This is a genomic window from Mesorhizobium sp. M7A.F.Ca.CA.001.04.2.1, from assembly GCF_003998485.1.
GTDB classification, from domain to species: domain Bacteria; phylum Pseudomonadota; class Alphaproteobacteria; order Rhizobiales; family Rhizobiaceae; genus Mesorhizobium; species Mesorhizobium ciceri.
On sequence record NZ_RZQT01000053.1, the window covers coordinates 1 to 41850 of the forward strand.

Below are 41850 nucleotides of genomic sequence, written 5' to 3' on the forward strand. Positions count from 1 at the left end.
CTGTCTGGCCGAGTGAGTAGATGCCAACGGTATCGCGGTTGAGGCAGGTTGTCGTGCGGTCGATGTAATAGGCCCGATAGTCGGGGTGGACATTCGGATGGAGAGCCAGCGCAAGGATGAGGATTTCTGACACGGCCAAAGCCGCGGCGAGCGCGTAACACCCAAGCGAGATCGCGCGTGCGTAGGGGTTGCCGACGTCAGACCAAAGCAAGGTAGCCCCCAATCCATGCCACTGTCATGAAATAGCAGGCGACCAGAAAGAGAAACAAAGCGGCTATCCAGGTCAGTTTCGATGCCGACAGCAAGAACGCCATCAACAGTATCAGAGGCGCAAGCCCAATGACGTATCTGACCATGGAGGCCAGATTCGTAATCAATGGCACGACAATGCTGATCGCGCAAAAGATACCAGCGCCATATTGCTTGCGAGCCATCAGCACGACTGATAGCGCCAGCCCGGCGATTGCCGCGAGCGCACTCCATTGCGGCGCCGTGGGCAGCCACCCGGTCTTGGGAAACGCTGAGAGGCCGTCCCACAGAAACAGGATCGGGTTCCCAGCCACTCGTCCAAAGGCGCGTTGGACGTGCAGGAACGCAAAGCCGTCGCCGACAGTGACATACAAAAACAGGATGTAAGCGAACAAGCCGGCAGGCGAGATCAAGATAGCGACGAGCAGATCCGGCCGACCGAGCACCCAACGAGGAAAGGAGAGTGGTGAGCCGCCCCCTTTCCGATGCTGTTGGAACATTTCAATGACGGTCGCAAAGACGACAAGGACCCCAACAAGCCGCGTTGCCGAGAGGAGCGCTGACGAGATGCCAGCGGCGGGATAGCTGGAGCGTTTGAGTGCCAGGAAAACGCTCGAGGTCAGGAGCACGAAAAGAGGTTCGGAAAGGAAAGTGGTGAAGTGGAAGGAGAACGGGCCACTAAGCAAAAAAGCGCAGTACAGCACATAGGCCTGCATGTTCTTCTTCAGCAGCGGCCATGCCACCAGACATGCGGCGTAGCTGCATGCAAGTGAAGCGACGGTTGCGACCACTATCGTGGGGAAAGGAAAAATCGCTCGGATCACCGCTACCAGCAACGGGTAGAATGGAAAGAAGCCCCATCGTCCGACATTGCTTTGGTTCGGGATGGGAAAGCGCTCGTAGCCGCGTTCGGAAATATCCACATACCAGTGGCAATCCCATCGGCAGAGCGCACGAGCATAAGCCTCGAAGCCTGGCTCTGCCAATGTTGAAGCAACAGCGGCATAACGGATGGCAAGGCCAGTGAAACCGAACAGGAGCGGGACTGCCACCACCGCTGCCGCTACCATGTGGCGCCTGTTGATCCTCGGGCCGTAGTCGGGGAAAATCTCGAACTGCTCTGCGCCCTTCATCGACGGCGCATCGCCGGGGCTCTTGATGGCCGGGACGAGATTGTCAGTCCCGGATTTTCTCATCGCGAAGCACCGGCGCGGCGCGTTTCCATCCCCTGATGGGAGCCCGCTTCGACTGTGACCAAACCGCCGACCGTGGCCTTGCCAGCTTCATAGTCGACCGGCGTGGCGTGGCCCGGCGCCTTTGCCTTCTCCGGCGCGTTGCTTGCCCGACGGTCGTCGCGCAGTTCCAGATGAGTGACGCCGCCTGCCGTCACCTCGAGCCCAAAGTCGATGCCAGTCTGTCTCTGCGCCATGTGAGAGATTCTGGAGCGCGGCCGGCGGTCGTCAAGAGGTTGCTAATATTCGAACGGCAAAGGGCAACAATCCTTTGCCTGCATCACATATCAGTTCATTTTGAACCAGCCTTCGGGAACGCCTAAGGGCCGCGTTCGGCACCTTTGCCAAGGCGCGTTGTAACGAGCCGCAGCAACCGTTTGCATTCCGGCTCATGACGCAAAGCTCCGGCCAAGGACTCTTTTCAGGCCGGTCGTGCCAAGCGGCCACGGCCCCAAGTCGCGCATGTCGACCTGCTAGCAACAGACCAAGGAAATCATAATTTGTCGAGCTCGCCGCTTCTCGTATGGACCGGTCGTTGTCGCCGTTTTGATGACCTCGGGACGATCGTGGGGCCAAATTGCTTGCCTAGTGGAGGTCAGCGTCGTCGACGGGCGGAGGCGCGAAGACCGAGATCGCCTTTGGATGGACCTTGAAATGGGCTGGTGTCGAGGTGACGATCTCACCATCGGTGTTGACCGGCATCGGCTTCTCCGTCTCGATGTCGAACTCGACGCACCTAGCCGTGCGCACCTCTCGCCAGGCGCCATGCCTTCCAGACCGGAAGGAGCGGAGCATCAGCGCCAGCTTCCAGAGGTTCGTCATTTCCAAGCTATAAAGATCGAGATGTCCGTCATCGATCTCGGCCGTCTCTTCCACCACGTTGCCGCCGCCGTAATGGCGACCGTTTCCCACCGCAATCTGGTAGGTTTCGACGTCGGTCGACGCGCCTTTCTCAATAATCTTCGCGTGGAATCGCGTGGCCCGCGTCAACACTTTCACCGCCGCCAGCGCATAGCCGAGCCTGCCGAAACGCTTCTTCAAAGTGGGATCCAGACCCTTCGCCAATTCAGTGCTGAGTCCGATACTCGCAACGTTGAAGAAGGCATTGCCATTGACCGTGCCGATATCGATCTGCCGGAGTCGGCCCCGCACGATCACGTCAGCGGCCTGCAGAAGGTCCATAGGGATGTCGAGTGTGCGAGCGAGGTCATTAGCCGTTCCCATAGGAATAATGCCCATCGGCAGGCGGCTTTCCACTACAGCCATCGCCGCCGCCGACAACGAACCATCGCCACCGCACACGACCACAAGGTCCGCCGTTTGGCGCAAGCGAACGATGTCACGAGCGATCTCCGGCAACGCCTCGAACTTTTCGACAGTGACAGAAAGCCGGCCGCGCTCCAGCCGCTCCACAATCGGGGCGATCAGCTCCTGGCCGCGCCGCGCCTTTGGATTGAGGAGCAGCAATGCGCGCCTTTTGGCCAGTTTGCTCATTCAAAGATCGATCCGATGGTTCATAACGCATGCACACAAGGCGGCTGTTCATTCGACCGCAGCCGACGTTTTTGGCTCTCCGGACCTACCTCCACCGCGGTTGCGAACGGCGCAATTTTTTGACCTCCAGCGGCCCCTGGATCGCTATCCGAGTTCGTGGCCGTCACGCCGTGCACAACCGTCCTGGCAATTTCGCACAGGTTCTGGTGGTGCGTGAGATAGACCACTTGGCCAGCACATGCCATTCCCAACAAGCTGAAACCTCCTCGGAGAGGACATGGTCGAAGGAATGATCATCGGCGCGCCTATTTATCGCGGAAGAGGTTGAAGCGCGGTCGATCGCATCGCGGATATATCCGGGGCGGATTTGCAGTCCGTCCTTCAGCGCGCCGCTTTGATGCTCCGGAACGTCGCCGGCGTCCCGCTGGAGCCTGAGACAGAAGATGCGCTCAAGCCCATTGCCGGAGAGATTTAAATCGGCAGCGCCAGATCGGCCTGGCTCTGTAAAATCTGGGAGCCGGTCGCGATTGGCCGGAACCAAACAGAACAGCCGTAATTATCAGCCGAGGGAAGCAACCGCATAGGAAGCGGAACGATGGCTGAAATTCTTGAAACTTGGCAGTTCAAGGTTGCGCTTCAAACGTGCTGAGAAATCGTTGAGGCGCGCAAAGGAAGAAACGGACAGGAAAAATGGCGTGGTGAATATCGCCCTGTGCTGCAGGGTCCGGGCAGCTCAACAGCGCGTGACGGAGGCCTCGGGAGCGCCAGACCAATATCTATACGCGGGCGGCCTCCAAATCACCCCCGAATGGACATGAAATGGCGAGGAGTTGCCGTCATGACAATACTGTTTGAGCCGCTGGACTCGGATTACCATAAGCGCAGCGTGCTTTACCACGCCACGCGGTTGTCGATGCTCCACGATCGAATGCTGATGCGTTTCGACAAGGTAGACGAAGCGGCCGATAAGGTTGAAGCCGCAGCGGCCGTGCTGGTCGATATCACCCACGGCTCTGCCCTCGACGCGTTCCAGAACTCGGTGTTGCGGAATTCGTCGGCAGATTTCCTTCAGATGGAAACGGGTCAGACCCTCGGCCTCTGATCTGCGAGGAATGGCCGCAAGCGTTCGGCGGCTAGGGGGAAGGTCCCGCATCCGCGCCCGATGGGCAGGGCTCTCGCGGGTGTCCCGCCAAACTTGCGATTCGGGTCCAAGGTTCCGCTCAGAAGCCTGCCACGTTCGGCAGCATTCTCGTTGGTGCGCGCTCTTCGCCCAACCGGCCCCAGTCGCCCCACTTCACGCTCAAGCCAGCTTCGCCTGACGGACGCGTCCTGCCCCTCGGGCATTTACGTTTTGATAACCCTCCTGAGTTTGAAGACAAAACCTATCGGCTCCTTTTGCCTTGCATCGTGTTAGGGCTTGGAACAAACCAACGGAGCTGCAAGCAAAATGGCCGCCGTAACCAATGCCAAGGGCGTTCCGCTCCCCTATAGTGGGTCCTCCGCAAGGTGGTACTCGGCGACGAATTCGAGCCCGGCCCTCTACGGCAGCATCTACAACGATTCGCTGTATGGCGACGGCAGCGTCAGCGTTACGATGTATGGCGGCCAGGGCGACGATATCTACTACCTGTACTCCGCGAAAAACAAAGCGGCGGAGCTGCCCAACGAGGGCATCGATACGATCTCGACCTGGATGAGCTACAGGCTGCCGGCGAATTTTGAGAATCTGACGGTCACCGGCGATAAACAATATGCCTTCGGAAACGCATTGAACAATATCGTCGTCGGCGGTTCCGGCCAGCAGACGCTCGACGGCTTGAAGGGCGACGACGTTCTCAAGGGTGGCTCCGGCGCTGACATTTTCGTCGTCAAACCAGGCAATGGCAGCGACCTTATTCTCGACTTCGGCGCCGACGACACCGTGCGCGTCGGAGGCTACGGCTTCCTCTCTTTCGACCAGGTGCACGCCAACATGGTGCAGTCGGGATCGAACGTCCGACTTACCCTGTCGCCAACCGAGTTTCTCGTCTTCGAGAACAAGACCATCGACCAGTTCAGCGCCAACCAGTTCGATCTCGCCCTGGACAAGTCGCATCTGACGCTCACCTTCTCGGACGAGTTCAATACGTTGAACCTGCACAGCGGTTCTAGCGGGACCTGGGATACGAACTTCTGGTGGGGTGCTCCGAACGGCAGCTCGCTCACCACCAACAGCGAGCTTCAGTGGTATATCGACACCAGCTACGCCCCCACGAGTTCGGTCAACCCGTTCAGCGTACAGGACGGTGTTCTCACCATTACGGCCGCCCGGGCTCCCGATGCGATCAAGCCCTACATAAACAACTATGATTACACGTCAGGTCTGCTGACGACCTACCATTCCTTCGCACAGACCTACGGCTATTTCGAAATTCGAGCCGACATGCCCGAAAAGCAGGGTGCATGGCCGGCCTTCTGGCTTCTTCCGGCGGATGGCTCCTGGCCGCCGGAACTGGACGCAGTGGAGATGATCGGCCAGGATCCCAACAAGCTCACCCTGACCAGCCACTCGAGCGCGACGGGGTCGCATACAAAAGTGACCTCGACCGTATACGCAGCGGATACCGCAGGGTTCCACAAATATGGGGTGCTTTGGACCCCAAGCGAACTGGTCTGGTATTTCGACGATGTCGAAGTTGCCCGCGCACCAACGCCTGCCGACATGCACAAGCCAATGTATATGCTGGTCGACCAGGCTGTCGGCGGCATGGCGGGAGCGCCCGCCGACGGGCTTGCCACCCCTTCTGAAATGCACGTCGACTATGTTCATGCCTACGCGCTGAATGAATGGTTCATCTAGGTGCCATGCTGGAAGATGGAGTGAAACCGACATCCTTCACCAACTGGTCTCGAACGCGTTCATTGCCGCTTGCCGCCGCACTAGGCCCGAGGTGAAGGACGATGTCTCACTCCCGCCCTTCTGAGCCGCCGCGAACAACGCTCACGGCCGTATTGGCTTCCTTTCGGCGGGCATTCGCCGGCATCGCCTTGATGAGCGGGGTCGTCAATGTCCTGGCGCTGACCGGCTCGTTCTTCATGCTGCAGGTCTACGATCGCGTCATCCCCGGCCGCAGCGTGCCGACGCTTGTCGGCCTTTGCGTGTTTGCGGGCACGCTGTTCCTCTTCCAGGGCGTTCTTGAGCTGATCCGATCGCGGCTGCTGGTGCGTATCGGCATGGCGCTCGATGCGCGGCTCAGCGGGCAGGTCTACACCGCACTGATGCGTCTGCCGTTGCGCACGAAGCTTCCCGGCGATGGCTTGCAGTCATTGCGGGACCTCGATCAGGTCCGATCGTTCCTGTCGAGCGCTGGGCCGACCGCGCTGTTCGACCTGCCCTGGATGCCGCTTTATCTCGCAATCTGTTTCCTGTTCCATTTCTGGATCGGCATGACCGCGCTCTTGGGCGCCATCATTCTGTTTGCCCTGACCTTACTGGCGGAACTACGCACGAGGGAGACGGCGAAACGTGCTAACAGCCAGGCCGCTTCGCGCAACACGCTGGCGGAAGCGACACGCCGCAACGTCGAGGTGCTTCAGGCAATGGGTTTTGGCCCACGCATTGCCGATCGCTGGTCTGCCGTCAACGACGACTATCTCAAGACGAATGCCAAGGCGAGCGATTTGGCGGGGACGCTCGGAACGATTTCGAAAGTCGTGCGCATGATGCTTCAATCCGGCATCCTGGCGATCGGCGCCTGGCTCGTCATCCATCAGGAGGCAACAGGAGGCATCATGATTGCCAGCTCGATCATAATGAGCCGGGCGCTGGCACCGATTGAACTCGCGATCGTGCATTGGAAGAGCTTCGTCAGCGCCCGCCAGGCCGGGGCCCGCCTCACCCACCTTCTGGGGCTGCTGCCCGAGGCTGCAACAACTGTCTCGCTGCCGCCGCCGTCGTTTCGCCTCTCGGTAGAGCGCATCAGTGTGGCGCCGCCGGGCGAGCGCCGCCTTGTCGTCCAGGATGCGGGCTTCGTGCTGGAGAAGGGCGCCGGCCTCGGCATCATCGGTCCGAGCGCTTCGGGAAAATCCTCGCTCGTCAGAGCCATCGCCGGCGTCTGGCTGCCAGTGCGCGGTACCGTCAGGCTCGACGGTGCGACGCTCGACCAGTGGTCGTCGGAAGACCTCGGCAAGCATGTCGGTTATCTGCCGCAGGATGTCGAGCTGTTCGACGGCACCATTGCCGAGAACATAGCTCGCTTCGAACCCCGGCCCCCCTCGGACAAAATACTGACCGCTGCGCGCGCCGCCGGTGTTCATGATCTGGTGGTTCACCTGCCTGAAGGTTATGAAACGCGCATTGGCGAGGCCGGGTCGGCGCTTTCGGCGGGCCAGCGACAGAGGGTCGCTTTGGCGCGTGCTCTCTATGGCGATCCGTTTCTTGTCATACTCGACGAGCCGAATTCCAATCTCGATGCCGATGGCGAAGCCGCCTTGACGGCGGCGATCCAAGGCGTGCGCGACAGAGGCGGCATGGCCATCGTGGTGGCGCATCGCCCGAGTGCATTGCAAAGTCTTGACCAGATCCTTGTCATGACGAACGGCAGCATTCAGGCCTTTGGCCCGAAGAATGAGATCATGACCAATGTGACCCGTCCCATCAGCGTTCCGTTGAAAGTTGTCCCAAGTCCTGAAGAGGCGGCGCTCTGATGCCGGAGAGGGCGACATCGGTGATCGACCGGGCCATTCGACGTTATCTGCTTGGCGGCATTGCGACCTCCATCCTACTGGTCGGTGGAGCGGGCAGCCTTGCCGCCGTGATCGACCTCTCTGGCGCGGTCATTGGATCGGGAAAGCTGGTTGTCGATTCCAGTGTCAAAAAGGTGCAGCATCCGACGGGCGGCGTGGTCGGCCAAATCTTCGTGCGCGAAGGCGATGCCGTGCAAGCGGGACAGGTTCTGATTCATCTGGATGAAACCGTCACCCGCGCCAATCTGGCCATTGTCACCAAGAGCGCGGATGAACTCGATGCCCGCCTGGCACGTCTCAAGGCCGAGCGCGATGGTGCGGACGCCATCGGTTTTCCGCCGTCGCTGATGTCTCGGCGGGACGATCCGGATGTCAGCGGAACAATGGCCGGAGAGCAGTCGCTCTTCGAGTTCCGCCGGCAGGCACGCGCTGGCCAGAAGGCGCAGTTGGCGGAACGTATCTCCCAGCTCGCCGAAGAAGTCTCCGGCCTGACCGAGCAAAAGGACGCCAAGAGCCAGGAAATCAAGCTGATCGGAACCGAGCTCGCGGGCATGCGCACATTATGGGAGCGCAAGCTGGTCTCGATCGATCGCATCACCGCGCTCGAGCGCGAGGCCGTGCGGCTGGAGGCTGAACACGGGCAGTTGATCGCGGCGATAGCGCAGTCGAAAGGTCACACGTCGGAAATCCGCCTGCAGATCATCCAGATCGATCAGGATCTGCGCAGCGAAGTCGCCACGGAGCTGCGTGAGGTCCAGGCAAAACTCTCGGAGCTAGTCGAACGCAAGGTATCGGCCGAGGACCAGCTCAAGCGCATCGACATTCGAAGCCCGCAGGCCGGCGTCGTCCTTCAGCTTGCCGTACATACGATTGGGGGTGTCATCACTGCGGGCGAACCGGTCATGCTCATCGTGCCGGTCGCGGACCGACTGACCGTCGAAGCCCGTGTCGCTCCACAGGACATCGATCAGCTGAAACAGGGGCAGGAGGCGACGCTGCGGCTTTCGGCCTTCAATCAGCGGACCACGCCTGAACTCAACGGAAGCGTCAGCAAGATCTCCGCCGATCTCAGCACCGACGAGCGCACCGGCGCCGGTTATTACACCGTGCATATCGTTTTGCCGCGCACGGAACTTGCCAGACTCAAAAGACTGACCCTGGCGCCCGGCATGCCGGTCGAGGTGTTCTTCACGACCAGCAGCCGCACGATGCTGTCCTATCTCGTCAAGCCCCTGGCCGATCAGATCCAGCGAGCATTCCGGGAGGAGTGAAGCGCGCCTGGGCTGCAGCGACCGGCCGCTTCCCGCCGCGAGCATTCATCGGCTGGGAAATTGGCGGAATGCTGCTTTCGGTTTATTGATCCTCGACGACTCCCTGCTGGGCTCGATCCACTGGCCGCCTCCGAGGTAAAAGGCACGGGGACGTCGAACGCGGGCACGTTGGCTTCAATGCTCAACCGGCCTAGGGGTTAAGGACCGAGTGGAGCCGCGCCTTGAGGGTGGCTTGCAGCATGCCAGGACATAGCCGACCGAGTTCTGCCGCGTCCGGCATGGCCAAAAATAGGAATTGACCCCTCGCCCGAGTCAATTCTTGCTTGACATTTATGTTCCCGTTCTGTTCACTTCCCGAGCCTGCCGGAAAGGCCAACTGCCATGCTCATGCCGATCATCACGTAAGGCGCTCAAAGGGATGAACCTGCTCAACGGCGAACTTAGGAGCGACTTGATGTGCTCCCTCCATCACGCGTGCGACACGCTAGGAGGAACCGCGATGGGAACGATGTACTTCGATGCCGAGGTCAAAGCCGAGTTGCACTCTGAAGCCGTGAAGCTTGTCGCCCGCTACGAAAGCCCGCTTGAGACCGTGAAGGCGCTGATGGCCTACAACCGCGAGCCAGAGACTCAGATACTCGCCATAGCCCAGGCATCCGGGGATAGGTTCCATTGGCTACGACGATACGCCCCCTGTTGTAGGATGACCGGCGTGGACATTGCGAAGTCCCGCCCTACGGCTAGGATAGCGCGGATGAACGGAACGACCTCCGAGGCAGCTTGTGCTGACGCACTCGCGGCGCTCCGCACGGCAGGGCGAGGCCGGGAAACGAAGTTGCCCATAAACTGATCGGAGGAGACTTGGTATTGCGACCCCTCGCGCGACCTCGGCAGGTTGAATCGTTCCCGGCGTGACAGGAGAGCTTTTTAGCCATGCATGACCTTATCGCTTTCATACAAAGCAACTCTGCGCTGGTGGCGGCTAACCCGTTGGCCTTTGCTACGTCTGCCGCATTGTTCGGCGCCGGCGGATTTGCCGTGGGGCGCTATTTCCTTGCGGAGCGCATTGCCAATCTGGAAAGCCGGATTGCGCGGCGCGACGAGGAGATCACGGACCTGAAGGCCAAGCAGAAAGCACCGGACCCGGAAGGCCCTGTGCCTCTATTCGAGATGACAGAGATGCTTCCCCCTGCGCCGTTCAACTTCAACCGGCTGTTGGTCAGCGGAAAAACACCCTCCAGGTTGAATAGTTTACTCTCCCAACAGAAAGCACCAGGCTGATCGTGGTCACGGCCTTCCACCGTCATGAGACCGGCGACCTGCAACCGGCAAGCATGCTGGCCTCATTGCGTGGTCGCGCGAGGGTAACCCTTCGGTGGCTTATGGCGAGCCGACGACTCTGTTTGCGGGTGGCGACGTGCCGGACATGGAATAGCTGGAGGTGGTTTCATCCTTGGCAGCTACTTTGAATACGTTCCGGAATTCTGAGGTTGGCATTTCGTCGGCGAGTGCAGCGATGCAAACGCGCATCGCGTAATCCACCTGTTTTGGAATGCGGGACAACGAAAAGATCCGACAGGAATGCCAACCCCCTACTCCACGATCTTCCAGTATGAGTCCTTGCGGATCACCTTTCCGTCACGAAATGTGTAGAAATCGCAACCTCGAACTTCCTTTTTGACGCCCTCGCGGGTGGTGCCGGTGAGGGTCCATTTCGACATGCCGGTGTTGGCAGCCTCGTCCGCAAAGTGCTGTCCACTGCCGTAATGCACATCGGGCAAACCCTCAAAGCGTGTCGCTAGCGCGTCTCGTACGCTGCGCTTGCCCTCGCAGCGCGTTCCCCAAGGCTCGGCCCCCCTTGGCATCTCCAGAACGCAGTCGTCGGCAAAGAACGCCATGATGCGGTCCAGATCGTGCGCATTGAAGGCCTCGCAAAGCTCCGTCAATGTGGCTCGAATGTCCATTCGCGAACGGCTCCTCGGATTTCGAAGTAGGTCACTGGCGGCGGATCCGGTCAAGTGTCCAGCCAGACACCCTGGCTATGACCGGGATGGAGCGCGGCTTCCGCCACTCACCCCTTCTTAGCGAACGCCCAGACCATCAGCGGGTATTCCTCGTCGTTACTGAGATCCCGCCACAGGCCGTAGGCGCGAACAGGGCCACCGATATGGGCCCTGGCGCAGGCCTTGTTGCCCCAGCCGTGGACCTTGACGTTGGCTTCGGGGAAGCCGCCGTCCACCATCAGCTGCTTGAGTCCGGCGGGCGTCCATCTGTTGTAGTCGTGCGGTCTGGCGTGCACGCGAAACAGGAAGGGCGTTGCCACCATCGCCCAACCGCCGGGTCGGGTCATGGCGTGGATGTTCCGCACCGCCGCCTGCGGACGCTGCACGTGTTCCAGCACCTGGTCGGCGATGACGATCGAATACTGCTCATCGGTGCGGTCGTTGCAGATGTCGAAGGCGGGGAAGTCGACAGAGCGGTAGTTGGAGCACATTGTGCGCCAATAGCGGTTCCAGCCGGGCGAGATCTCGATCACGTCGGAGGATTTACGGTTGCTGGCTTCGAGAAAGAGGCTGAAAGCCTCGATCTGGCGGATACGCAGCCAGTTGCGGGAATCATAGCCAAGCAGCCGCTTGGCTGCCTGTTTGCCACGGCTCTTCAGGGTGCCGGCAAGGCTCTCAGTCATCACGACCTCCAGAGACCCGCCGTCCTTGCTGGTAGCACTATGTTATGGGCAAAAGATGACAACGCAGCGCCGCCGCCGGCGGCGCGACCAGAAACAATGTACCAGCAGGGCCACCGCCCCACAGTGGAGCTTCCGTTCCCATTTCCCACTCAGACAACGGATGAGCAGACTAACCCTGCTTAATAATCGCCGTTGTAGTACCTGTCGTCGCACGGCGCCGTGTAGATGCGGCCGCGGCGGTCCTGGTAGCGGCACATCTGTTCGCCGCGACGCTGCGGCGTAGTGGCCGAGCCGACGACGGCGCCGAGCAGGGCGCCGCCGGCAGCGCCGATGAGCGTGCTTTCGGTGTTGCCGCCGATGGCCTGACCGACGAGGGCGCCGCCAGCGCCGCCGATCAGAGCGCCAGTTCCGGCCCGCTGCTGGCCTTCGGTCTGCGCGCACCCGGCCAGTGCCGCGGTCATCAGCACGGCGGCTATGACTTTGTGAACGTTCATGTAAGGTCTCCCTTGAAGGCTTGATATCCCTATGGCTTGCCACCTGCGGCTGCAATGCGGCGGAACGGGGGCACGAGCCGTCACGATAAAAGACATGGTTTCTCGGGTGTTGATAGAAGCCTGCCTGCTATTTTCCTCGCTTCTCGTTTTATGGCGACAAGTCCCATTCGGTACAAAGTGTCGATCATTGTGTAACGAGATTGAAGCCTCATACCGCTAGGATCGTCCGGTTCAAGCGGACGTTCAATCTGCCTTCCAGGCGCTAAATGATGGAACAGGCGCACACGGTCCGTCGACCTGCTGAGAACGCACAGCGCGTGCGCGCAGCTCAATACCTGCGAATGTCCACCGACCACCAGAGCTATTCGATCGACAATCAGAAGGATGCAATCCGTGAATTCGCGGATGCGATGAACTACGACACCGTGGCCACATACGAGGACGCCGGTCGCAGCGCTTGAACCTCGAAGCAAAGGCTGTTGGCGGATGTCGAAACGAAGAACGCGGATTTCGAATCGTCATCGTCTACGATGTGAGCCGCTGGGGGCGATTCCCGAACCCCGATGAGAGTGCGTCGTACGAGTATCGGTGTCGTGTTGCCGGCGTTGAATTGAATATTTTGGCGAACAGTTCGCAAACGATGGCAGCATCGGATCAGACCTGCTCAAGGCGATAAAGCGCACGATGGCGTGCCGAGCACAGCCGGGTGTTGTCGGTCAAGGTGTTTGCCGGCCAGTGCAGGCTCGTTCGAATGGTGATACCGGCAGGGAGGGTCGGCCGGCCTGGGCCTGAGGCGCCGGTTCATCGACCAGCTTGGGCGCACAAAGACCATGCTCGCTCTCAAAGAGTACAAGGGCCTCCAGACGGATCGGGGCATCCTCGTGCATGGACCACCTGATGAAATTGCGACGGTGCGCTGGATCTACCATGAATACGTGAAGGCTGGTCGGACCGAGCTTCAGATTGCGCGGTCGTTGAATGCCAAGGGAGTGGTCACCGGTCTCAACCGACCTTAGAATTTCCGCTGCCCAAATTGTAGGCGCTGCCGCGATCAGCCTAGCCGTTCATCGGGTGCAAGGCGGGACAGTAGGCCGCGAATAGAGAAACGCAGGCCATCCGACGCGAAAACAAGATCTGGAGCCTCTCCAAATAGGCTGGTCAATGCGGCGCGCATATAGCGTGTTCCATACCCTACTCGCGAGGGTTGAACTACCGACGGTCCTCCTGATTCGATCCATCTCAGCGTCAGCACTGGTTCCGAACTCGCCGTTATATTCCATTCCAATCGTATCCTGCCTTCGGGGCGGGACAAGCCGCCATATTTAATGGCGTTTGTTGCTAGTTCATGAAGCGAGAGGGCGAGAGTTGTACCGGCATCGCGCGAAAGCAGCACCTCGGGTCCGTCGATCGTGATGGCAGTTTGTTGCTTGGAAAGGTATGGCGCGAGGACCGATTTTGCGACATCCGTTAAGGCCACGGTCTCGCCACCGGCAGCAAAAACTGCAGAATGAACATCCGACAAGGCTCTCAATCGCCCTTTGAAGTCTTCTGCAAGCCCTTCTGCCGAGATCGCACCGCGCCTGGTCATATCGAAGATGGATATGACGGTCGCCAGGATGTTTTTCACTCGATGATTTAGTTCAAGGCGGAGTTCCGTCTCCCGCTCAAGATAGTCACGCACGTCGCGCTGGCGAATTCTGGTGAGGAGTGCCGACTGGATTCCGCTTATTAGTTCGAGCGCAGCCACTGGACGCTGATAGTATATCTGACGTGAACGTGGCCAGGCAGCACTCAGCGCCGCTTGGATGCGTGACTGCTGTGCCCCACGGTCCAACAAAACAACGATTGGGATTTCCGACCAATTCGGCTGCGACTGAAGGAAACTTTCAACTGTTGCGATAGCCTGAGGATTTAAGGCTTCATGGGTAACAACCAGCACTCCAGGGGACAGTGCAAGCAATCCCTCTAAGTCCTCGGGGCTCGCCGCTCGAGCCCGTAAACCACGTTCCTGCAGCAGGGAGGCGGTGTAACCAGCATCCTTGCGGTAAGGCGCCAAAATGAGCACCCAATCCAGTGTTCCCAGCCCGTTTCGCTCGACGTCGCTCACGTCTCGGGCAGAGGATTGTAGGCAACCACGGAAACGCCGGAACTCGCGATGAACAGTTCCCGGACATCGAGATCGTGGGGACCGTGGCGTTTCTTGACGACCGTGATATTGCGCCTCAGACGGCCTTCATGCTCGGACATGCGCAGCAGAAGCACGGTGTCGCCGAGAAAACTGACGTCCACGTCGATCCCAACATTCTGCCCGAGCAAACCATGCTGGGCGACAATGAGCATGGTTAGCACGTCAGCGCGAGCGAGATGTTTCAGGAGAGACTGGATGTCCAGCACCGCCTTTTCCCGGTGGGGAAGAGAATTCAGATAGCCGGTGAAGCTGTCAATCACGACTACCCGGGTATTGTTGCGACTGACGACTTGCTGCACAATCTGGCCGAACTCTCCGGGCGAGATTTCGTTTGGACTAAAATCGTAGATGACGAGTTGGCCATCCCTGTAGAACTGCCGAAGATCCATCCCAAGGCCTTCGGACCGGCGAAAGAAAGTCTCCAGCCGCTCCTCAAACAGGAACAGGGCCACGCTTTCGCCCCGCTGAAGCGCGGCAGTGGCGTAAAGCGACGACATCGTCGACTTGCCTGTCCCCGACTGACCAATCACGAGCGTTATGGTTCCCGATTCCTGGCCGCCGCCGAACATCTCGTCGAGAGCGTCTACCCCTGACTTGATCAGCTGCGGCTTGGTCACTTCGGCAGGCGACCCGGGCACAATCCTCGGAAAAACCACAACGCCTTCGCCTTCGCGAATAGCCATATCGTGATAACCGTCTGCAAACGGCACACCGCGCAGTTTGCTGACTTCAATACGCCGCCGCACGCCGCCGTAGTCCTCGAGAGATTTATCAAGCCGGATCACGCCGTGGGCAATGCCCTCGATTTCCTCGCCATTGTGATCGCCTCCGCTGGTCTGGGTGTCGAGCAACACCGCCACAATGCCCCGCTTGGCCAGGAAGGCCTTGAAACCAATCAGCTCGCGCCGGAACCTCGGTGTGTCGCCGGTAATCAGCCGGATCTCGAGCAGCGAGTCATAAACAAGCCTGTGTGGCTTGTGTTCTTCAATCGCGCGTTCAATCGCCTTGCGCGTCTCATCCAATCGAAGGTCCGCAGTCTGGAAAATCGTCTGATCGGCCGCTCCGCTCAGGGTCTCCGAAGCGGACAATTCCTCAACGCGGATGCCATCAAGCGTCCAGCCGTGTGAGGACGCAATCGCTTGCAGTTCGGCGGCGGTTTGCGAAAGGCTGACATAGATGCAGCGTTCACCGGCTGCCACACCAGCGCGCAGGAATTGCAACGCCGCCGTCGTCTTGCCTGCGCCTGGATCGCCTTGCACGATATAGAAATTTGAAGCGGGCAATCCACCGCGAAGAATTTCGTCCAAGCCGGCAATGCCGGAACTTACAACGGGCTGCTTCTTTCGCTCGGTCATTCCGCCATCGTCTCCAAACAGGAATCGCAAGCCGCCAGTATCACAGGTTCGAAGTAGAACTGGGTGGAGCGATCGGCGGCCCGGCCCGGTATCTGAAATTCCAATTTCTGTAATGGCCGCGCCCCCGTCAGGCAAGTAGCTCGTTGCAGGCCACGGCAGTCACGGCCTGTGCCACAGCGCGCACGCCTTCCCATCGTCTGTGGAACCATCCAAGACGCCAGCAGTTTCACAGAGTTAACAAATGAACGGATGGGGTATGATTCAAGGAACCGTCGATAAAGCCGATGAGGATCGCTACCGCGTTCTCGTCGAGGCCGTTACTGATTATGCGATCTATATGTTGGACCGTTCGGGAACCGTGACGAGTTGGAACGCGGGGGCCGAGCGGTTCAAAGGCTATTCCGCCAGCGAGATCATCGGTCAGCATTTCTCGTGCTTCTACACGGAGGAGGATCGCGAAGCTGGTCTTCCATCGCGGACTCTGGAGACAGCAGTCCGCGATGGCAAATTTGTGACCGAGGGCTGGAGGGTTCGTCGCGACGGGACTCCTTTCTGGGCTCACGTTGTGGTGGATCCTATACTCGATCCAAGCGGCAAACTAACCGGCTTCGCCAAAGTCACCCGTGATCTTACCGAGCGCAAGAAAGCGGAGGAGGAAATCCGGAAAAATCAGGAGCAGTTCCAGCGTCTGGTTCAGGGCGTGACAGACTACGCGATCTACATGCTTGATCCTGAAGGCGTAATCACGAGCTGGAACTCGGGTGCAGAACGCATCAAAGGTTACTCGGCCGACGAAATAATCGGCAAGCACTTTTCTCAATTCTACACGCCCGAGGATCGCGAGCGAGGCCGTCCGCAAAGTGCCCTGGAGATCGCCGCCCGTGAAGGGCGAGTTGAGCGCGAAGGCTGGCGTATACGCAAAGACGGCACTGCGTTCTGGTCGCACGTGGTCATCGACGCCATTCGGCACGAGGATGGCGAACTCCTGGGGTTCGCGAAGATCACACGCGACATTACGGAGCGGAAGAAGGCGCAGGAGTCCTTGGATCAGGCACGTGAGGCCCTTTTCCACTCCCAAAAAATGGATGCGATCGGCAAACTGACGGGCGGCGTCGCTCACGATTTCAATAATTTGCTGATGGCGATTCTGGGTAGTCTTGAGCTGCTCCGCAAACGGCTTCCCGACGATCCACAATTGCTGCGTCTTCTCGACAACGCGGTGCTCGGCGCGCGACGGGGAGCGTCCTTGACGCAGCGCATGCTGGCCTTTGCCCGGCGGCAGCAACTCGATCCAAAGCCTGTCGATTTGATAGGGCTCATACACGGAATGAAGGATCTCTTGGAACGATCGCTGGGCTCAAGGGCGATCATAGAGACGAAATTTCCGCTCTCGCTTGATCGTGTGATGGTTGATGAAAGTCAAATCGAACTCGCATTGCTCAATCTGTGCGTCAATGCCAGGGACGCGATGCCTGGCGGCGGAACGATCGTCATCTCCACTCGGATGGAACAGGTCGGCGAAAGCAAAGAGGCTGGCTTGGCCCCGGGCCCCTACGTCTGCCTCTCGGTAGCAGACGCTGGCGAAGGAATGGACGAAGAAACACTAGCTCGGGCGACAGAACCGTTCTTCACCACAAAAGGCGTAGGCAAAGGCACGGGTCTCGGTCTGTCTATGGTCCATGGGATGACAGAACAAATGGGCGGGCGCCTAGTGCTCAAGAGCTCCAGGGGAACCGGAACCACAGCGGAACTATGGCTGCCGATCGCAACCGCGAGCTCGGAAGTCGCGCGCGGGCCGGATGTTCTTGCCGAGGAAGCCATTGAGACGGCGTCGCTGCGGATTCTGGCAGTGGATGACGATGCGCTGGTCCTTTTGAATACCGCGGCAATGCTCGAGGATCTCGGCCATACTGTCGCGGAGGCGCATTCTGCGGCGGCAGCCCTCAGGTTGCTGGAGGAGCAGCCGTTCGACCTCGTCATAACGGATCATGCTATGCCGAAGATGACGGGCCTGCAGCTATCGAATACGATCAAAGTCCAGTGGCCGAACGTACCCGTCATTATAGCAACGGGCTACGCCGAACTCCCGGGGACTCGCGACATCAAAATTCTCAGCAAGCCGTTTACTGAAGAAGAATTGGCGAACGCAATAGCAGCCGCTAATGTCGCGTAGGGTCGCCTTAGAGACCACCCCCTTTGAGTTCCTTGATGCGTCAAGCTGGGACAAGACCCTCCAATATTTTTCTCTGAGAGTACTTGCGAAGCGGCAACCTGCTCGGCGGTCAGAAGGGAGTTTTCTATGGAAAGTGTACGTTCAAGCAGCCGATTCGTGCGAGAGGACGACTTCGTTCTTCGAAAGATCGCTCTGGTCGCCTGCCCTACCAGCCTATGCCGCACTTAGCTCCCGGATCTAACTGTTTGCAAGGAATTGGGAACCCGCGAGGCGTTGTTCTCGCAGTCGCGCAGTCAAGCAGGAGTGCGGACAGGGCCTACCCAGCAGCGAAACAGAAGCGCTGGCGCTGGGTCTTCACCGGGGCTAAGGGCCATGTACGAGCTACCCTGCATGTCCGATTTTCAGCCTGCGCTAATATTGTAAATGAATGGTGACTGTGCGCACCGACTTCTCCGGGTCGTTGTGTTTGGCGTCCCTGTGGTTCCCGAAGGGCCGATATACTCCACCAGCGCGAGGCATGACCGCTCAGATTCTGTTGGTCGGCGCCAGGGTTCGCGCACCTCTGCGCCGGCCGCCACGGCACTTTGAGGTGAAGTGCCGCTCACCGGAGCTAGAACCCAGCAATTGGCCGACAATCGCCGAATAGCCGATTGGTTGAAAACGTACAGCGAATCCGTTGGGGTTATGCTGGACAACAGGGTAAACAATTCCTTTCGCTGGAAGGGAGGCCGCGATGGTTCGAACGCATTTAGAAGTTGCACAAGGCGTAATCGCAACCGGCTATCTTGTTCGGCATAATTCCATGATCGGAACTGCCAAGTTTCGCCAAGACGTGGATCGTTCAAGGCGCGCAATCGAGACATCGCGCGAACTGCTCAAACGCCTTCGCCAACGTCACCACGATGACATGGCGCGAGGGTGGGAAGATCCGGGCGTGGCAAGCGTCGCCGTCTGCGCCTTTGACGCCGACATTCTCCGCTCGGCATTCCGAGAGTTGGTCAGGCAAACGGGTGTGCCTGAGTATCAATGGCGTGATCTGGCCACGAGCCTGGTACATGAATTCACCGGGTGCGAGCAGATGGAAACTGGCCTGGTGGATTGGATCACCAGCAAGTAGCGCTACAAGGAAACCTTTTTGGGGGTTCGGAATTAGGGTCGCATGGCCCGCTTCTTCTTTGATTTAACCGACGATGGCGAAGTCTTTCCCGATCCTGAAGGAACCGAAATTGCGAGCCGGGAAGCCGCTGAAGATGAGGCAACAAGAGCGTTGCTTGAAATGGCCAAAGACCGGATGCCGGACGGCACTTTCAGAGAGGTTGCCATCCATGTCCGCGATCACACCAGCAAGTTCCTATTCACCGTGAAGGTCACGGTCGAGTTGGTGCGTGAGCCGCCCGATAGATGAAGACGCGGCCCTAGCTATTCATTATGGCTGCGCACCAACGCCAGCGGCATGCGGTCGCTGAGGCTGACATCATCCTTTCCGAACATCACGTCAACGCGCCGCATTATTGCTGAGTCCCACTAGCTGCTACAGCGGCTAGTCGAGAAGGCAGGCGCTATCCAGCCCTAAGGGGAGAGCTGGTTCCTTATTCCACCGGATAATGTCGACATCCTTGCAAGATGCACATCATGCCCGCTTTTGCCTCGATCAGGAAATAGTCAGATTCGTACGGAGCAGAGTCTGTACGATTCCAACCCTTTAACTTTGTACACCCCTGATTTGTAATTGGGCGGCCGAGGGGCCGCCGTGCATCAGGTTGCATTTCACTGTCAATCGCGCGCCAGAGGGCGTATCCTGTTGCGCTATGTCCACTACTTCCACATCCAGACCAGCTATACGGCCCTGATCAACGCAAAATCAAACCTTGAAGAGCGGTTGGCGCGCTGGCTCCTAATGTGTGACGATCGGGTCCACGGCGAGCGCCTTGCGATCACCCATGAGTTTCTTGCCGTCATGCTTGGAGCAAGACGCCCAGGCGTTACCGTTGGGCTGCAAGTGCTGGAAGGACGTGGTTTCATCTATTCTCGACGTGGCGAAGTGCACATCAGGGACCGCAGCGGACTTGCGGCCTGCGCAAACGGCACCTACGGCAAGCCAGAAGCCGATTACGTTCGGCTAGTTCGATTATAGCGCTCTAAGTTCGATTATAGCGCTCCAAGCATGCCGGACGTAGACCGCAGTGATCCAAGCACCTGCGCCCCGCGCCAGCAATACAGCCCGTCCCGCCCACATTGCCGGTGACACGAAACGGCTGCGGAGGCCGCGATGCGACCCGATTGCAATCCAACCCTGGGCGCGCACGGATGTTCCGGTCTTAACACTTTCTTGCCCAAAGAACAGCCTCGCGCAGGCCAGGCCCATGCAAGACGCGCGTCTACTCGTGATCGAGGTCTTCTGGGCGCTGAGACCGCGCACCACCATGAGTCCCGCGCGACCCGCCGATTAGCCTTCCTCGGCGCTATTGACGTTCGCAAACCGACCGGCTCATTGGTTGCGGCACAACGGTCCCGGCGGTCTGTCGTAAGGCCCCGCCGATGCGTACGGCGGGTTCGCACGCTGGAGCCCCTGCGCGGCTACACAGCGAAACCGGGTAAGCTCAAAGCCACTCAGCTTCCCTGAAGGGTGATGCTCAAGCTCAGCAGCCTTTCACCAGCCTCGTCCCTGACATAGATCGCCAATTGCTGCCCATCGGGGTCCTTGAAGAATTCAAGCGCCAAATCTCTGAGCCCGTCCATGCCCTCTCGGCATGCTTCCTCGATCCCATCACATTCGATCCCCTCATCGTCTTTTATGAGCTCGTCGCGGACACTGCTGTCAAAGAAATATCTCGCCATGGAACACCTCTATTGGCGCAACACGTCAGCGGCCCTTTGGTGCAGATACATCCCATCAAAATCCCCGGCGCGAACGAGCCCTGACCAGTCGGTTGCATGAAAATGCGAGCCCACGGTGGATATCAGGCCGTCGCGTCTAAGATCCTGAAGAACTCGGTTCACGTGTACGGTGGAAAGGCCGAGCGCATCACCAAGCGCAGCCTGCGTTATCGGAAGGCGGGCCACATGATCTTCTATGCGGCCGACTGCGCGGAGGCGGACAATAAGTTCGCACAAAATATGAGCCATGCCAGTATAGGCGTCGCGTCTTCCGACGTTGGTGACCCACTCTCGATAGATCGCCGCATCGACAAGCGTCGAGCGCCAAAACACTGTGGTTATCGAAGGGTGCTGGTCGCAAATAGAGCGAAGAGCGTCGTGCCGCATGAAGCCCACCCGAGAGGGCATTAGAGCCGTAAAGGTGCAATCCATGACCGACAGATGCAGTCCATGAAGGTCGGGAATGTCGCCGGGAACAAAAAAGGAGGTGATTTGGCGTTTGCCGTCGCCTGTCATTTTGGTCGAGCCTATCATGCCGTCAAGAACAACAAACGAAAGCGTCGGCTGGTCGCCATCGCGCAGAATGTCTGCGTTGGCCTGATATTGCTTCTCCTCAATCCGGGCATTTCCCAAAATTGCAATATCTGGTTCTGCGAGTTCCGAGATGGTCTGGAGCTTGCGGATCAAAATGTTCGAGGAAGGAACCTGCGCCATGAAGAACCTGTTGGGGTTGGCGCCCAACTTACAGCGGGCGCTAATGTTCCGCCGCGCTGCCCAGAGCAGACGGCCCGTGGCCAGCCAGCGCGACCGACCTGCTTTCTTGCCAGCGTCGAGACGTCACTATCATAGTTGATTGTGGCTGCCGCTGACCTTGCGTAAGGGACATCCATCGCAATCGTCTAACAAGGAAATGGTATGTTGTATCCGGGCCGATTTTTGGAGCCGAGCGATGTTGAGATGCTGGCCCACGTTTGTCACACGGTCTGCAACGAGCGCGGCGTACCTCTCGCTTCGGAGAGAGGAGAGCGCATAGCTGCGCACGTGCTCAGGCTGTTCATGAACGGCTTGACTGGGCCGAATGAACTGCTTGACGCTGAGAGGAACTGGGCTAGGCGGCCTGACCTTCCGGTCGAGCAGATTGATATCAACTACACAGGTATGAGAAAGGCCGCGTGATCCAGTTTGGTTTTTGCAGCCGAACACCGGCACTTGGGGAGATGCCGCGTGACCGGGAACAAACCTTGCTTTTGAGAGTTTGTAGAGCCGTTTCAGCGGACGACTGACCGAAATGCTCCTCGCCGTGAAGAGTGCCATCTCGAGGGCCGTTTTGGCTGGCAGGCGTGCCAGTGCGAAGTGTTCGGTGTGGTTGACCTCACGACCAAAGCGGGTGCCAAAATCGCTCCCATCACCTTGGGAATGGCCATTCAATTCGTGGCGAACGCATCGGTGCTGGATACGACGTTCGCCGAGCCATGGTCTTCTACGGCGAACCGGCGACGCCGAGCCTAAGGGCGAGAGAGTGCGAACGCTTATGGGCGCAGTTTGGCGGCGCGCTCCTGCGACCGTAATCCCACCATCTTCCGGACGATGTATGTCCGAACAGGCACATTCTTCCTTCGGGGTGGCCGACCTTCCGCGCTGTGTTTGGATGACCATGAGCGCCCATGGATGGTCTGATGACAGCGCACAGACCCAAGAAGGTCGCGCCCGTTACTACCCGCTTTGTACGCTTCTGGTACTTGTCTTTTTCAAAAAGTGCGCCACAGAATAGACGATTGAGGTTCTGTCTCTCTGGGAGGATGGGATGGACATTCAAACACCTGTCCGGCCTGCGCAGACGACGGCCAAGGAGCTGGTTCGAGAGATCCTTTTGGGCCCTCACCGGGCGCCATCATTTCCGTGAAAGCAACCATTACAGCAGTGCGCGCGCGCGGCCTTTATCTCCATGAGACGGACTGCCAGTTGGTCGCGATGATCGTCGATTGTGCCACGAAACGGGAGCTTTTCGTTGCGTTCGACGTGCGCGAATCCTGATGCCCCTTCGTTGTTTCAACCCGCCTGTCTACGTCAAGACCGACAGACCGGGATTCCGCCTTGGGATCAGCCGTATCGACACTGCCGCCGAGGAACTACTGAAGTGGTCCAACCGTGGCCCCAAATGGCGACTGGCGGCGGAGGCCTGCCTGACGGCGATGGATGGCAAGATGCCGACCAACGACTTCCGTGTACTCTTCGAGGATGCGGCTGAGGAGGAGGAAATGCTGCTGCCCGATTAGCAATGTTAGGGGCGTCGAGGAACATTCGCAGCCGGCCACCGTTGCATGCCCGGATACCAACGAGCGAAGCTGGCGTCGAATGAACTCAGGTGCCGTCCTGGTCGTGGAGGATGAGAGCCTTATCCTCCTGGATATCGAACACTCGCTGCGTGAAGCCGGGTTCGAGGTGATTGCCGTCTATAAAGGGGACAATGCCATCGCGACCTTTGATCGTAACCCGGATCGTGTCGCAGCCCTCCTGACCGATATAAGGATCGGAGAAGGCCCCACTGGCTGGGACGTCGCCCGTCACATGCGGACCGTCAACCCCAGTTTGCCAGTCATTTACATGAGTGGCGATGGTGCGGAGGACTGGCCGTCACTTGGAGTGCCAAACAGCCTCATGATAACCAAGCCGTTCGTTATGCCCCAGATCATCACGGGCCTCGCAAACCTTCTCAATTCACAAGCAGGGCTGGCAGCTCCTGGCTGACGTGCCCCCCAGTCACACGATCCCCTCGCTCAGACATTTGCATCAGACATTCCGATCTCCTAAATTAGCCGCGTGGTGCAACTGCGATACGGCTTAAGGCAAGACTCGGACGAGAGCTGGACGGTATTCGACGTGTTTACCGGCCAGCCAGCCGATGCATGGGGGGCACCGGCGGAATATTTGGATCAGGAATACGCCGAAGATCTGGTAGGCATACTGAATGCCGAAGACCTCAAGCGTCGATTGTCGCGAGGGAGGGTCGTATGATGGCAACCCACTGGTTCACCCCCGGTTCCCGTCATCGGGGGGCGACCCGGCATGACCTACAACGTCAACAGCGTGGAGGTCGCTTCCGAATATCTGGTGAAATGGACAAAGCGTGGCCCTAAGTGGAACCAAGCTGTCCGCGCCTGCATGGCCGCTATGGCCGGTGAGGCGACGGCTCAAGAGGCGCGGAGGTGCTTCGAGGAGGGGCAGTTCCGAGCTGCTCATGAAAAGACTGACTAGCCCGCCACCCCGTCGACACCTGCGGGCAGCATTACCGGATGGGTAGCTCGCTGAAGACCAAGCCAGATACAAACGTGGCGGAGTTCACGGGCCGGACCTAAGTCCCGCCGCCAAAACGCATTGGTCCGAGCTTGGCTTCCGGTAAGGAACTGTCTCGGGAGATCGATGTTGCGTGGGCGGCCACAGCTACGTCCCTCCCCGCGGTCGTCGGTTCGCACGGGGGGCGAACCCTAGCCTTGAAAGGGATTGTAGCGTGGGATGGACCTATGACTACCCAATCTTCTACAACCGTCACGGGGCTTACCCTGACCGCAGTTTGCCGGATGGATCAAACTCCCCACAAAGGACTTTCAATGCCCATACCTGAGGAGTTGGGAGATGCGGAGCTCGTTTTCGACTGCCCCAAATGCTGCCATCCTATTGTAAGGCGAGGATCATGGTTCAAGGTAATATCCATGTTTCGTTGCGAGGCCTGCAATGCCAAGATTCGTCTCGGCTACCCAGACAAGCTGGTGTTGTTCGAACGGCATCGCCATCTGATAAAAATCCCACCAGCGGATGCATCCGCTTTTTGAATGAGACCGTAGCTCCGCGGACCTACTCTGGAATTCCGGCGTCGAAGTGAGCGATGGCTTCGACGAAAATGCGGTAAAGGCTATCCACATCCTCATCCAGCTCTATTCTCTTGATGCCGACCGCTTTGGCGTCGGCTAGCAGCTTGTGGGTGAGTTCACCGATTGAGACCGCGTCGGGAGGCGCCGTCTCTGGGATGTCGTTAGCAATCCACTTGTGCAGAAAGTTGATGCCGCGTGTGCTCATCTAAAGTTCCACGAGCCGCGAAGAGCACAGAACGCAAGCACAGCGACAGCGGCCGAGATCAGAATTCCTTTCGGGTTCTGCCACCTTGGTGGAGGGCGAGGTACTAGTTTCTCGGCATGATCGCTCATATCGAGACAAGCTACGCCGGGAGATTAGGTTCCGCTTATCTTTGACGCGTTCGGTCATCGGCAGGGCTGCCGAAGAGGCAAGCTGGACAAGAAAACCGCAGCTAGTCGGCTTTGTGCCTACCGCTTAACCTTTGTTATTGCAGTGGTGCTGCCCTGCGGTATTTACGCTGCGCCGCTGCGTCCTATGATCGGTCAGCGAGAGCTTCCGAAACTTGAGCACGTGAAGGAATGGACCTATTTTGGGTGATGCCGATGCTGGTCATTGTCCACCTTTCGAGTGTCGCGAACGCCGCAGATCAACAGGATGGATTTGATCGTGAAAGGAAGCCGACCGAGTATTTCGTTGTTGGATTTCGACATACTCTCCCGGGCTCTTACGTCAGCCGTCCGGGATAGCCCGGACTCCAATTGGAAGGTCCAGGCGCGCGAGCTTGTGCGCCTCTACACCGGCAAAAAGTCAGCCGACGAAAATTTGATCGCAGCATTGGTTCATGCCAGTCGCGCCCAGTTGGACTTGGAGGAATCCAAGGCCGGTCGGCCCGGCAAGATTGATTGAATACCTCCACTTGCTCGACGTGCTTTATCACCGGATTCTGGATGGCGTTTCTAATGCAAGGCTAGAAATGCAGCGCGACGGAATTTGACCTCACAACGCCTCACCTCAGCTCAAAACACGCTCAGCACCAGCGGGTGCTGCATGGAATAGTTCCGGCAAATCGAAGTTCGGCTCCGAACGGAGACGGACATGGCAGTGACCCAACGTGCCAACGACAATCGAATGCCAGAAAAGAAGCCGTTTGGCCGCGCGGGGGAGATGTCGCGCGAGCAGGCGGAGGAAGCAGTCAGGTCGCGACGAAGGTACAAGATGGCGAGACGGGCACGGGAGTCGAAGCGAGGCTCGGCCATGCCTCGCATCGTTGCTGTCAGAAGCCAAGACTAGGCCGTTGCCGCTTCCGCTGGTCAGGCAAAATGAAGACGGGCAGGCCGGGGCGTCAGAATGTCGGTTTAGTACAAACCCGAGCTCGGTACGTTTCCAACTCTGACATTTCTTCCAAGTCTTTTGTAATCACGGTGGCGGGGGCTCGCCGTGCATCGATTCGCATTCTCCTATGATTGTCGCGCCAAGAGGCGTAGCGTCACAAGATCGTCTGCACGTTTTTACGGGCGCGGACGGCAAGGAGATTGGAAAGCTCTTGCCCCAGGCGGGATTGAGCCATGACCAATCCAAAGAACAATTCCTATAAAAACGGATTGCTGTGTCGGCTCAACCCCGATGACCTAGCGCTTCTGCAGCCACACCTTGAGCCATGTGCCCTCAATTTGAGAATGAATCTGGAGCAAGCCGCTTCGGAGATCACTACGATGTACTTCCTGGAGGACGGCATCGGTTCTGTGGTTGCGAGGACCTTGGGGAGGGAAGCCGAGGTTGCGCTTATCGGTTTTGAGGGAATGACTGGTGCGGCGCTCGTGATGGGGGCTGACTATGCCGCGCATGAATGTTTTGTCCAGCTGCCCGGCAACGCTTTCAGGATCGGAGCTGAGCCATTCAAGGCGGCACTCTCGAACAGCCCGACGCTGCGCCTCTTACTCTTGCGCTATGTCCAGTATCTCAACATCCAGACCAGCTATACGGCGCTGATCAACGCGCGCGCAAACCTTGAAGAGCGTTTGGCGCGATGGCTTCTAATGTGTGATGATCGGGTCCACGGTGGACGCGTTGTGATCACCCATGAGTTTCTAGCCCTCATGCTGGGCTCGAGGCGTCCGGGAGTTACCGTTGGGCTTCAGGTGCTGGAAGGACGCGGGTTCATCTATTCCCGACGTGGCGAAGTGCGTATCCGGGACCGCAGCGGCCTTCTGGCATCTGCAAATGGCACCTACGGTCAGCCGGAGGCAGACTACGTGAGGCTGCTTGGAGACATCCGCTCGTCTCCAGACCTGACTTAGATCATTGGGGAGCACAACCGGTTGCCATTAGAGATCATCTCGCAATCCGGCGCTTCAGATCGACATCCTTCAGGGAGATCAACGTCGTTGGCATACTATACCTTGGCCTTACGCCACCCAGCCCACCACGCTTCCCATTCCAAGCAGAACCATCTCTCCCCTCGAGGTTGCATGGAAAATCACCAGCACAGATTCAACTGTCATATTGAGCGAGGGATCGTGGAGAGTTTGGGATTGCGTCGCCAATAGGCCGGCGTCGCCAATACCCGGCAAGGTTAGGCGGTGGCGACCTTCTCGGGTGCACTGCCCACACGGCCGAAGCGGCGGCACACGTCCTGACGAGATTGCCAGGGCGGACTTGATGCCGTCGCTATCCGCATAGCGGGCATTGTCAGATCTGCGGGGACCTGATCGATCTCCGCCTACGCCCGCAGCAGTGGGCAATTAGGTGATCAATAAACGAACGTGCTACATCGGGCTGACTTTTCCCATTCCCAACGCCTCAGCGACATCGAGCTTTCGCGTGCGATCCGTGCCAACCTTATGCGCCAGCGGGCGTGTCTTGCTTGACGAGCTTGCTTGCGTCCGCATGGAAGTCAGAGACGCCTCTGCTGTTCGCTACCATCTACGGTCGGACTTTGCAGAAGCTTCGCTTCAAGCACTAGCGACGCCCAAGGCCCCCCAAATCAAGCCGTCCTGTAAAGGCTGAAGTGTCTGTCCCACGACCAGGGAACATGTCTCTGAAATGGAAGTTCGGGACGCGATTGGTAAGGAAATCTCCTTGAAAAAGCCGAGCAAAGCCCCGCCACCGATTTCGAGACCCGGTGCCGGGCCACCTGCGATCAAATCTTTTGGTAGCGCTGGAACCTGTTTCTGAAATCCAAGTTAAGTTCAGCTTGGTTATCAATCCCCACCAAGCGTAGGCGAGCAAGGCCCGTCGCTGTTGTTGTGTGCTCAGCGGCGGGCTTACTTCATTTAACATCACGATTTCGCCTCACGGATCGCCCGCAAAGTCGCGTGGCCTAGCTTGTCCTCTCGCTTCAAGGTCTTCACACGTCCGACAAGGTCGACGGTGGTGGGGATAACGCTGATTCTGGCGTCGGCAGTTTGAGTTACGCGACCTGATGCCGCTCTCCCAGAAACTATCTTCGGTTGAGCCAGGGCGTTGGTTCATCGTTGCCGCCCACTATCGGTGCGAAGGTTGCCAGCGTTTACACCGCCTTCCTTATCCAGAAAAGGTGGAACTGTTCGAAAGATACGCCCAAGGGTGTGAAGACGGGCTCGGCAGCATCGACAGTGGGCCCGCACCGCTTGGGTGAGGACCGATGCGGGCCCGGCCAAGGGTTGCCTTTCCTTGGCCAGCAGCGTGCGGGGCGCTGCCGCCAAGAACTGAACATGAGTAATAAGGTTCCGCTGATACAAAAAAGCCCGCCAGCCGTCAGGCCAGTGGGCAGTTCTCATGGGGAAAGCACCGAATGGGAACAGTGCAACGACCGAATCTCGACAGCGCGGTTTTTGTTCCACCGTCCGCGAACAGACCTAGCGTCGTTGCCTTGGTAAACCCGTACGGCAACCCTTCCGACCTTTCGATTTTTGCCCGATGGCTCGCTATCTCTGCGGCCCTGTCACCTCAAGGTTTAGGCGTGACGCGCTTGGGAGGAGCCATGGCTGACACCGAGATCAATCAAAACGAGGCGCGAAAGCGGCCCTTCCCCCTGCCCTGAACCGTGGGGTGCGTATCTTGGACATCGTCGCGAGATCACGAACTCCCAACGCTATCGGATCTGGCTCGCGAGCTTGGAATCGCGCGTTCTTCCGCGCATGCGCTATGTTCGACGCTCGGCGTACACTTGGAGCTCTTGATACGCCGCGGCGACCAGACCTTCCAGTTAGGCCCCCCGTCATGCGATGGTCGAACGCCTTTGCCCAGCAATCCGACGTGGCGACGGAGTTGGCGAGACGGAGTTGCCCGGGGGCAACAATTATCCTTTCGGTGCTCGAAGGGAGAGAGGTCTTCTATCTCGCCGCACGCAATTCGAGCGTTAGCCATTCGCTGATCCAGTTCCGTCCAGGAATGCGTTTGCCCGCAGCCTTTACGGCCACCGGCAAAGCCTTTCTCAGCCAGATGAGCGATTTCGAAGTACGGCGGCTCTATGCCGATGGTCTTCCCGAGCCTCGAACACAGAAAGCGTGCAAACTATTGACGACCTCATTGCTGAAATGCGCGATATCCGCACGAATGGCTTCAACTGCGACGACCAGCAGGTTGCGGACGGGATCATCTGCTTTGGGGCCCCGGTGCTGAATTCCCTTGACCGCCCAATCGCGGCGATGGCCGGGGCAATCGTTTGACGCATTGCGGAAGCCGAACTAGCCGCTTCATTAATCACAGGCATTCGAGGCTTGGCCCAAGGGCTCACGAGCAGCTTGCCTTCGCCGCAACCTGGTCCCCTCAGGGAACAAACAGATCGAGCTCCAGTTTGGCCTTCCAAGCAAGCAGGTGCGATAGATGGAGCACGCCATGAGACATTCACACGTCACGACGGCCGCGGCCGCTTTCATAGCTCTGACCTTCCCCGCGTTGGCCCAGACAAGCGGAACACCGGCCCCCTCGACACCCGCACCCCCTCCGGCCACCGAACAGCCGGTCGGCGGGCAGTTGCCGGATATCAACCGACAAGCGGACGGACCAACACGCGAAATGATCCGCCAGATGGTTGAGCAAGCGGTCCGGGAGAGAATGAAGCAGGATCGCGGTTCTGAGGAAGGTTTCCGCGATGAGGAAGATCGCTACATGAACCAGGACGGCCACATCAAGGATGCTGACCGCCCCGATGAATCTAGCCGTCATGGCGACCATTGGCTAAATCGTGGCGACTGGGGCAGAGGACACAGAATGGCTCGACACCGTGGTCACCAAATGATGCGCGGTGCCGGCATGCGACTGGTGTTTGGACTGTTGGACACGGATGGCGACGGTTCATTGTCCCAGAACGAGGTTGAAGGCGGGGTCGGCAGGATCTTCAGCAACATCGACGAGAATGGTGATGGCAAGATCGATCTGGACGAAATCCAGTCCTTCATGCACGGCTCCAACATGCATGGCCGAAACAGCGAAGACATGCCGTAGCTGTTTAGAGGTGAGGACTTACTTCAGACGGAGCGGCGAGCGGGCGGCGTCGAGCGCGAGCGGGTGGAAGTAATGGCGTTGCGCTATCGGGCGCGACGTGCCAAGGGGTTGATCCTTCAAAGCCATGGAAAGCCGAATCAATCCTACTTTGTCCATGAGCACCCGCAATTTGGGCTGCCGCGCGACCCAGAAAGTTCGAAAAGCTTCCAGGAACCCCAGGGGAATTGGCGGCGACATTGCGGCCCCACGGATAACGCAGCGAACGTCGGCGAAAAAGCGGCCAATGTCGTCGGCAATGTCCGAATGACTGTCGGCTGCAGTGTCGTGGGAACGAAAAAAGAAACTTTCGTGTGCGATTTTTGCACACGGTTCCCGCAATTATCTGAAAGGCTCTTCCGGAAATCTGCCAATTCGGGAGCACCCTCCCGAATGGCGGCTTCTGCCGTCGAGGTAGAAATGACGTCATGTCGCCTTTTTCTGGATTCGACATATTGCTCGACCAGCATTGCAGACCTCTTGCAGCAATCTTATCTGTAAACATCGGGTTTCTCAGGCGGCCGAGGCCGCATTCGTCGGCGGCGCCATACTTCAATTGGTGAACCCGCGACACGAGCGTTAGCTCGTGGCCAAAGCTGCTGTCGGGTATTTTGTTCCGGATAGCCGAGGCTTGGCAATTCCCAGCATTTCTGCTGAAGTTGGCGTTTTGGAGCGGGGTGGAGATGGTTCGGAATTTCTGTTGAATGCCCTGCGCGACGTCCGCCTGACGCTGATGTGACCTAATATCGTTCTTTGCCGACACCCTTGCTGTCTCTGTGGGATCATGGTCTCCGGCAAGTGACGCCGCCAACCCGGTAACCGTGAGCCCCGGACCGAAATAAGGTCATGGTTGTCGGGGCGTGTGTTTTGTCACGGCCTTCGACGATGGATAATTTCTTCAATAAGTTTCGCGTCGGCTTCGTGTTCCGCGGCCCGCGTAGCCATTTGGCTGGCCAAGCTATGTCTTTCCCGAGCGGCTTCTCGTTGCGCCGTCCGTTTCGCCAACTCGGCCCGCTGCTGGTGCGCTCTTAGAAGGCTCCAAAGGGCCTGTTCCGCATCGTCCGCCTGGGCCTGCATCAAAACGTCCGCTCCGAATGCATGTCCAGTGTGACAACGGTAACGGGTAATCGGCCCGTCTTCGATCTCCCAAAGCGGTCCGTGACATTCGGGGCAGACAAATGGCGAGGGGATGCCAAGCTGGCGTTCTGTCTGTTCCATTGTGCTGTGCTCCTGAGCAGCAATCGCAGCCTCAAGGCGGATGACAGGCGGGATTTCTGGTGTCGGCCCTGCGAGTTCGGACGCAAGCCTGCGCAACAGGCCAGCCATTTCGGACAGGGCGACGCAATGGTCGACTTCCACATTCTGCAAGGCGCTCAGCGGCATATCGGGTACTGCAGCGTCGTCGGGATCTTGAACCACGCTGACCCCTCCGCAAATCTTGATGGCGCGCAAGCCGGCGGTCCCGTCGGAGAGGCTGCCCGTGAGCACGACACCAATCACGCTGCCGCCAAAGCTGCAGGCCGCTGATCGAAAAAGGGGATCGATGGCAGGGCGCGCCAAATTCTCCCGCGGCCCGCGCCGCAGCAGCATGTGATCATCATGTAAAAGCAGGTGAGCTCCGGGCGGTGCAACGAAGATATGCCCGTTTTTAACCTTCGTGCCGCTGGCGGCATTCGCTACGGGCATGTTGGCAGCGCGACCGAGAATGTCGCCGAGGTAACTCGTGAGACCGACGTGCTGTACGATGAGGAGGGCCGCCGGAATGTCCGGCGAAATATCCCGGACAAGTCTCTTCAGCGCGTCGAGGCCCCCCGCCGAGGCTCCGATTGCGACAATGCACCGGTTCTCGCAACCGTAGGCACGGACCTTCTCCGACTGCCCCGCATGTTCCGACTCTGATCGTGGTGCGGCGGTGGCCATATGTGCTTCACCCACTCAGCAAATAGCGAGCACTCCGGCCAGTCCGCTGCTGCCAGTCGGATGCCCCTGCTTTCGTCGTTAGCTTCCTGACCCGAACATAGTTGCCCGCAATGAGGTCAGTCCAAACTAACGCTTACGTGCGCGTTTGACAGCAGCCTCGGCCACGGCCGGGGCCTCCTGAATGCTTGCCGCGCCGCCAAAATCCGCGTTCTTGGTTCGGCCAGCTCCCGGACCGGCACCTAGATCAGCGCCCGTGATCGGATCGGACGCCGGATCAGAAAGAGTACGGTCGGCCATCTTGGCCACCACCTTCATGTCTCTGGCGCCCATTTTGACGGTTGCCAAGCCGTCTCCGCCGTCGACGGGCATCACCTCTTCAAGGTCATCGATCCGATCCCACTCTTCGCCGGAATTCCATGGACCATTGGTATCGCCGTCACCTTGAGAGGTGTTGACGTACATGCTGGCGTACCTCTCGATGCCCGGGAGCTTGCCTGACGGGAAATTGTTTTCGATGGCGTAGAGTGCTTTCTCAAACGACTTTTGATGAGCGATCTCGCGTGTCATCAGGAAGCCGAGCGCGTCCTTGATGCCCGGATCATCGGTGATGTTGATGAGGCGTTCGTAAACGATCTTGGCGCGCGCTTCAGCGGCGATGTTCGACCGCAAATCCACGGTAGGTTCACCGCGTGAGTCGACATAGGCCGCGGTCCAGGGAACGCCGGCTGAGTCGCACAGCGCGGGAGCACCGCCAAACAGGATGGATTCCTTGGCTGTCGTACCGCTGGCGCCGATCATCATATAAAGGTCCGCTTCTTTCATCTGGCCTTCGGCAAGTTGTGCCTTGAGCCCCTTGTTCAGCATGGTGACGATCGATCCCACCACCTCAAGGTGGCTGAGTTCTTCAGTGGCTATGTCGAGCAACATGTCGCGACGGCCAAGATCATCCTCGCCGAGGCCTTGCGTGAAATAGCGCATCGCCGCGGCAAGCTCACCATCGGCGCCACCGAATTGTTCCATGATCATGCAGGCCAGGCGGGGATTAGGCTCCGAAACGCGGACGGTGTATTGCAGGCGCTTGTTGTGCATGAACATTGGCAATCCTCCAGGGGGTTGGGTTGCCCAACATCCGCCTGCGAGGATTGTTCCATATTGCATCGAGTGACGCAGTGGCCGATCCGCGAGGCCATGGCGCGCTAGGGGTTAAATTCGTGTCGGGACGCACATCAATGAGCGCCTCCAGATGGGAAAAAGACTGGTCGCGCACGTTTTTTCCTCCGGGTACTGGAACGAACATGTTGTCGGGACTAACCCACGATGAAAGCGGCGAAAAACTGCTGAGGCTCTGCATTCGTCTGCAGGTCACAGCGATGGGATGACAGATCCCGAATGGCCACAGCAAAGTCCGGCGCCAGGCATCTCTTGCGAAGTTTTGCAATCGCAGAACAATCGCGTCAAACCACAGTTCGAGCCAGGCAGCGGAGCTGCAAGATTGGTGACCCGATCCCCGCGTGAGCCCTCCCACGGCGTAGGCGCTTGATCACCAGCAGGCGATATAATCGAGGCGATAGCATCGATGGGCAAGAAGGCCAAGCAGAACACCGCGTCTCGGACGGATCGCGAAAGGGCCATCGAAGCGAACTACTTTGCCCGAAAGTGCGGCCTCACCAAGGACGAGGCACTCAAGATTCTCAGGTCGCAGGATCGATGAAGAAGCGAAACGGCGGTCGGGCGGCCGGTAGGAGCAATCGTCGCTCGATCGTCGCAACCGATGGCGGCGGATGATCTAGTTCACCCCGACACACCTTTTCAACAATCCGCTTCAACCATCCGGGCATGCCGCGGGCCGGGTCCCGTTTAGACCGGCAGAGGCAGCCGAGCGACCATTGTGGCTTGCAATATGTGCCGAAAAGCGCGCGATCTGGTCTCACAGCAGCTTGCCCACAAAACGCTGAAGAGGTCGTTCCGGCGCCGCGGCCCCCGACCGCCGTCTTATCAACATTGATCGGCGAAAGCGTGACCAGCAATCGACTTCGATAGGCGAGAACGCCGGTTAAGGCGCGGCAGGCGGCTTGACAAGCGGCCGCGAGGCTGGCCAGGCGCAGAGGCGACATGGCGCCGGTTGTGCCGACCAGAACGGAGCGAGATCACGGTCCTTGCTCGTGTTCCCACCATGTCTTTGAGGGCGAGGAACAACCGATGGCCTTGGTTGTTAGAGCTGCATATGCCGCGAAGCATTGAACTCGAAGTGGGACATGGAGATGGCGACGAAGAAAAGCGCCCAGAGCAGCACAAAGGGCCTGGAAGATCTATTTTACGAAGCCTTGAAGGACATATACTACGCGGAGCGCAAGATCTTAAGTGCCCTCAAGAAAATGGCCAGGGGTGCCGAATCGCAAGAGTTGACCGCCGCGTTCGAGAAGCACCGCGACGAGACTGAGGGTCAGGTTGAGCGGCTGCAGCAGGTGTTCGTGATTTTCGGCAAGCGCGCGCAGGGCAAGACCTGTCCCGCGATCGACGGCATCATTGAGGAGGGCGGGGAGATACTGGAGGAGTTCCAGGCGGCGCCGGCCCTCGACGCCGGGCTTGTTGCCGCTGCCCAGGCCGTCGAGCATTATGAGGTCGCCCGTTATGGGACATTGGTAACCTGGGCAAGGCTGCTCGGCTTGAATGACGCGGTTCCGCTGCTGCAGCAGACGCTCGACGAAGAGAAGGCAACGGACGAGGCGTTGACGCAGCTTGGAGAAACCAGCGTAAATGAAAGGGCGCTGCAAGATGCCGCCTAGATCTAGCTGAACGCGTTGGGCGGGAGGGAGATCGAGTCCATCGACACCGTCGATCAGGTTGGCTGGCGCTGCGTGCATGAGCAAAATAGTGGATACGGTCGTTGCACTGAACCGTCCGAGGCGGTCATTCCTGCGCGAACAACTCGCCTTGCCCATGAATGGTTGCAGGAACATCCGTGGCAGCTTGGGATCAGCGCCCATGGTAGAAACCAAAGGAACAATCAACCCGAGCTTCCGCTCGATATCGTTGCTCGAAACTGTCGGAGCTCTGGCCGGACGCGCCAGCAGCGCCGCGACGCTCGCTTCCATCTGCCCTCGGCGAGGCGCGCGGAATCGCTCGATCGTGCGGCCCGATCGCAGCGACACCGCTGTTTCGTCCGGCTCCGCGTGCAGACAGGATGAGGCGCGACTGTCACTGCAGTTTTCAGGTGCCAGGTGAGGGTCCTCGTCACCGGCGCGTCGGGTCTGATCGGAGCTTCTCTTTGTGCGCGCCTGGCCGCCGATGGATATGAAATCGTTCGCGTACTGCATCGTGCCGGCGCCGCGCCCTTCAGAGGCTTGCCGCCTGTCTTGCTCGACATGGCAAAGGCGCTGCAGACGCAGGACTGGAGCCCGCATCTGATAGGCATCGACGCGGTCGTCAACTGCGCCGGTGTGCTGCAGGACAGCGCGCAAGAAAGCACTGGCGGTGTGCATGCGGGTGGCGCATCGGCACTCTTTGCCGCCTGTGAGCAGGCGGGCGTGAGAAAAGTCATTCACTTCTCGGCAATCGGGGTCGATCGGCTGCAGCCGTCCGCCTTCTCGGCCACCAAGCTGGCTGGCGACCAGGCGTTGATGGCGCGCGATTTGGACTGGGTCATCCTGCGCCCGTCGGTCGTGCTGGGCCGGCCGGCGTTCGGCGCCAGTGCGCTGTTTCGCGGACTGGCCGCATTGCCACTGTTGCCGGTGATGCCCAGCACGGGTCGGCTTCAGGTCGTACAGTTGGATGACGTGATCGCCACTGTCCTGCATTTTCTCCGGCCCGATAGCGCATCGCACCTTGCGCTTGACCTTGCCGGACCTGAAGCGCTGCCGATGAGGAAGGTGGTCGGCCTCTACCGCCGCTGGCTCGGGTCGAGACCGGCTGGAGAGTTCACTCTGCCCGGTAGCGTCGCGGCCGGCCTGTACCGGGTCGGCGATGCGGCGGCTCTGCTCGGCTGGCGCCCGCCGATGCGCAGCAATGCGGCCAAGGAAATCGTGCGGGGCGCTGTCGGCGACCCGCAGGCGTGGATCACAGCGACAGGGATCCAACCATCCAGCCTCGAAGCGGCGCTAAAGCTCAATCCCGCGACGGTGCAGGAGCGATGGTTCGCCCGTCTCTATTTCGTCAAGCCGGCGATCTTTACTGTCCTGCCCTTCTTCTGGATCATGACCGGCATCATTTCCCTGACCACCGGCTGGCGCCGCGGGGTCGACTTGCTGGTCGGCACGGCCATCGGTCCGCTGGCGGAACCGGCAGTCATCGCCGGAGCGCTGGCCGACATGGCGGTCGGCGCGTTGATCGCCTGGCGACCGACCAGTCGGCTGGGGCTGTTCGGGGCGATTGCGGTGGCTCTTTTCTATGCGATCGTGGGGACCATGCTGCGACCAGAACTGTGGAACGAGCCGCTCGGCCCATTCCTGAAGATCCTGCCGATCCTGGTTCTGCATTTTGTCGCGCTGGCGGTCCTGGAGGAACGCTGATGACCTACTTCATGCTCAAGTTCCTGCATGTCGTCGGCGCGGCCGTGCTGCTGGGCACCGGCGCCGGCATCGCCTTCTTCATGCTGCTCGCTCACCGGACCGGAAATTCCGCGACCATCGCGGCGGTCGCACGCATCGTCGTGATCGCCGATTTCATCTTCACTGCAACCGCCGTCGTCGCCCAACCTGTCACCGGTGCATTCCTCGCCTGGCATTCCGGCTATCCGCTGACCGAGGGGTGGATTGTGCTTTCGATCCTGCTCTACCTCATCACCGGCCTGTTCTGGCTTCCAGTCGTGTGGATGCAGATCGAGATGCGGAATCTCGCTATGCAGGCCACGGCAGAGAAGCAACCTCCACCACAGCGCTATGACACCTTGTTTCGGCTCTGGTTCGCCTTTGGCTTTCCTGCCTTCGCGGCAGTGCTCGCCATCTTCTGGCTGATGATTTCGCGACCTTCGATCGACTGGTTCGCCTTGTAGCACCGGACTTCGTCTCCCTCGTCACGGTCTGCAACATCGTTGCGCCTAACAAATGGGCGGCGATGGAGCCAGCCGCAGACTGCCTCGTTCCGTTCCTACATACCGGGTGGCTATGGTTGCACAGGTTCCCGGCCATCGCCCGAGCACCTCTGTGGCGGGAGGCTGACGGGACTTTGATTGCCGACGACACGTCTATCCACGTCGCCCGTGCACGGCTTCGAAATGCATCGTCGGCGACTTCGGTGGAAACTTGCGGCATTGCAGCCGAGCTTGTCGTCACCGAGCACGGCGCTCCCGCATGCCGCGGGGCCTCGATCGTGTTGCCGAGCGGTTCGGCGAGGTCGCCGTCCGGCCGCAGTCGAGATACGCGCCGTTTGACCACCGTCGACGAAGGCCACATCTACCGGCAGGCCTGAGCAAATCAGCGACCGCGTTTCCCGCAGTCGTTTCGTTCGGCGATCTCTGCTGCGGATCCATCGCCGGCGTGACCCGTGCCTTCACGGCTTCGCCCAACTCATCCGGGCTCTCCGGGATTATCGATTAATCAAGAGAATTGCAGCTTTGGAACGCCCGCTGCTCAAAGGTGGCGGGCTTTTTGTGCATTAGTGGAACCTGATATGTCGACGCAGGTTGGAAACGGCGGCAGCGTCCCCCGCTGCCGGGCCTAGGTCCCAAGCCTTGGCCGGGTCCGCCTCTGCCCGCCAGCAGGGGCGGACCCACTGCAACATGGCTCCGAAAATGAAGTTTGGATTGCGCTCGGTTTCCCTGGCCGAGCATACACCGGAGGCCCGTTACTGCTCCCTCAGTGGCGGGTTTTTCAATGGCAGGTTGGCCGGTGAAGCATCACGTCGCGGTTCTCAGGACCCGTAACGCTACCCTGAATTGCTGGATTCGTTGCCCTTGGCATCGCAGACCTTGCATATCAGATCGAGACGGGAGCCAGCACCAGAACGGGCGAACTCTGCCAGAATCTCGGTCAGCACTGCGGTGTCGGAAAGGTCCAAGACATAGCGAGCCATACCACATGAAGTCGAACAGACCAGAAAGGGTTGCTGTACGGTTTTCCAAAATGGCGCGAAGCTGATCACGGACGGTGGAACAAAATCGCGCTGTCAAACTTCGGCCGTTGCACTGTTCCCATTCAGTGCTTTCCCCATGAGAACTGCCCGCTGGCCTGGCGGCGGTAGGCGCTGGGCGCGGCTTTCCGCAGATGGTCTGATGAACCGGACCTTGAGCGCATCATTGTGAGCCACGGCGATGTCATCACGGACAAACTGCGCGATGCTCAAGCAGATCGCGAGATTTCGGGCATAGCGGAAAATCTCCGGATGGTGGCGCCGCAGCCAAGCCGCGTTATCTGTTATAAGTCATCAACTGACTGAAAGCGTGGGCAGCTATGTGCAACGACTATGAGCAGCATATCGCCTGGGCCGAATATTGCAGGATGAGGCAATTGCTGGCGCTCGACATTCCCACTTATCAAACCGAACTGGATCTGCCGCAGGCGGATGACATCCGCATCAGTGATCCCGCCCCGATCATGCGCGCCGCCGGCGACACGATCGAACTCACGCGCATGACCTTTGCCTTTCCGCCCTCCGGGCCCAAAGGCGGGCCGATCTTCAACTTCCGCTCGGAAGGACGGAACTTGTCCAACAGCAAGCGCTGCCTTATTCCGGCGTCGGCTTTCTTCGAATTCACGGGAAAGAAGTCTCCAAAGGCTAAGCATCGCTTCACGCTCAACGGCGCCTCGTTCATGGCGATCGCCGGCCTGTGGCGCGATGGCGAAGGCAACAAGCCCCCGACATTCGCAATGCTGACGACGGAACCCGGCCTGGACGTGGCGCCCATCCACAATCGCCAGATTGTGGTTCTGCGCCCGGATGATTGGGCGGCATGGATCCACCTCACGAAACCCGAGGTGGAGCTGTTGAAGGCCCTGCCGGCCGGGTCGCTGGCGGTAGAAACCGTGCGACAAGGAAGCGACTAGCTCAGATGCCGGTGCGTTTTGCGCAAACACGAAAGATTCTTGGCGGCTTGGCTGCGGCAATTGTGGCCCCTCGAGATCGCGGCTCTCGCCAAAGCGTCAGCACCTCGTTGTCACTGATTACCGAGTGGCCCCTTCCGCCATCAGCGACGCTTGGCTCGTCGGTGCGCACGAAAGGTATCGAGCGTGAAATACGTGCCCGCCTGCCTTGGGCGGTGAGGAAGTACGTCAAAGCCGAGACTGGTCGCATGACATTGCGGATGCGCGAAGACGATGCCGAAGAGTTCGAGGCCGCCTCGAACAAGATCGCCAAGGCACTGGAAACCATCGCAGTACTCCCGGTCCTGCCGCGCGAGGCCGAAGACATCCTTGCGATCTCTTCGCGTGAGCGTCACAAGTGGCTGAAAAACGGACGGCTGCAAAGCATTGGCACCCGCACCGTGAAGATGCGCGGTCGATCCAAGGCCGTCACCTTCCACGTGTTCGATCCCAAGCACATCGAAGACATCCTTGATCGTGATCTGCCAAGCCTTTGGCGTGAAGAGGACGCGCAGCAAGTTACAGAGAACAGGCGACGTGGCGCCGGCAAGGCTGCCCTGACGCGGGCGGGAAAGGGTAGCGAGAAGGGTCGCGGTGCCGGGAATAACCCCAGAGATGACGCTCCCCGGCCCAAGTTGAAGGGCTGGAACGCGTTCGACGACGAGGGCCTGCTCCGTTAAATCCGTCTAGCCATTCGCGTCCAGAATGAGCCCTGAGCGAAAGCTAACCGGGAGCCGAAACGATCTGCAGTCGCGATTGGCACGTCCCGAACCAATCCATGCTCATGGAGTTCTTCAAGCCGACAACCGCCCATTTTTGAGGATGGCAGATGTTCGACAACTTCGTGCTTGAAATGTTGGAAACCGAGGGCGGGCCGATAAGGCTTCGGCATGGCGGATCTGGGCCGCCTCTGCTTCTGATCCATGGCCATCCTCGCACGCATAGGACTTGGGGCCAGGTCGCCGACTTGCTGTCAGCAGATTTCTCCACGACCATACCCCAATCACTACCCGGAAGGAAAAATCATGGCTGTTTCCTATAGAAGGAATCGCTTGCCACGGTGGTGCAGGAAGTCGGCGATGTGAAGAATAGAGGCGCTTCGGCATTTTAAGGTGGATTAGGTCCTGACCGACAAATGGTGCTACATGGGCGATGAAGAATGCCCGCCCAGCGTACGTTGTCTACGCACCACCGCTGATCGGCCTTCCGTTCCTGGCTGTGATACTGGCTCTGGATGGGACGACCATCGCAACGCCCTTTGACACCGCAGATGAAGCGGCCGCCCACAACAAGGTGATGGCGGTTACAGGTGCGATACGGCAAAGCGGACTTGATAATCACAAATAGGAGAACCCGTCCATGAAACTGCTACGCATCACACCGATTGTCATTCTTGCCTGTGCCTTTGCCCTTGCGGCCTGCGCCAACACCGTCCGAGGCGTCGGCCGGGACGTCAAGGCAACGGCCAACGCAGTCGACGACACGGTCAACAAACCATGATGCAGAGGACCGTCACGGTTATCGAGAAGACAACGGGCCGCGTGATCGGAGCCCTGCCGATCGATCTTGCGCAGCAGGATCACGAGGCCTCCGATGATCAGTATTTCACCAAGGCGTTCGAAGCCGCCATGGACAGTGGCCTCATTCGTGAGTCCGACAAGCATGCGGTTGAATTCCGGCTTGAATAAAGTCGACGATGCAACCGCTTTTCTGTCGCGTATCGGGGCATTGTGGTTTGCATGGTTTTGCACCTCAGCCATCCAGCAGGGGTGAATCAACACACCGTCCAGTCCAACTATCCCCTAGGACAGCCCGCTGCGGCTATGAATGGAGCGGCCGGTTTGGCCCGGAGGTGAAGCAGCAGCCGCTGCTCAAAGCCACTCAGTAGAGCAAATCGGTGTATTGGTAGGCGAACACCCTCCCGTGCTCGCATCGGTCACCTCAAGAAAGTAGTTTCCGGATCGGTGTAGCGTCACGGGCATTTTCGTTGCCTGTGCGGCGGCCCAATAGGATGTCGGGGCCCCAGCTCGGTATTCCGCTATCGACCTGGCCCGCAGGATATTCTCGGATTTGATACCCCACGGTCAGCCCCAGGGTCCGAATCATCCATTAGAGATACCTAACATTTCCCTTTTGGCGAGGCGGGGTGTACTTTAGGTACCGCTGGGTGATCCTAGCGACCTACACTGCCCGCTGCCGAGAGGTGGCGGGCCTTTTTGTTTATGTGTGGAACACCGAAATCCAATGGGAGTTGGAATGCTGTCACCGTCCTTCCGTGGAGGCGATGATGGCCATGGACGTACAGCCGTGGTCGGCCCGCTCTCTGCTTCCTCACAGGGCGGGCCATCTCGCGGGTCGCTCACTGGCAATGACCTGGTGCACCATGCCGTCGACCTCAATACGCAAGTTCGAATACGACCCGGAAACCAGGGTTCTCTCAGTGTGGTTTGTAGCGAGTGGCAGGCAGTACGACTTTCTGGATGTACCGCCGGAGATCGTCGCCGATTTCAAATCTGCCTTTGCCAAGGGCCGCTATTTCAATGGTCGGATCCGCAACCAGTTCGCGTTCCGGCCCGTGGCAACCTCCGATTCCAGCGGTTCATGCTGAGGCAGATTGTGCCAAGCGACCTGGCGGAAATCGCGCATGTCGAACGGCTGGCCGCAGACCGGACAGGTCATGAAATTGTCGCGCTCGTCGGCAGGCTCGCCGCCGTGCTGCGTGCCGGGAATCGGCGGTCCAAGGTCGGATAGCTTCGTCATAACCATCAAACATTCAATTCGTCTAAAATGTTCCGGAACCATTTTAGCGCGCGCTAATTGAATCGCACTATGCGAGTCAGCGCATGCCTCTGAAG

General features: G+C 59.1%; 44 protein-coding genes and 3 pseudogenes. 31 read left to right on the forward strand and 16 right to left on the reverse strand.

Annotation, left to right across the window (positions count from 1 at the left end):
- From EN955_RS17975 to EN955_RS17990, 4 genes and pseudogenes are all read right to left on the reverse strand, one after another.
- Window positions 1-211 (reverse strand): annotated as a pseudogene (locus EN955_RS17975) (hypothetical protein); the annotation flags it as partial.
- The gene (locus tag EN955_RS17980; protein WP_024504648.1) at window positions 198-1445 is read right to left on the reverse strand and encodes a hypothetical protein; all 1248 of its coding nucleotides are present in this window, start codon (window positions 1443-1445) and stop codon (window positions 198-200) included. The gene EN955_RS17980 and the pseudogene EN955_RS17975, both read right to left, overlap by 14 nt.
- The gene (locus tag EN955_RS17985; protein ID WP_013525080.1) at window positions 1442-1678 is read right to left on the reverse strand and encodes a hypothetical protein; all 237 of its coding nucleotides are present in this window, start codon (window positions 1676-1678) and stop codon (window positions 1442-1444) included. The genes EN955_RS17980 and EN955_RS17985 overlap by 4 nt, the downstream gene beginning before the upstream one ends.
- Before the next feature lie 388 nt (window positions 1679-2066).
- Window positions 2067-2975: a lipid kinase gene (locus EN955_RS17990; RefSeq protein ID WP_013525079.1), complete on the reverse strand. Its 909-nt coding sequence runs from the start codon at window positions 2973-2975 to the stop codon at window positions 2067-2069.
- A gap of 838 nt (window positions 2976-3813) precedes the next feature.
- On the opposite strand from EN955_RS17990, the gene EN955_RS18000 reads away from it, so the two are divergent.
- The 6 genes from EN955_RS18000 (at window position 3814) to EN955_RS18025 (ending at window position 10252) form a co-directional block, all read left to right on the forward strand.
- Entirely contained in the window at window positions 3814-4077 is a 264-nt protein-coding gene (locus tag EN955_RS18000) for a hypothetical protein (protein WP_013525078.1), read from the forward strand.
- Window positions 4078-4422: 345 nt separating this feature from the next.
- On the forward strand, window positions 4423-5814 hold the full coding sequence (locus EN955_RS18005) for a family 16 glycosylhydrolase (RefSeq protein ID WP_024504649.1): 1392 nt from the start codon (window positions 4423-4425) through the stop codon (window positions 5812-5814).
- Between the two features lie 101 nt (window positions 5815-5915).
- On the forward strand, window positions 5916-7661 hold the full coding sequence (locus tag EN955_RS18010; protein WP_024504650.1) for a type I secretion system permease/ATPase: 1746 nt from the start codon (window positions 5916-5918) through the stop codon (window positions 7659-7661).
- Between the two features lie 20 nt (window positions 7662-7681).
- Window positions 7682-8971 carry an HlyD family type I secretion periplasmic adaptor subunit gene (locus EN955_RS18015; protein WP_338039895.1) on the forward strand — a complete coding sequence of 430 codons (1290 nt, stop codon included), beginning with the start codon at window positions 7682-7684 and terminating at the stop codon, window positions 8969-8971.
- Between the two features lie 418 nt (window positions 8972-9389).
- Window positions 9390-9821 (forward strand): hypothetical protein, encoded by a 432-nt coding sequence (locus EN955_RS35455; RefSeq protein ID WP_245265379.1) that lies wholly within the window; start codon window positions 9390-9392, stop codon window positions 9819-9821.
- Between the two features lie 83 nt (window positions 9822-9904).
- Window positions 9905-10252 (forward strand): hypothetical protein, encoded by a 348-nt coding sequence (locus EN955_RS18025; protein WP_013525073.1) that lies wholly within the window; start codon window positions 9905-9907, stop codon window positions 10250-10252.
- 311 nt (window positions 10253-10563) lie between these two features.
- Here the strand turns inward: EN955_RS18025 and EN955_RS18035 are convergent, their stop codons facing one another.
- The 3 genes from EN955_RS18035 to EN955_RS18045 form a co-directional block, all read right to left on the reverse strand.
- Entirely contained in the window at window positions 10564-10989 is a 426-nt protein-coding gene (locus tag EN955_RS18035; RefSeq protein WP_255337261.1) for a nuclear transport factor 2 family protein, read from the reverse strand.
- Between the two features lie 53 nt (window positions 10990-11042).
- The gene (locus EN955_RS18040; protein WP_024504651.1) at window positions 11043-11657 is read right to left on the reverse strand and encodes a methyltransferase domain-containing protein; all 615 of its coding nucleotides are present in this window, start codon (window positions 11655-11657) and stop codon (window positions 11043-11045) included.
- Window positions 11658-11836: 179 nt separating this feature from the next.
- Window positions 11837-12151, reverse strand: a complete 315-nt coding sequence (locus EN955_RS18045) for a YMGG-like glycine zipper-containing protein (RefSeq protein WP_013525070.1) — start codon at window positions 12149-12151, stop codon at window positions 11837-11839.
- 269 nt (window positions 12152-12420) lie between these two features.
- On the opposite strand from EN955_RS18045, the gene EN955_RS35460 reads away from it, so the two are divergent.
- Window positions 12421-12612, forward strand: coding sequence for a recombinase family protein (locus tag EN955_RS35460; protein WP_224673137.1), 192 nt, complete (start codon window positions 12421-12423; stop codon window positions 12610-12612).
- Window positions 12613-12981: 369 nt separating this feature from the next.
- Complete coding sequence (locus EN955_RS35465; protein WP_024504652.1) at window positions 12982-13167, forward strand: recombinase family protein; 186 nt, start codon at window positions 12982-12984, stop codon at window positions 13165-13167.
- 35 nt (window positions 13168-13202) lie between these two features.
- Here EN955_RS35465 and EN955_RS18055 read toward each other — a convergent pair whose 3' ends face one another.
- Together EN955_RS18055 and EN955_RS18060 are read right to left on the reverse strand one after the other, a co-directional pair.
- Entirely contained in the window at window positions 13203-14258 is a 1056-nt protein-coding gene (locus EN955_RS18055; protein WP_024504653.1) for a sensor histidine kinase, read from the reverse strand.
- Window positions 14255-15694, reverse strand: coding sequence for an ATPase domain-containing protein (locus tag EN955_RS18060; RefSeq protein WP_024504654.1), 1440 nt, complete (start codon window positions 15692-15694; stop codon window positions 14255-14257). The genes EN955_RS18055 and EN955_RS18060 overlap by 4 nt, the downstream gene beginning before the upstream one ends.
- Before the next feature lie 256 nt (window positions 15695-15950).
- Between EN955_RS18060 and EN955_RS18065 the strand changes: the two genes are divergently transcribed.
- The 4 genes and pseudogenes from EN955_RS18065 to EN955_RS18080 all read left to right on the forward strand — a co-directional run.
- Entirely contained in the window at window positions 15951-17867 is a 1917-nt protein-coding gene (locus EN955_RS18065) for a PAS domain-containing sensor histidine kinase (RefSeq protein ID WP_032899476.1), read from the forward strand.
- Window positions 17868-18600: 733 nt separating this feature from the next.
- The gene (locus EN955_RS18070) at window positions 18601-18984 is read left to right on the forward strand and encodes a hypothetical protein (RefSeq protein ID WP_024504656.1); all 384 of its coding nucleotides are present in this window, start codon (window positions 18601-18603) and stop codon (window positions 18982-18984) included.
- A 42-nt stretch (window positions 18985-19026) separates the two neighbouring features.
- Window positions 19027-19272: a hypothetical protein gene (locus tag EN955_RS18075; protein ID WP_024504657.1), complete on the forward strand. Its 246-nt coding sequence runs from the start codon at window positions 19027-19029 to the stop codon at window positions 19270-19272.
- Between the two features lie 393 nt (window positions 19273-19665).
- A pseudogene (locus EN955_RS18080) lies at window positions 19666-20001 on the forward strand (helix-turn-helix domain-containing protein); the annotation flags it as partial.
- A gap of 476 nt (window positions 20002-20477) precedes the next feature.
- Here the strand turns inward: EN955_RS18080 and EN955_RS18085 are convergent.
- The 3 genes from EN955_RS18085 to EN955_RS35105 all read right to left on the reverse strand — a co-directional run bounded on the left by EN955_RS18085 (window position 20478) and on the right by EN955_RS35105 (window position 22172).
- Window positions 20478-20705, reverse strand: coding sequence for a hypothetical protein (locus tag EN955_RS18085; protein ID WP_013525064.1), 228 nt, complete (start codon window positions 20703-20705; stop codon window positions 20478-20480).
- 9 nt (window positions 20706-20714) lie between these two features.
- Window positions 20715-21458 (reverse strand): Crp/Fnr family transcriptional regulator, encoded by a 744-nt coding sequence (locus tag EN955_RS18090; protein WP_024505859.1) that lies wholly within the window; start codon window positions 21456-21458, stop codon window positions 20715-20717.
- Between the two features lie 129 nt (window positions 21459-21587).
- Window positions 21588-22172: a hypothetical protein gene (locus tag EN955_RS35105; protein ID WP_164753058.1), complete on the reverse strand. Its 585-nt coding sequence runs from the start codon at window positions 22170-22172 to the stop codon at window positions 21588-21590.
- Window positions 22173-22777: 605 nt separating this feature from the next.
- On the opposite strand from EN955_RS35105, the gene EN955_RS18110 reads away from it, so the two are divergent.
- The 3 genes from EN955_RS18110 (at window position 22778) to EN955_RS18125 (ending at window position 23999) form a co-directional block, all read left to right on the forward strand.
- A complete protein-coding gene (locus EN955_RS18110; protein WP_024505860.1) occupies window positions 22778-23020 on the forward strand; it encodes a DUF982 domain-containing protein in 243 nt (80 codons plus the stop codon).
- Window positions 23021-23099: 79 nt separating this feature from the next.
- Window positions 23100-23492, forward strand: a complete 393-nt coding sequence (locus EN955_RS18115; RefSeq protein WP_024505861.1) for a response regulator — start codon at window positions 23100-23102, stop codon at window positions 23490-23492.
- 300 nt (window positions 23493-23792) lie between these two features.
- Window positions 23793-23999 (forward strand): DUF982 domain-containing protein, encoded by a 207-nt coding sequence (locus EN955_RS18125; RefSeq protein ID WP_255337286.1) that lies wholly within the window; start codon window positions 23793-23795, stop codon window positions 23997-23999.
- Between the two features lie 597 nt (window positions 24000-24596).
- On the opposite strand, the gene EN955_RS18135 is transcribed toward EN955_RS18125, so the two are convergent.
- Window positions 24597-24818 (reverse strand): DUF768 domain-containing protein, encoded by a 222-nt coding sequence (locus tag EN955_RS18135; protein ID WP_013525056.1) that lies wholly within the window; start codon window positions 24816-24818, stop codon window positions 24597-24599.
- A 432-nt stretch (window positions 24819-25250) separates the two neighbouring features.
- Here EN955_RS18135 and EN955_RS18140 point away from each other — a divergent pair, with 432 nt between their 5' ends.
- From EN955_RS18140 to EN955_RS34835, 6 genes and pseudogenes are all read left to right on the forward strand, one after another.
- A complete protein-coding gene (locus EN955_RS18140) occupies window positions 25251-25502 on the forward strand; it encodes a hypothetical protein (RefSeq protein ID WP_024505862.1) in 252 nt (83 codons plus the stop codon).
- A gap of 659 nt (window positions 25503-26161) precedes the next feature.
- Window positions 26162-26893, forward strand: coding sequence for a Crp/Fnr family transcriptional regulator (locus tag EN955_RS18145; RefSeq protein WP_024505864.1), 732 nt, complete (start codon window positions 26162-26164; stop codon window positions 26891-26893).
- 2157 nt (window positions 26894-29050) lie between these two features.
- Window positions 29051-29245 (forward strand): annotated as a pseudogene (locus tag EN955_RS18160) (IclR family transcriptional regulator C-terminal domain-containing protein); the annotation flags it as partial.
- A gap of 169 nt (window positions 29246-29414) precedes the next feature.
- The gene (locus tag EN955_RS18165) at window positions 29415-30023 is read left to right on the forward strand and encodes an EF-hand domain-containing protein (protein WP_032899840.1); all 609 of its coding nucleotides are present in this window, start codon (window positions 29415-29417) and stop codon (window positions 30021-30023) included.
- A 72-nt stretch (window positions 30024-30095) separates the two neighbouring features.
- Window positions 30096-30560, forward strand: a complete 465-nt coding sequence (locus EN955_RS18170) for a hypothetical protein (protein ID WP_127219158.1) — start codon at window positions 30096-30098, stop codon at window positions 30558-30560.
- Window positions 30561-30645: 85 nt separating this feature from the next.
- Window positions 30646-30798 (forward strand): hypothetical protein, encoded by a 153-nt coding sequence (locus tag EN955_RS34835; protein ID WP_155925010.1) that lies wholly within the window; start codon window positions 30646-30648, stop codon window positions 30796-30798.
- Between the two features lie 131 nt (window positions 30799-30929).
- Here the strand turns inward: EN955_RS34835 and EN955_RS18175 are convergent, their stop codons facing one another.
- Window positions 30930-31979 (reverse strand): chemotaxis protein CheB, encoded by a 1050-nt coding sequence (locus tag EN955_RS18175; RefSeq protein ID WP_024505774.1) that lies wholly within the window; start codon window positions 31977-31979, stop codon window positions 30930-30932.
- Window positions 31980-32105: 126 nt separating this feature from the next.
- Window positions 32106-33074, reverse strand: coding sequence for a manganese catalase family protein (locus EN955_RS18180; protein ID WP_024505775.1), 969 nt, complete (start codon window positions 33072-33074; stop codon window positions 32106-32108).
- A 481-nt stretch (window positions 33075-33555) separates the two neighbouring features.
- Here EN955_RS18180 and EN955_RS35895 point away from each other — a divergent pair, with 481 nt between their 5' ends.
- The 10 genes from EN955_RS35895 (at window position 33556) to EN955_RS18230 (ending at window position 41603) form a co-directional block, all read left to right on the forward strand.
- Window positions 33556-33690 (forward strand): hypothetical protein, encoded by a 135-nt coding sequence (locus EN955_RS35895; RefSeq protein ID WP_013525051.1) that lies wholly within the window; start codon window positions 33556-33558, stop codon window positions 33688-33690.
- Between the two features lie 550 nt (window positions 33691-34240).
- Window positions 34241-34765, forward strand: a complete 525-nt coding sequence (locus tag EN955_RS18190) for a ferritin-like domain-containing protein (protein WP_024505776.1) — start codon at window positions 34241-34243, stop codon at window positions 34763-34765.
- A 435-nt stretch (window positions 34766-35200) separates the two neighbouring features.
- Window positions 35201-36487 carry an SDR family oxidoreductase gene (locus EN955_RS18195; RefSeq protein ID WP_024505777.1) on the forward strand — a complete coding sequence of 429 codons (1287 nt, stop codon included), beginning with the start codon at window positions 35201-35203 and terminating at the stop codon, window positions 36485-36487.
- Complete coding sequence (locus EN955_RS18200; RefSeq protein ID WP_024505778.1) at window positions 36487-36969, forward strand: DUF2269 family protein; 483 nt, start codon at window positions 36487-36489, stop codon at window positions 36967-36969. The genes EN955_RS18195 and EN955_RS18200 overlap by 1 nt, the downstream gene beginning before the upstream one ends.
- A gap of 173 nt (window positions 36970-37142) precedes the next feature.
- On the forward strand, window positions 37143-37385 hold the full coding sequence (locus EN955_RS35110) for a hypothetical protein (RefSeq protein ID WP_127219055.1): 243 nt from the start codon (window positions 37143-37145) through the stop codon (window positions 37383-37385).
- 980 nt (window positions 37386-38365) lie between these two features.
- Window positions 38366-38959 carry an SOS response-associated peptidase family protein gene (locus tag EN955_RS18205; protein WP_024505779.1) on the forward strand — a complete coding sequence of 198 codons (594 nt, stop codon included), beginning with the start codon at window positions 38366-38368 and terminating at the stop codon, window positions 38957-38959.
- 5 nt (window positions 38960-38964) lie between these two features.
- Window positions 38965-39675, forward strand: coding sequence for a hypothetical protein (locus EN955_RS18210; protein WP_024505780.1), 711 nt, complete (start codon window positions 38965-38967; stop codon window positions 39673-39675).
- Window positions 39676-40354: 679 nt separating this feature from the next.
- Complete coding sequence (locus tag EN955_RS18220) at window positions 40355-40495, forward strand: entericidin A/B family lipoprotein (RefSeq protein ID WP_032809501.1); 141 nt, start codon at window positions 40355-40357, stop codon at window positions 40493-40495.
- A complete protein-coding gene (locus tag EN955_RS18225) occupies window positions 40492-40683 on the forward strand; it encodes a hypothetical protein (RefSeq protein ID WP_013525035.1) in 192 nt (63 codons plus the stop codon). Before EN955_RS18220 ends, EN955_RS18225 begins: the two co-directional genes overlap by 4 nt.
- 695 nt (window positions 40684-41378) lie before the next feature.
- Window positions 41379-41603: a KTSC domain-containing protein gene (locus EN955_RS18230; protein WP_024505782.1), complete on the forward strand. Its 225-nt coding sequence runs from the start codon at window positions 41379-41381 to the stop codon at window positions 41601-41603.
- On the opposite strand, the gene EN955_RS35115 is transcribed toward EN955_RS18230, so the two are convergent.
- Window positions 41528-41850, reverse strand: a 323-nt coding sequence (locus tag EN955_RS35115) for a hypothetical protein (protein ID WP_245462174.1), incomplete at its 5' end; no start/stop codon positions are given. The genes EN955_RS18230 and EN955_RS35115 overlap by 76 nt on opposite strands.

What these genes read in the sequence shown, in the direction of transcription:
- EN955_RS17980 (WP_024504648.1), bottom strand. Translation starts at nt 1,445, where the DNA reads ATGAGAAAATCCGGGACTGACAATCTCGTCCCGGCCATCAAGAGCCCC.
- EN955_RS17985 (WP_013525080.1), bottom strand. Translation starts at nt 1,678, where the DNA reads ATGGCGCAGAGACAGACTGGCATCGACTTTGGGCTCGAGGTGACGGCA.
- EN955_RS17990 (WP_013525079.1), bottom strand. Translation starts at nt 2,975, where the DNA reads ATGAGCAAACTGGCCAAAAGGCGCGCATTGCTGCTCCTCAATCCAAAG.
- EN955_RS18000 (WP_013525078.1), top strand. Translation starts at nt 3,814, where the DNA reads ATGACAATACTGTTTGAGCCGCTGGACTCGGATTACCATAAGCGCAGC.
- EN955_RS18005 (WP_024504649.1), top strand. Translation starts at nt 4,423, where the DNA reads ATGGCCGCCGTAACCAATGCCAAGGGCGTTCCGCTCCCCTATAGTGGG.
- EN955_RS18010 (WP_024504650.1), top strand. Translation starts at nt 5,916, where the DNA reads ATGTCTCACTCCCGCCCTTCTGAGCCGCCGCGAACAACGCTCACGGCC.
- EN955_RS35455 (WP_245265379.1), top strand. Translation starts at nt 9,390, where the DNA reads ATGAACCTGCTCAACGGCGAACTTAGGAGCGACTTGATGTGCTCCCTC.
- EN955_RS18025 (WP_013525073.1), top strand. Translation starts at nt 9,905, where the DNA reads ATGCATGACCTTATCGCTTTCATACAAAGCAACTCTGCGCTGGTGGCG.
- EN955_RS18040 (WP_024504651.1), bottom strand. Translation starts at nt 11,657, where the DNA reads ATGACTGAGAGCCTTGCCGGCACCCTGAAGAGCCGTGGCAAACAGGCA.
- EN955_RS18045 (WP_013525070.1), bottom strand. Translation starts at nt 12,151, where the DNA reads ATGAACGTTCACAAAGTCATAGCCGCCGTGCTGATGACCGCGGCACTG.
- EN955_RS35460 (WP_224673137.1), top strand. Translation starts at nt 12,421, where the DNA reads ATGGAACAGGCGCACACGGTCCGTCGACCTGCTGAGAACGCACAGCGC.
- EN955_RS35465 (WP_024504652.1), top strand. Translation starts at nt 12,982, where the DNA reads ATGCTCGCTCTCAAAGAGTACAAGGGCCTCCAGACGGATCGGGGCATC.
- EN955_RS18060 (WP_024504654.1), bottom strand. Translation starts at nt 15,694, where the DNA reads ATGACCGAGCGAAAGAAGCAGCCCGTTGTAAGTTCCGGCATTGCCGGC.
- EN955_RS18065 (WP_032899476.1), top strand. Translation starts at nt 15,951, where the DNA reads ATGATTCAAGGAACCGTCGATAAAGCCGATGAGGATCGCTACCGCGTT.
- EN955_RS18070 (WP_024504656.1), top strand. Translation starts at nt 18,601, where the DNA reads ATGGTTCGAACGCATTTAGAAGTTGCACAAGGCGTAATCGCAACCGGC.
- EN955_RS18075 (WP_024504657.1), top strand. Translation starts at nt 19,027, where the DNA reads ATGGCCCGCTTCTTCTTTGATTTAACCGACGATGGCGAAGTCTTTCCC.
- EN955_RS18085 (WP_013525064.1), bottom strand. Translation starts at nt 20,705, where the DNA reads ATGGCGAGATATTTCTTTGACAGCAGTGTCCGCGACGAGCTCATAAAA.
- EN955_RS18090 (WP_024505859.1), bottom strand. Translation starts at nt 21,458, where the DNA reads ATGGCGCAGGTTCCTTCCTCGAACATTTTGATCCGCAAGCTCCAGACC.
- EN955_RS18110 (WP_024505860.1), top strand. Translation starts at nt 22,778, where the DNA reads ATGCCCCTTCGTTGTTTCAACCCGCCTGTCTACGTCAAGACCGACAGA.
- EN955_RS18115 (WP_024505861.1), top strand. Translation starts at nt 23,100, where the DNA reads ATGAACTCAGGTGCCGTCCTGGTCGTGGAGGATGAGAGCCTTATCCTC.
- EN955_RS18135 (WP_013525056.1), bottom strand. Translation starts at nt 24,818, where the DNA reads ATGAGCACACGCGGCATCAACTTTCTGCACAAGTGGATTGCTAACGAC.
- EN955_RS18140 (WP_024505862.1), top strand. Translation starts at nt 25,251, where the DNA reads ATGGATTTGATCGTGAAAGGAAGCCGACCGAGTATTTCGTTGTTGGAT.
- EN955_RS18145 (WP_024505864.1), top strand. Translation starts at nt 26,162, where the DNA reads ATGACCAATCCAAAGAACAATTCCTATAAAAACGGATTGCTGTGTCGG.
- EN955_RS18165 (WP_032899840.1), top strand. Translation starts at nt 29,415, where the DNA reads ATGAGACATTCACACGTCACGACGGCCGCGGCCGCTTTCATAGCTCTG.
- EN955_RS18170 (WP_127219158.1), top strand. Translation starts at nt 30,096, where the DNA reads ATGGCGTTGCGCTATCGGGCGCGACGTGCCAAGGGGTTGATCCTTCAA.
- EN955_RS18175 (WP_024505774.1), bottom strand. Translation starts at nt 31,979, where the DNA reads ATGGCCACCGCCGCACCACGATCAGAGTCGGAACATGCGGGGCAGTCG.
- EN955_RS18180 (WP_024505775.1), bottom strand. Translation starts at nt 33,074, where the DNA reads ATGTTCATGCACAACAAGCGCCTGCAATACACCGTCCGCGTTTCGGAG.
- EN955_RS35895 (WP_013525051.1), top strand. Translation starts at nt 33,556, where the DNA reads ATGGGCAAGAAGGCCAAGCAGAACACCGCGTCTCGGACGGATCGCGAA.
- EN955_RS18190 (WP_024505776.1), top strand. Translation starts at nt 34,241, where the DNA reads ATGGCGACGAAGAAAAGCGCCCAGAGCAGCACAAAGGGCCTGGAAGAT.
- EN955_RS18200 (WP_024505778.1), top strand. Translation starts at nt 36,487, where the DNA reads ATGACCTACTTCATGCTCAAGTTCCTGCATGTCGTCGGCGCGGCCGTG.
- EN955_RS18205 (WP_024505779.1), top strand. Translation starts at nt 38,366, where the DNA reads ATGTGCAACGACTATGAGCAGCATATCGCCTGGGCCGAATATTGCAGG.
- EN955_RS18210 (WP_024505780.1), top strand. Translation starts at nt 38,965, where the DNA reads ATGCCGGTGCGTTTTGCGCAAACACGAAAGATTCTTGGCGGCTTGGCT.
- EN955_RS18220 (WP_032809501.1), top strand. Translation starts at nt 40,355, where the DNA reads ATGAAACTGCTACGCATCACACCGATTGTCATTCTTGCCTGTGCCTTT.
- EN955_RS18225 (WP_013525035.1), top strand. Translation starts at nt 40,492, where the DNA reads ATGATGCAGAGGACCGTCACGGTTATCGAGAAGACAACGGGCCGCGTG.
- EN955_RS18230 (WP_024505782.1), top strand. Translation starts at nt 41,379, where the DNA reads ATGCCGTCGACCTCAATACGCAAGTTCGAATACGACCCGGAAACCAGG.